At 71.2% G+C, this 56,949-nt stretch carries 49 protein-coding genes and 1 pseudogene (2 of these 50 only partly in view); 21 read left to right on the plus strand and 29 right to left on the minus strand.

What is annotated here, in order from left to right; translation table 11 throughout:
• Both N4G63_RS23285 and N4G63_RS23290 read right to left on the minus strand, forming a co-directional pair.
• Positions 1-453 carry the 5' portion of a VOC family protein gene (locus N4G63_RS23285; RefSeq protein ID WP_260790008.1) on the minus strand. 93 nt of this gene lie to the left of the window's left edge, so only the first 453 of its 546 coding nucleotides appear in the window; it begins with the start codon at positions 451-453; its stop codon lies off the left edge, out of view.
• Between the two features lie 24 nt (positions 454-477).
• A complete protein-coding gene (locus tag N4G63_RS23290; protein WP_260790009.1) occupies positions 478-1,437 on the minus strand; it encodes an MBL fold metallo-hydrolase in 960 nt (319 codons plus the stop codon).
• Positions 1,438-1,698: 261 nt separating this feature from the next.
• Between N4G63_RS23290 and N4G63_RS23295 the strand changes: the two genes are divergently transcribed.
• Complete coding sequence (locus N4G63_RS23295) at positions 1,699-2,412, plus strand: NADPH-dependent FMN reductase (RefSeq protein WP_260790010.1); 714 nt, start codon at positions 1,699-1,701, stop codon at positions 2,410-2,412.
• A gap of 132 nt (positions 2,413-2,544) precedes the next feature.
• Positions 2,545-3,459 (plus strand): DMT family transporter, encoded by a 915-nt coding sequence (locus tag N4G63_RS23300; RefSeq protein ID WP_260790011.1) that lies wholly within the window; start codon positions 2,545-2,547, stop codon positions 3,457-3,459.
• Positions 3,460-3,781: 322 nt separating this feature from the next.
• Here the strand turns inward: N4G63_RS23300 and N4G63_RS23305 are convergent, their stop codons facing one another.
• The 3 genes from N4G63_RS23305 to N4G63_RS23315 all read right to left on the minus strand — a co-directional run bounded on the left by N4G63_RS23305 (position 3,782) and on the right by N4G63_RS23315 (position 7,951).
• The gene (locus N4G63_RS23305; RefSeq protein WP_260790012.1) at positions 3,782-4,129 is read right to left on the minus strand and encodes an H-NS histone family protein; all 348 of its coding nucleotides are present in this window, start codon (positions 4,127-4,129) and stop codon (positions 3,782-3,784) included.
• Between the two features lie 310 nt (positions 4,130-4,439).
• Positions 4,440-6,947: a YgiQ family radical SAM protein gene (locus N4G63_RS23310; RefSeq protein WP_260790013.1), complete on the minus strand. Its 2,508-nt coding sequence runs from the start codon at positions 6,945-6,947 to the stop codon at positions 4,440-4,442.
• Positions 6,948-7,018: 71 nt separating this feature from the next.
• Positions 7,019-7,951, minus strand: a complete 933-nt coding sequence (locus N4G63_RS23315; RefSeq protein ID WP_314600379.1) for a LysR family transcriptional regulator — start codon at positions 7,949-7,951, stop codon at positions 7,019-7,021.
• Positions 7,952-8,079: 128 nt separating this feature from the next.
• Between N4G63_RS23315 and N4G63_RS23320 the strand changes: the two are divergent.
• The 9 genes and pseudogenes from N4G63_RS23320 to N4G63_RS23360 form a co-directional block, all read left to right on the plus strand.
• Positions 8,080-9,003: pseudogene (locus N4G63_RS23320) on the plus strand (hydroxymethylglutaryl-CoA lyase); the annotation flags it as partial.
• Between the two features lie 123 nt (positions 9,004-9,126).
• Positions 9,127-10,290 carry a CaiB/BaiF CoA transferase family protein gene (locus N4G63_RS23325; RefSeq protein ID WP_260790219.1) on the plus strand — a complete coding sequence of 388 codons (1,164 nt, stop codon included), beginning with the start codon at positions 9,127-9,129 and terminating at the stop codon, positions 10,288-10,290.
• A gap of 33 nt (positions 10,291-10,323) precedes the next feature.
• The gene (locus tag N4G63_RS23330) at positions 10,324-11,307 is read left to right on the plus strand and encodes a tripartite tricarboxylate transporter substrate binding protein (RefSeq protein WP_260790015.1); all 984 of its coding nucleotides are present in this window, start codon (positions 10,324-10,326) and stop codon (positions 11,305-11,307) included.
• A gap of 117 nt (positions 11,308-11,424) precedes the next feature.
• Entirely contained in the window at positions 11,425-12,702 is a 1,278-nt protein-coding gene (locus N4G63_RS23335; protein WP_314600380.1) for an acyl-CoA dehydrogenase family protein, read from the plus strand.
• Between the two features lie 156 nt (positions 12,703-12,858).
• Positions 12,859-13,791 carry a carbohydrate ABC transporter permease gene (locus N4G63_RS23340; RefSeq protein WP_260790017.1) on the plus strand — a complete coding sequence of 311 codons (933 nt, stop codon included), beginning with the start codon at positions 12,859-12,861 and terminating at the stop codon, positions 13,789-13,791.
• On the plus strand, positions 13,788-14,624 hold the full coding sequence (locus N4G63_RS23345; protein WP_260790018.1) for a carbohydrate ABC transporter permease: 837 nt from the start codon (positions 13,788-13,790) through the stop codon (positions 14,622-14,624). The genes N4G63_RS23340 and N4G63_RS23345 overlap by 4 nt, the downstream gene beginning before the upstream one ends.
• 55 nt (positions 14,625-14,679) lie before the next feature.
• Positions 14,680-16,032, plus strand: coding sequence for a GH1 family beta-glucosidase (locus N4G63_RS23350; RefSeq protein WP_260790019.1), 1,353 nt, complete (start codon positions 14,680-14,682; stop codon positions 16,030-16,032).
• Positions 16,033-16,036: 4 nt separating this feature from the next.
• Positions 16,037-17,320, plus strand: coding sequence for an ABC transporter substrate-binding protein (locus N4G63_RS23355; protein WP_260790020.1), 1,284 nt, complete (start codon positions 16,037-16,039; stop codon positions 17,318-17,320).
• Between the two features lie 110 nt (positions 17,321-17,430).
• Positions 17,431-18,330 (plus strand): glycoside hydrolase family 16 protein, encoded by a 900-nt coding sequence (locus tag N4G63_RS23360; RefSeq protein WP_260790021.1) that lies wholly within the window; start codon positions 17,431-17,433, stop codon positions 18,328-18,330.
• Here N4G63_RS23360 and N4G63_RS23365 read toward each other — a convergent pair whose 3' ends face one another.
• Entirely contained in the window at positions 18,331-20,031 is a 1,701-nt protein-coding gene (locus tag N4G63_RS23365; RefSeq protein ID WP_260790022.1) for a histidine kinase N-terminal 7TM domain-containing diguanylate cyclase, read from the minus strand. It abuts the gene before it with no gap.
• Between the two features lie 237 nt (positions 20,032-20,268).
• Here N4G63_RS23365 and N4G63_RS23370 point away from each other — a divergent pair, with 237 nt between their 5' ends.
• Both N4G63_RS23370 and N4G63_RS23375 read left to right on the plus strand, forming a co-directional pair.
• Positions 20,269-21,102 (plus strand): alpha/beta fold hydrolase, encoded by an 834-nt coding sequence (locus N4G63_RS23370; protein WP_260790023.1) that lies wholly within the window; start codon positions 20,269-20,271, stop codon positions 21,100-21,102.
• A 184-nt stretch (positions 21,103-21,286) separates the two neighbouring features.
• Positions 21,287-22,243 (plus strand): CysB family HTH-type transcriptional regulator, encoded by a 957-nt coding sequence (locus N4G63_RS23375; protein ID WP_260790024.1) that lies wholly within the window; start codon positions 21,287-21,289, stop codon positions 22,241-22,243.
• A gap of 52 nt (positions 22,244-22,295) precedes the next feature.
• Here the strand turns inward: N4G63_RS23375 and N4G63_RS23380 are convergent, their stop codons facing one another.
• The 4 genes from N4G63_RS23380 to N4G63_RS23395 all read right to left on the minus strand — a co-directional run bounded on the left by N4G63_RS23380 (position 22,296) and on the right by N4G63_RS23395 (position 26,285).
• Positions 22,296-23,411, minus strand: coding sequence for a sulfate/molybdate ABC transporter ATP-binding protein (locus N4G63_RS23380; RefSeq protein ID WP_260790025.1), 1,116 nt, complete (start codon positions 23,409-23,411; stop codon positions 22,296-22,298).
• Positions 23,408-24,247 (minus strand): sulfate ABC transporter permease subunit CysW, encoded by an 840-nt coding sequence (cysW, locus tag N4G63_RS23385; protein WP_443112101.1) that lies wholly within the window; start codon positions 24,245-24,247, stop codon positions 23,408-23,410. Before cysW ends, N4G63_RS23380 begins: the two co-directional genes overlap by 4 nt.
• Before the next feature lie 144 nt (positions 24,248-24,391).
• Complete coding sequence (cysT, locus tag N4G63_RS23390) at positions 24,392-25,225, minus strand: sulfate ABC transporter permease subunit CysT (RefSeq protein ID WP_314600406.1); 834 nt, start codon at positions 25,223-25,225, stop codon at positions 24,392-24,394.
• 19 nt (positions 25,226-25,244) lie between these two features.
• Positions 25,245-26,285, minus strand: a complete 1,041-nt coding sequence (locus N4G63_RS23395; RefSeq protein WP_260790028.1) for a sulfate ABC transporter substrate-binding protein — start codon at positions 26,283-26,285, stop codon at positions 25,245-25,247.
• A 250-nt stretch (positions 26,286-26,535) separates the two neighbouring features.
• Here N4G63_RS23395 and N4G63_RS23400 point away from each other — a divergent pair, with 250 nt between their 5' ends.
• Genes N4G63_RS23400 through N4G63_RS23410 form a run of 3 tightly spaced genes read left to right on the plus strand, consistent with a single transcriptional unit; the run spans position 26,536 to position 29,499 of the window.
• Positions 26,536-27,144, plus strand: a complete 609-nt coding sequence (locus N4G63_RS23400) for a DUF2889 domain-containing protein (protein ID WP_260790029.1) — start codon at positions 26,536-26,538, stop codon at positions 27,142-27,144.
• A gap of 19 nt (positions 27,145-27,163) precedes the next feature.
• Complete coding sequence (locus N4G63_RS23405; RefSeq protein WP_260790030.1) at positions 27,164-28,354, plus strand: acyl-CoA dehydrogenase family protein; 1,191 nt, start codon at positions 27,164-27,166, stop codon at positions 28,352-28,354.
• Positions 28,355-28,365: 11 nt separating this feature from the next.
• On the plus strand, positions 28,366-29,499 hold the full coding sequence (locus tag N4G63_RS23410; protein ID WP_260790031.1) for an acyl-CoA dehydrogenase family protein: 1,134 nt from the start codon (positions 28,366-28,368) through the stop codon (positions 29,497-29,499).
• An 8-nt stretch (positions 29,500-29,507) separates the two neighbouring features.
• Here the strand turns inward: N4G63_RS23410 and N4G63_RS23415 are convergent, their stop codons facing one another.
• Positions 29,508-29,669 carry a CcdB family protein gene (locus N4G63_RS23415; RefSeq protein WP_260790032.1) on the minus strand — a complete coding sequence of 54 codons (162 nt, stop codon included), beginning with the start codon at positions 29,667-29,669 and terminating at the stop codon, positions 29,508-29,510.
• A complete protein-coding gene (locus N4G63_RS23420) occupies positions 29,654-29,797 on the minus strand; it encodes a type II toxin-antitoxin system Phd/YefM family antitoxin (RefSeq protein ID WP_260790033.1) in 144 nt (47 codons plus the stop codon). Before N4G63_RS23420 ends, N4G63_RS23415 begins: the two co-directional genes overlap by 16 nt.
• A 159-nt stretch (positions 29,798-29,956) precedes the next feature.
• Between N4G63_RS23420 and N4G63_RS23425 the strand changes: the two genes are divergently transcribed.
• From N4G63_RS23425 to N4G63_RS23440, 4 genes are all read left to right on the plus strand, one after another.
• Positions 29,957-30,943, plus strand: a complete 987-nt coding sequence (locus tag N4G63_RS23425) for an AAA family ATPase (RefSeq protein ID WP_260790034.1) — start codon at positions 29,957-29,959, stop codon at positions 30,941-30,943.
• A 41-nt stretch (positions 30,944-30,984) separates the two neighbouring features.
• Complete coding sequence (locus N4G63_RS23430) at positions 30,985-32,505, plus strand: VWA domain-containing protein (protein WP_314600382.1); 1,521 nt, start codon at positions 30,985-30,987, stop codon at positions 32,503-32,505.
• 31 nt (positions 32,506-32,536) lie between these two features.
• Positions 32,537-33,355, plus strand: a complete 819-nt coding sequence (locus tag N4G63_RS23435; protein WP_260790036.1) for an SDR family oxidoreductase — start codon at positions 32,537-32,539, stop codon at positions 33,353-33,355.
• Between the two features lie 147 nt (positions 33,356-33,502).
• Positions 33,503-34,819, plus strand: a complete 1,317-nt coding sequence (locus tag N4G63_RS23440) for an acyl-CoA dehydrogenase family protein (protein WP_260790037.1) — start codon at positions 33,503-33,505, stop codon at positions 34,817-34,819.
• Positions 34,820-34,838: 19 nt separating this feature from the next.
• Here N4G63_RS23440 and N4G63_RS23445 read toward each other — a convergent pair whose 3' ends face one another.
• The 11 genes from N4G63_RS23445 to N4G63_RS23495 form a co-directional block, all read right to left on the minus strand.
• The gene (locus N4G63_RS23445; protein ID WP_260790038.1) at positions 34,839-35,258 is read right to left on the minus strand and encodes a type II toxin-antitoxin system VapC family toxin; all 420 of its coding nucleotides are present in this window, start codon (positions 35,256-35,258) and stop codon (positions 34,839-34,841) included.
• Entirely contained in the window at positions 35,255-35,509 is a 255-nt protein-coding gene (locus N4G63_RS23450) for a FitA-like ribbon-helix-helix domain-containing protein (protein WP_260790039.1), read from the minus strand. Before N4G63_RS23450 ends, N4G63_RS23445 begins: the two co-directional genes overlap by 4 nt.
• Before the next feature lie 253 nt (positions 35,510-35,762).
• A complete protein-coding gene (locus tag N4G63_RS23455; protein WP_260790040.1) occupies positions 35,763-37,361 on the minus strand; it encodes a gamma-glutamyltransferase family protein in 1,599 nt (532 codons plus the stop codon).
• A gap of 25 nt (positions 37,362-37,386) precedes the next feature.
• On the minus strand, positions 37,387-38,223 hold the full coding sequence (locus N4G63_RS23460) for a sulfite exporter TauE/SafE family protein (protein WP_314600383.1): 837 nt from the start codon (positions 38,221-38,223) through the stop codon (positions 37,387-37,389).
• A 4-nt stretch (positions 38,224-38,227) separates the two neighbouring features.
• Positions 38,228-39,553, minus strand: coding sequence for a TRAP transporter large permease (locus N4G63_RS23465; RefSeq protein ID WP_314600384.1), 1,326 nt, complete (start codon positions 39,551-39,553; stop codon positions 38,228-38,230).
• Entirely contained in the window at positions 39,546-40,097 is a 552-nt protein-coding gene (locus N4G63_RS23470; RefSeq protein WP_314600385.1) for a TRAP transporter small permease subunit, read from the minus strand. Before N4G63_RS23470 ends, N4G63_RS23465 begins: the two co-directional genes overlap by 8 nt.
• Before the next feature lie 24 nt (positions 40,098-40,121).
• Positions 40,122-41,204, minus strand: a complete 1,083-nt coding sequence (locus N4G63_RS23475) for a TRAP transporter substrate-binding protein (RefSeq protein ID WP_260790043.1) — start codon at positions 41,202-41,204, stop codon at positions 40,122-40,124.
• A 374-nt stretch (positions 41,205-41,578) separates the two neighbouring features.
• Positions 41,579-42,025, minus strand: coding sequence for an Lrp/AsnC family transcriptional regulator (locus N4G63_RS23480; protein WP_314600407.1), 447 nt, complete (start codon positions 42,023-42,025; stop codon positions 41,579-41,581).
• A gap of 242 nt (positions 42,026-42,267) precedes the next feature.
• The gene (locus N4G63_RS23485) at positions 42,268-43,017 is read right to left on the minus strand and encodes a dienelactone hydrolase family protein (protein WP_260790045.1); all 750 of its coding nucleotides are present in this window, start codon (positions 43,015-43,017) and stop codon (positions 42,268-42,270) included.
• 69 nt (positions 43,018-43,086) lie between these two features.
• Entirely contained in the window at positions 43,087-44,109 is a 1,023-nt protein-coding gene (locus N4G63_RS23490) for a sulfate ABC transporter substrate-binding protein (RefSeq protein ID WP_260790046.1), read from the minus strand.
• Positions 44,110-44,196: 87 nt separating this feature from the next.
• Positions 44,197-44,931, minus strand: coding sequence for an RBBP9/YdeN family alpha/beta hydrolase (locus tag N4G63_RS23495; protein ID WP_260790047.1), 735 nt, complete (start codon positions 44,929-44,931; stop codon positions 44,197-44,199).
• A gap of 261 nt (positions 44,932-45,192) precedes the next feature.
• On the opposite strand from N4G63_RS23495, the gene N4G63_RS23500 reads away from it, so the two are divergent.
• Complete coding sequence (locus N4G63_RS23500) at positions 45,193-47,979, plus strand: protein kinase domain-containing protein (protein ID WP_314600386.1); 2,787 nt, start codon at positions 45,193-45,195, stop codon at positions 47,977-47,979.
• Positions 47,980-48,692: 713 nt separating this feature from the next.
• Here the strand turns inward: N4G63_RS23500 and N4G63_RS23505 are convergent.
• From N4G63_RS23505 to N4G63_RS23530, 6 genes are all read right to left on the minus strand, one after another.
• A complete protein-coding gene (locus N4G63_RS23505) occupies positions 48,693-49,226 on the minus strand; it encodes a MarR family winged helix-turn-helix transcriptional regulator (protein ID WP_260790049.1) in 534 nt (177 codons plus the stop codon).
• A gap of 136 nt (positions 49,227-49,362) precedes the next feature.
• Positions 49,363-50,649: an esterase/lipase family protein gene (locus N4G63_RS23510; RefSeq protein ID WP_260790050.1), complete on the minus strand. Its 1,287-nt coding sequence runs from the start codon at positions 50,647-50,649 to the stop codon at positions 49,363-49,365.
• 126 nt (positions 50,650-50,775) lie between these two features.
• Positions 50,776-52,959, minus strand: a complete 2,184-nt coding sequence (locus tag N4G63_RS23515) for a putative bifunctional diguanylate cyclase/phosphodiesterase (RefSeq protein WP_260790051.1) — start codon at positions 52,957-52,959, stop codon at positions 50,776-50,778.
• Positions 52,956-55,934, minus strand: coding sequence for a hybrid sensor histidine kinase/response regulator (locus N4G63_RS23520; RefSeq protein ID WP_260790052.1), 2,979 nt, complete (start codon positions 55,932-55,934; stop codon positions 52,956-52,958). Before N4G63_RS23520 ends, N4G63_RS23515 begins: the two co-directional genes overlap by 4 nt.
• A complete protein-coding gene (locus N4G63_RS23525) occupies positions 55,931-56,542 on the minus strand; it encodes a histidine phosphatase family protein (RefSeq protein WP_314600387.1) in 612 nt (203 codons plus the stop codon). The genes N4G63_RS23520 and N4G63_RS23525 overlap by 4 nt, the downstream gene beginning before the upstream one ends.
• Before the next feature lie 83 nt (positions 56,543-56,625).
• Positions 56,626-56,949, minus strand: partial view of an alpha/beta fold hydrolase gene (locus N4G63_RS23530; protein WP_260790054.1) — the end only. It continues 828 nt past the right edge of the window; the window shows 324 of its 1,152 coding nt (coding positions 829-1,152); its start codon lies beyond the right edge, outside the window — the gene reads right to left on this strand; the stop codon is at positions 56,626-56,628.

The raw sequence follows: 56,949 nt of genomic DNA on the forward strand, positions 1-56,949 counted from the left end.
CTTCACCGCGTCGAGCTTGCGGTCCATCTCGGCCGTGTTGGTGTCGCAGGCCAGCTCGAGCCGGTGGCCATTGGGGTCGAAGAAGTAGATCGACTTGAAGATGGTGTGGTCGGTGGGGCCGATCACGTCGACGCCCTTGGCCTGCAGGCTGGCCTTGGTGGCCTCGAGCTCGGCCACCGAATCGACCTTGAAGGCGATGTGCTGCACCCAGTTGGGCGTGGCCTCGTCACGGCCCATGGCCGGCGAGTTGGGCAGCTCGAAGAAGGCCAGGATGTTGCCGCCACCCGCATCGATGAACACATGCATGTACGGGTCGGGCGCCTGGGTGCTGGGCACCTGGTCTTCGGCGATGGCCAGCACGAAGTCCATGCCCAGGTGCTCTTGGTACCACTGCACCGTCTGCTTGGCGTCCTTGCAGCGGTAGGCGACGTGGTGGATGCGTTGGATGGCCATGTCCTTGTCTCCTCGGGTGGGGTGTCAGACGCCTTCGAGGCTCTTCCACATCTCGACATCGCGCTCGGCGGTCCAGATGCGGGGATCGGGGTACTGCGTCACCTCGTCGTAGCAGCGGGTCACGTCGAAGGGCATGCAGTGGTCGAAGATGACCCAGCCCTTGTACTTGGGCGCCATGGCCGCGTAGGTGCGCCGATAGACGGTGTTGAGGTCTTCACCGGCGGCCACGCCGGCCTGGACATTGGCGTACACGTCGGCGATGAAGCCGCGCGTGCCGGCCAGGCCGGCCTGCACCTGCTCGGGCGTGGTGAGTGCGGCGCCACGGCCGGGCACCAGCTGCTCGGGCGCGAGCGCGGCGATGTTGTCCAGCGTGCGCGGCCAGTCCTTGAAAAAGGCATCGCCGGCATAGGGCGTGGCGTCGAACTCGACCAGGTCGCCCGAGAACAGGATCTTCTGCTGCGGCAGCCAGGCCACCGTGTCACCCTTGGTGTGGCCGCGGCCCAGCTGCAGCAGCTGCACCTCCAGGCCACCCAGCCACAGCGTCATCTTGCCGCTGAAGGTGAGGGTCGGCCAGGTCAGGCCCGGCGGCACGCTCTCGACATTGCGAAACAGGCGCGGAAAGCGGCCGATCTCGCTGGCCTTGTCCTGCTCGCCGCGCTCGACGATCAGGTCGCGCGTGTCCTGGCTGGCAATGATGTGCTCGGCGCCATAGGCCGACGCGCCCAGCACGCGCACCGCGTGGTAGTGGGTCATCAGCACGTAGCGGATCGGTTTGTCGGTGACCTCGCGGATGCGGCGGATCACGTCCTGCGCCATCACCGGCGTGGCCTGGGTGTCGAGCACCATCACGCAGTCGTCGCCAATGATGATGCCGGTGTTGGGATCGCCCTCGGCGGTGTAGGCGTAGGCATTGGGCGACAGCTGGACGAAGCTGACCTTCTTCTCTTCCAGATCGGCCTGGCTGGCAAAGTTCTTGGTGCTCACGGGCGGGGTCTCCGGTGCGGTGCGGGCAGGGCGGGTGGCGTCCGCCAAGGCGGCGGCCAGGCCTGCAGTATCTCGGGGTGCGTTATCGGTTGTCAAATGAATTCGTCTAAAACGAATAACGGCGGACGCTGCGGACGACCTGGCTCGGGCGCGCCAGGCGCCTGCCGCCGCGCCGCGCCGCTGGAAGCGCTGCGCTTTTCGGGCCTTTGGCCGCCGGCCGGCGCCGCGAAGATGCCAGCCAACGAAGTACATGCCTTCCCCATGACCCGATTGCTTCTGGTTCCCGGCAGCCTGCGCGCCGGCTCGTTCAACCTGCGTTTGCTGCGTGACCTGGCCCAGCGCCTGCATGGCCGCTGCGAGATCGACTTTCTGCTGCCGCGCCAGGTGGGCCTGCCGCTGTTCGATCAGGACCTCGAGGCCGAGCCCGGCGTGATGGCCCAGGTGCGCGCACTGCACCGGCGCTTTGCCGCGGCACATGGCCTGGTGGTGGCCAGCCCGGCCTACAACGGCCAGCTCACGCCCTATCTGAAGAACCTGGTGGACTGGGTGGCGCGCCTGCCCGAGGCCGACCCGACGGCGGCCAATGCCTTTCTCGACCGGCCGGTGCTGCTGTGCAGCGCCTCGCGCGGCGGCGGTGACGACGGGCCGGCGGCCATTCCGAATGCGCGTGCGCTGTTCGGCCATGTGGGCGCCACGGTGCTGGGCGAGGCGGTGAGCCTGCCGCGCGCGGCCGAGGCCTGGACGGCCGACGGCTTTGGTTTCAGCCCGCGGGTCGAGGCCCAGCTGGATGCCGCCGTGGCCCGCGTGCTGCGCCAGGCCCAGGCCTTTGCGGCCACCGCGCCGGCTGTGCCCTGGCCGGTGGCGGCCGCGACCGGCAGCGCCGGCGGGCCGCGGGCGGCAGAGGCGGCCACCGCACTGTGGCCGCTGCCGCAGCGCCCCGCCGCCGTGCAGCAGGCCACCGCCGGCGTGGCCTGAAGCGGCGCGCAAGCGGGCCGGGCACCCGTGCAGCGGTGCACGGCAGGGCCTGACCTGCAGCGGTGCACGGCAGGCTGCAGCCCTGCAGCGGTGCACGGCACGGCCTGCCGTGGCGGCCACCACAATGCCGGCATGTCGACCCCGTCTGCCAAGCTCCAGCCCTTGTCGGGCGCGGCCTTTGCCGTGCTGCTGCTCATCGCGCTGATGATGGGCGCCAACCATGTGGCCGCGCGCCTGGCCTTCAACCACGGCGTGGACGTGAGCACCGCCGTGGCCTGCCGCAGCGGTGTCACCGCGCTGGTGGTCGGGCTGCTGGTGCTGGCGCAGCGTGTGCCGCTGCGCTTCACGCCGCGCCACCGCCTGGCCCTGCCGGCCATCGGCGCCCTGATTGCGGTGCAAAGCCTGAGCCTGTACTCGGCCGTGGCCCGGCTGCCGGTGGCGCTGGCGCTGCTGGCCTTCAACAGCTACCCCTTGTGGACGGCGCTGTGGGCCCGCCTGATCTACCGCCACCGGCCCGACCCGCGCATGCTGCGCGCCATGCCGGTGATGCTGCTGGGCCTGGCGCTGGCGCTGGATGTGCTGGGCGCCAGTTCAGGCCTGGGCGCGGCGGCGCACTGGGGCCGCATTGGCGCCGGTGTGGCCTTTGCGCTGGCGGCTGCCGCGGTGTTTGGCCTGGCCCTGGTGCTCACCCAGCATGAGGCGGCCGATGTGGACGGCCGTGTGCGCACCGCCTGCACCATGGCCCAGGTGGGCGTGCTGGCACTGGTGGGCGTGGGCTTTCAGGGTGGTTTCCACTGGCCCGCGGCAGCGGCTGGCTGGGCCGGCCTGCTGGCGCTGACCGTGCTGTACGGCACCGCCTTCACCATCATGTTCACCGTGCTGCCACGCCTGGGCGTGGTGGGCAACTCGGCGATCATGAACGTGGAGCCGGTGTTCGCGCTGCTGCTGGCCTGGGCCCTGCTGGGCCAGGCCATCGCGCCCATGCAGGTGGCCGGCGGCCTGCTGGTGGTGGCCACCGTGGTGTGGCTGGGGCTGGGGCGGCGGTAGATGGGGCACCCGGCCCCGCGCTTGCGCGGGGCCACCCGCCGAGCGGGTGCGGGCCGGCTTGGGAGCGGCCCGGCGCTCGGCCCGGTGGTGGTGCACCCGGCCCCGCGCTTACGCGGGGCCACCCGCCGGGCGGGTGCGCGGGCCGGCTTGGGGGCGGCCCGGCGCTCGGCCCGCTGGTGGAGCACCCGGCCCCGCGCTTGCGTGGGGCCACCCGCCGGGCGGGTGCGGGCCGGCTTGGGGCGGCTCGGCGTTCGGCCCGGTGGTGGGGCACCCGGCCCCGCGAGTACGCAGGGCCACCCGCCGGGCACCCGGCCCCAACAGATCAGTTCTTGATTTCGAGATCGGCTGCGGTCTTGCCGGCTTCGAGTGCGGCCTTGAACCAGTTGGGGCGCTTGCCGTGGCCGGTCCAGGTGTTGCCGGCTTCGTCGCGGTACTTGGGTGCGGCGGCGGGCTTCTTGGCGGCTGGCTTCTTGGGGCTGGCGGCGGCGGCCTTGCCGCGTGGCTTCTTGCTGGGGGCGTCGCCGAACAACTCCTGCGGCGTCAGGCCGTAATGGCTGATGGCCTCTTTGATGCGGACCACCACACCCGAGATTTCCTTGGCGCGCAGCGCCTCGGCTTCTCGTTGCAGCTTGTCGATCTGGGATTGAATCTGGGCGAGTGAGCGTGCCATGCGTTTTCCGTGAAGCCGGCTGGTGCCGGTTGGGTGCCAGGTGGCATTGCGGCTTCTATTCGGCCGGCAATTGCCAATTCACCCTCCCTGAATAGGGATGCACTGTACTCCGGAGTCGTTGCCAAGATGTATCCGGGCATCGGCGCTGGCAAACGCGTGGCAATGGCGTGGCATTGGCGCGTCATTGCGCAGGGCACAGAGCAAAGAGCGCAGTGCAAAGGGCGCAGTGCACATGCGCATTGGCCTGGTCATTGCCGCCGCCCCGAGAAGGCCATTCGCGCCCGGTGAATCACCGGGCGATTGCCGGCATTCAGCGTTTGCCGCGTCGCGGGCTGCTGGCTGGGCGGGGGCTGCCGGCGGTGCGCGGGGTGCCGGGCCCGGCGGCCGGGCGGTGCTTGCCGCCGGCCGTGCCTTCACGCGGTGGCAGGCCGGTGTGCTGGGTCAGGATGCGGCCTTGCACGGGCTTGGCCGCTTTGCCCGACTTGGGGGTGGCGCCTGTCTTGGGCGTGGCGCCTGTCTTGGCTGGCGTGGACGGTGTTGAATTGGTGCGCCGCGGGCTCTGGTAACCCGCTTCGGTGCTGGGCTGCCAGGCCGGAATGAGTTGCTGCTTGCCATTGCCGATGAGTTCGGCGCGACCCATGTCCTTCAAGGCCTCGCGCAGCAGCGGCCAGTTGGCGGGGTCGTGGTAGCGCAGAAAGGCCTTGTGCAGGCGGCGCCGGCGATCGCCCTTGACCACGTCAACCTTCTCGGCCCGCGCATCGCGGTGAATGCCCTTGAGCGTGTTCAGGCCCGAGTGGTACATGGCCGTGGCACTGGCCATCGGGCTGGGATAGAAGGCCTGCACCTGGTCGGCGCGAAAGCCGTTGCGCTTGAGCCAGAGGGCGAGGTTGAGCATGTCTTCATCGCTGGTGCCCGGGTGCGCGGCAATGAAGTACGGAATCAGGAACTGCTGCTTGCCCGCCTGCTCGCTGGCCTTCTCGAACATGGCCTTGAAGCGGTCGTAGCTGCCGATGCCGGGCTTCATCATCTTGCCCAGCGGGCCGGCCTCGGTGTGCTCGGGCGCGATCTTCAGGTAGCCGCCCACATGGTGCGTGACCAGCTCCTTCACGTACTCGGGCGAGCGCACGGCCAGGTCGTAGCGCAGGCCCGAGCCGATCAGCACCTTCTTGATGCCCGGCAGTGCGCGGGCGCGGCGGTACATGCTGACCAGCGGGCTGTGGTCGGTGTGCAGATTGCTGCAGATGTCGGGCCACACGCAGCTGGGCTTGCGGCAGGCGGCCTCGATGGCCGGCGACTTGCAGCCCAGGCGGTACATGTTGGCGGTGGGGCCGCCCAGGTCGGACACGACGCCGGTGAAGCCGTCGACCTGGTCGCGGATGGCCTCGAGCTCGCGGATCACCGAGTCTTCCGAGCGGCTCTGGATGATGCGGCCCTCGTGCTCGGTGATCGAACAAAAGCTGCAGCCGCCGAAGCAGCCGCGCATGATGTTCACCGAGAAGCGGATCATTTCCCAGGCCGGGATCTTGGTGTCGCGGTCGTGGCGGCCGTCGGGGTCGGCATAGCGCGGGTGCGGGCTGCGCGCGTAGGGCAGGTCGAACACATGGTCCATCTCCTCGGTGCTGAGGGGGATGGGCGGCGGGTTGATCCACAGCTCGCGCGTGCCGGCGCCTTCGCCGTGGCGCTGCACCAGGGCACGGGCGTTGCCGGGGTTGGTCTCCAGGTGCAGCACGCGGCTGGCATGGGCGTAGAGCACCGGATCGGCCTTGACCTTCTCGAACGACGGCAGGCGGATCACCGTGCGATCGCGCGGCGAGCTCACCGCGCGGCGGCCGTTGCGCAGCAGCGGCTGGCGGATCAGGCGGATCGGCTGGGCCACCAGCGCGGTGGTGGCGGGCTGGGCGGCGGGCTGGGCGGCGCTTGGGTCGGCGGGGGTGGCATCGGCGGCATTGCCGCCCGAGGCGCAGGCCGGCGCGCCGTCGCTGTCCTGGCCGGCCATGCCGCCCTGGTCTTGCGGCACCTCGTAGGGGTTGAGCAGCTGGTCGATGTGGCCGGGTGTGTCGACCTCGTTGGAGTACAGCTCGAACCAGCCGTGCAGCGCCGGATCGTCGGGCTTGCGCAGGAAGGCGGTGCCGCGGATGTCGGTGAGGCTGTCGACCGGCTGGCGCTGGGCCAGGCGGTGGGCGATCTCGACGATGGCGCGCTCGGCATTGCCGTACACCAGCAGGTCGGCCTTGCTGTCCACCAGGATGGAGCGGCGCACGGTGTCGCTCCAGTAGTCGTAGTGGGCAATGCGGCGCAGGCTGGCCTCGATGCCGCCGATGACCACCGGCACGTTCTTGAACGCCTCGTGGCAGCGCTGGGTGTAGACCAGGGTGGCGCGGTCGGGCCGCTGGCCGGCCACGCCGCCGGGGGTGTAGGCGTCGTCGCTGCGGATTTTTCGATCAGCCGTGTAGTGGTTGATCATCGAATCCATGTTGCCGGCGGCCACGCCGAAAAACAGCGCCGGCTCGCCCAGGGCCTTGAAGGCCTCGGCGCTGTGCCAGTCGGGCTGGGCGATGATGCCGACGCGAAAGCCCTGGGCCTCGAGCACCCGGCCGATCACCGCCATGCCGAAGCTGGGGTGGTCGACGTACGCGTCGCCGCTGACGATGACGATGTCGCAGCGGTCCCAGCCCAGCTCGTCCATCTCGGCCCGGGTGGTGGGCAGGAAGCGGGCGGTGCCAAAACGTTTGGCCCAGAACGGGCGCCAGCTGGTCAGCGGCTTGGCCGACAGGGGCGGGGACAGGGCGACGGGCGCGGAGGACGGTTTGGCAGACACGGTGGCGGCAGCTGGAGGCAACCGGCGATTGTCGCCGCTGCGGCCCGGCACGCCAACCGCAGGGTTGTGACTCAGGCCGCCTCGGGCGAGCAGGCCGACACGGCACGCGCCGCCAAATGCTCCACCAGACGCAGCGCGGCCGGTGCCAGCTGCTCGCGGCCGCGAAAACACACGGCAAAACGCCGCCGCGCCCAGGGGTCGGCCAGCGGCCGCAGCACCAGGGCGCCGGCCTCGGCCAGCGGGCGGGCCACCTGGCGCGGAATCACCGTGACGCCCAGCCCGGCCTTCACCACGCGCAGCGCGGCGTCGAAGTTCGACACCACGGCGCGGTAGTTCAGCGTGCGCCCAGCCTGTGCGGCGGCGCGCTGCAGCATGGCGTACACCGCGGTGGCCGGCGGCAGGCCCACCTGGGGGTGGTCGAGCACGTCGGCGAAGTGCAGCGCGCCGCGGCTGCCGTCGCGGGCCAGCGCATGCCCGGGCGGCAGCGCCAGCACCAGTTCGTCGGGGTGGTAGGGCAGGGTGGCCAGGCCGCCCAGGTCAGCGCGGTCCCAGCACACGCCGATGGCGGCCTGGCTATCGCGCACCCAGCGTGCCACCTCGGTGGACAGGCGCTCCTCGATCTGTACCTGGATGCCCTGGTGCTCGGCCGCGGCCATGAAGGCGGCCACATCGTCCAGCAGCGACTGCGCCACCGCCGAGGCGCTGGCCACCAGACGCACCTGGCCGCGCAGCCCGCCGGCAAAGGCGGCGGCGTCGGCGCTGATGCGGTCGATGGTGAACAGCACGGTGCGCGCATGCTCCAGCAGCGCCAGCCCCGCCGGCGTGGGCTGCACGCCGCGGCGTCCGCGCAGCAGCAGCGGCGTGCCCAGCGTGGCCTCCAGCGCACTGAGCCGCTTGCTGACGGCCGAAGGCTCGATGTGGGCCTGGGCCGCGGCCTGGCTGATGTTCTGGCAGTCGCACACCGCCACCCACAGGCGCAGGGTTTTCAGATCGAGGTCGCGCATTGGCTGGCCGGCCGGGCCGGTGTTTCAGGGTTTCCGGATTGGAACACCTGAGCGGAAAAATCACCACTTCCTGGTTGATCACGGCATGCCTAAAGTGCGCCCCATCCCAGTGCCTTGGAGTCCGAACCATGCCTCTGCCACCCCAGGTGGTGATCCGCGAAGTGGGCCTGCGCGACGGCCTGCAAAGCCTGGCCACCGTGATGCCCACCGAGCACAAGCGCGCCTGGCTGCGCGCCGCGCATGCCGCGGGGCAGCGCGAGATCGAGGTCGGCTCCTTCGTGCCCGCCGCGCGGCTGCCGCAGCTGGCCGACACGGCCGAGCTGCTGGCCTTTGCCCACACGCTGCCGGGGCTGAAGGCCTCGGTGCTGGTGCCCAATCTGCGCGGTGCCGAGGCCGCGCTGGCCGGTGGCGCGCACCTGATGATCCTGCCGCTGTCGGCCAGCCACGCGCACAGCCTGGCCAACCTGCGCAAGACGCCCGACGAGGTGGTGGCCGAGCTGGCGCGCCTGCGCGCCGCCCGCGACAGCGCCGCCACGCCCGAGGGCCGCCGCACCCTGATCGAGGGCGGCGTAGGCACGGCCTTTGGCTGCACGCTGCAGGGCGAGGTGCGGCCGGCCGAGGTGTTGCGCCTGCTGCAGGCCCTGCTGGACGCCGGCGCCGACCGGGTGAGCCTGGCCGACACGGTGGGGCTTGCCGATCCGGCCAGCGTGGCGCGCCTGTTCGAGCAGGCGCTCACGCTGGCCGGCGAGCGTTTCCACTGCGGCCACTTCCACGACACCCGCGGCCTGGCGCTGGCCAATGTGCAGGCCGCGCTGGGCCTGGGCGTGGCGCGGTTTGATGCCAGCCTGGCCGGCATCGGCGGCTGCCCGCATGCGCCGGGCGCCAGCGGCAATGCCGCCACCGAAGACCTGGCCTTCATGCTCGAGGCCATGGGCTGCGACACCGGCCTCGACCTCGAGGCCCTGCTGGCCCTGCGCGCCCGGGTGGCCGGCTGGCTGCCCGGCGAGCCGGTGCATGGCACGCTGTGGCGGGCCGGGCTGCCGACGGGTTTCACGGCGCGGGTGCAGGCGCGGCGGGCGGCCACCAAGGCGCTTGCGGCGACGGCGGCGGCCGAGGAGGCTGCGGCCGCCGCGCCGCATGCTCAAACGCCGCCACGGCCGGCCGCCTCAGGCACGATGAGCAGCGCAGCCGGCGCCTGCCGCCACCTGCCGCTGGCCGGCGTGCGGGTGGTCGAGTTCACGCACATGGTGATGGGCCCCACCTGCGGCATGATCCTGGCCGACCTGGGGGCCGAGGTCATCAAGGTCGAGCCGCCCGGCGGCGACAAGACGCGCCAGCTGCCCGGCCTGGGCATCGGCTTCTTTCGCAGCTTCAACCGCAACAAGCTCAGCGTGGTGCTCGACCTGCACACGCCCGCCGGCCTGGCCGATGCGCGGGCGCTTGTCGCCAGTGCCGACGTGATGCTCGAGAACTTCCGCCCCGGCCTGATGGCCGGCCTGGGGCTCGACCACGCCAGCCTGGCGGCCAGCCATCCGCGGCTGATCAGCGTCTCGCACAAGGGCTTTCTGCCCGGCCCCTACGAGCGCCGCACCGCGCTCGACGAGGTGGTGCAGATGATGGGCGGCCTGAGCTACATGACCGGGCCCGAGGGCCGGCCGCTGCGCGCCGGCACCAGCGTCAACGACATCATGGGCGGCATGTTCGGCGCCATCGGCGTGCTGGCGGCGCTGCGCGAGCGCGAACGCAGCGGCCGCGGGCAGGAGATCCAGAGCGCGCTGTTCGAGAACTGCGTGTTCCTCAGCGCCCAGCACATGCAGCAGTTCCTGATGACCGGCGAGCCGCCGCCGCCGATGCCCAGCCGGGTGTCGGCCTGGAGCGTGTACGACGTGTTCACGCTGGCCGGTGGCGAGCAGCTGTTCGTGGCGGCCACCAGCGACCGCCAGTTCCTCACGCTGTGCGAGCTGCTGGCGCGGCCCGACCTGGCACACGACCCGGCCCTGGCCACCAATGCCCAGCGCGTGGCCGTGCGGCCCGAGCTGCTGCGCCGCCTGGGCGACAGCTTTGCCACCTGGGGCAAGGCCGAGCTGGCGGCGCGGCTCGAGGCCGCCGGCCTGCCCCATGCGCCGATCACCCGCCCCGACGAGCTGGTGCACGACCCCCACCTGCTGGCCAGCGGCGGCCTGGTGCCGATGGCCACCGACGATGGCCACAGCACCCAGGTGGTGCTGCTGCCGCTGCTGCTGGACGGCCACCGCCCCGGCGTGCGCCTGCCGCTGGCCCGCGCCGGCGAGCACACCGCGGCGGTGCTGGGCGCGCTGCGCGCCACGCCGCCGGCCTGATACCCGCCCCACCACAACAACCGGAGACACACCATGACCGCTCTTTTGCACCGCCGCCAGCTGCTGGGCGCCGCCGCTGGCCTGGCCGCGCCGTGGGCCTGCCGCACGGCGCATGCGCAGGCCGCCACGCCGCTGCGCGTGATCCTGCCGGTGGGCCCGGGCTCGGGGGTCGACCTGATCCTGCGGGCCGCGCAGGCCGCGCTGTCCAAGGCCCTGGGCGGGCAGCCGGTGGTGCTGGAGAACCTGCCCGGTGCCGGCGGCATCACCGGCACCCAGGCCGTGGTCAAGGCGGCCGCCGATGGCAGCACCATCGGCGTGGTGTCGAACAACCACGCGGTCAATCCCAGCGTGTTCAAGAAGCTGCCCTACGACAGCCAGGCCGACCTCACGCCGATCAGCGTGGTGGGCAGCTCGCCGTTCCTGCTGGTGGTCAACCCGGCCAAGGTGCCGGCCAGAACCGCCCGCGAGCTGCAGGCCTACCTGAAGGCGCGGCCCGATGTCTGCAACTACGGCAGCTCGGGCAACGGCACCATCATCCACCTGGCCGGCGAGATGGTGGTGGACGCCATGGGCGTGAGCGTCAAGCACATCCCGTACAAGGGCATGGGGCCGATGCTGGCCGACCTGATCGGCGGCCAGATCGAGCTGGGCGTGGCCGCCGTGCCGGCGGTGCAGGGCCACCTCAAGAGCGGTGCACTGCGCGCCATCGGCGTGATGGGCCAGCAGCGCGTGGCCTCGCTGCCCGAGCTGCCCACGCTGGCCGAGCAGGGCTTTGCCGAGGTCGACGTGGCCGGCTGGTTTGCCGTGATCGGCCCCAAGGGCCTGCCGCCCGCGCAGGTGCGGCGCCTGCTGGACGCCGTGACCGCCGCCTTTGCCGATGCCGAGGTGCGTGCCGCCATGGCGCGCCAGGACAACCACATCGCCCCCAGCACGCCCGAGGCCGCGGCGCAGTTCTTCAAGACCGAGCAGGAGCGCTACGCCCGCCTGGTGAAGAAGGCCGACCTGAAGCTCGATTGAGGCCGGTGGCGGCGGCAACAAGCCGGCCGCTCGCCTGTCGCACCAGGGACTGCCGGCGCACCGCCGCTGGCCTAGTGTCGGCCTCCAGCGGCGCCGCAGCCGCAGGAGACAACCGGCATGGATTTCAACCTGCCCACCGACCTGGTGGCCTATCTGGCGCGGCTCGATGCCTTCATCGAGGCCGAGATCCGACCGCTTCAGGCGCAGCACGACAACGAGCGCTTCTTCGACCACCGCCGCGAATGGGCGCGCACCGATTTCGAGGGTGGCGGCCTGCCACGGCCCGAGTGGGAGGCCCTGCTGCTGCAGGCCCGGCAGCGCGCCGACCAGGCCGGCTTCTACCGCTTCAGCCTGCCCGAGGCCTACGGCGGCGCGGGCGGCGGCAACCTGTGGATGGCGGTGATCCGCGAGCACCTGGCCGCCAAGGGCCTGGGCCTGTTCAACGACCTGCAGAACGAGCACTCGGTGGTCGGCAACTTTCCGGTCATCGTGATGCTGCGCGACTTCGGCAGCCCGGCGCAACAGCAGCAGTTCATCCACGGCTGCCTGGACGGCCGCTACCGCATCGCCTTCGGCCTGACCGAGCCCGGCCATGGCTCGGACGCCACCCACATGGACACCCGTGCGGTGCGCGAGCAGCGTCACGGCCGGCCCGGCTGGCGCATCGACGGCGAGAAGATGTGGACCACCGGCATGCACACCGCCACCCATTGCACGCTGTTTGCGCGCAGCAGCGGCGCGGCCGGCGATGCGCGCGGCATCACCGCCTTTCTGGTGCCGGCCGACGCACCGGGCGTGAAGATCGAGGAGTACCTCTGGACCTTCAACATGCCCACCGACCACCCGCGCGTGAGCTTCACCGACGTGTGGGTGCCCGATGACGCGATGTTCGGCGCCGAGGGCCGCGGCCTGGCCCTGGCCCAGGCCTTCGTGCACGAGAACCGCATCCGCCAGGCCGCCAGCTCGCTGGGCGCGGCCGACTACTGCGTGCGCGAGAGCGTGCGCCATGCGCGCCAGCGCCGGCCCTTCGGCGAGGACCTGGCGCGCAACCAGGGCATCCAGTTTCCGCTGGTCGAGCTGGCCACCCAGGTGGAGATGCTGCGCCTGCTGATCCGCCAGACGGCCTGGCAGATGGACCAGATGCCGCACCCCGAGGTGGAAAAGACGCTGAGCGACAAGGTCTCGATGTGCAACTACTGGGCCAACCGCCTGGTGTGCGAGGCCGCCGACCGCGCGATGCAGGTGCACGGCGGCATCGGCTACAGCCGCCACAAGCCCTTCGAGCACATCTACCGCCACCACCGGCGCTACCGCATCACCGAAGGCTCTGAAGAGATCCAGATGCGCAAGGTGGCGGGCTTTCTGTTTGGCTACATGGGGCCGAACAAGTTCTGACCTTGCTCGCCCCGGCACCCGGCACCAGCGAGATCCGCATTTACCCTTTGCCCCGGCACCCTCGTGTGCAGGTACAGTGTGAAAGCGCTTTCAATGATGCCAAGAACCGACCCGTCCCCGCCGACCACCGCGCCGCGCGCCGCCCTGGCGCACCGCGTGCCACGCCGCCTGCTGCCACGCCTGGGGCCGCGCCGCGCACCCTATGTGCTGCTGCTGCCCTTTCTGGCGCTGTTCGTGGTGTTCGGGCTGTTTCCGCTGGGCTTCAGCCTGTGGCTGGCCTTCCAGAGCTGGGAGCCGACCAGCGGCCTGGGCGCGATGAGCTTCGTCGGCCTGGACAACTTTGCCTTCGCGCTGCAGGACGAGTGGTTCTGGAAGTCGCTGCGCAACACCGCCTGGCTGGCGCTGGCCGCCGGCCTGCCGCAGCACCTGGTGGCCATTCCGCTGGCGGTGTTCATCCACAGCCGCTTCCAGCGCCTGCGCAATGCGGTGATCGGCGCCTACTTCCTGCCCTACATCACCAGCACGGTGGCCATCGCCATCCTGTTCGGCGCGCTGTTCTCCACCGACTACGGCCTGGTCAACCAGGGCATTGCCCAGGCTGCGCGCTGGCCGCTGCTGGGCTGGCTGCTGCCGCAGCAGGCGATTGACTGGATCAACCGCCCCGAGTACCTGCGGCCGACCATCGCGCTGATCGTGTTCTGGCGTTACGTGGGCTTCAACACCGTGCTTTACCTGGCCGCGCTGCAGACCATTCCGAAAGACCTGTACGAGGCCGCGCGCATCGACGGTGCCGGCAGCTGGGCGCGCTTTCGCCACATCACGCTGCCCGGCATCCGCCCGATGGCCTACTTCGGCGTGACGCTCAGCGTCATCGGCGGGCTGCAGCTGTTCGAGGAGCCCTTCGTGCTCACCAACGGCCGCGGCGGCATTGACCAGGCCGGCATGACCGCCGCGATGTACCTCTACCGCCTGGCCTTCGACTTCAATGACTTCGGCGCCGCCAGCGCCATGAGCTGGGTGCTGTGCGCCATCGTGGTGGGCCTGACCTGGGCCACCAACCGCGCCTTCCGCGAGCGGGGCTCGACATGAGCCGCGCACCCGCGGCGCGCGGCATGGCGCTGGGCTCGGCCTACCTGCTGGTGGGCGTGGGCGCGCTGCTGATGCTGGCGCCGTTCTACCTGATGTTCGTGTTTGCCACGCATTCGCGGGCCGACATCTTCAACCTGCCGCCACCGCTGTGGTTCGGCGGTGATGTGCTGGGCAACCTGCAGATCCTCACCGCGCGCATCCCGTTCTGGCGCAACCTGGGCTGGAGCCTGTACGTCGCGCTGGCCAGCACCGCGCTGACCCTGGTGTTCTGCAGCATGGGCGGCTACGCCTTTGCGCGCTTCGAGTTCAAGGGCAAGCGCGCGCTGTTCCTGCTGGTGATGGGCACGATGATGCTGCCCACCTTCATGAAGATGATCCCCAGCTTCATCATCATGGACATGCTGGGCTGGATCGACGAGCCGCGCGCGCTCTACATCCCCGGCGCGGCCAGCGCCTTCGGCATCTTCCTGATGCGCCAGTTCATCGCCGCCTCGGTGCCCACCGAGCTGATCGAGGCCGCGCGGCTCGACGGCTGCGGCGAGCTGGGCATCTGGTGGCGCGTGGTGCTGCCGCTCAGCCGCCCGGCGCTGGGCACGCTGGGCCTGGTGACCTTCATCGCCAGCTGGAACAACTTCGTCGATCCGCTGATCGTCATGCGCAACCCCGAGATGTTCACGCTGCCGCTGGCCCTGCGCAACCTGCAAAGCCCGCTCGACACGCAATGGGGCGCGCTGATGGTCGGCTCGGCCATTGCCACCGTGCCGCTGCTGCTGCTGTTTGTGATGTCGTCGCGCCAGCTCATCGCCGGGCTCACCGCCGGCGCCGTCAAGTGATGCCGTCCGCGCACCGCGATCCCCATCCCCATCCCGATTTCTGCCGCACCGTCCCATGAGCCCCATCGCCCCGCTGCCGACCCAGGCCTTTCCTGCCGACTTCATCTGGGGCGTGGCCACGGCCGCGTTCCAGATCGAGGGCGCGGCCACCGCCGACGGCAAGGGCCCGTCGGTGTGGGACAGCTTCTGCCGCCAGCCCGGCGCCATTGCCGACGCCAGCAACGGCGACGTGGCCTGCGACCACTACCACCGGCTCGAGGCCGACCTCGACCTGATCGCCAGCCTGGGCGTCAACAGCTACCGCTTCTCGGTCAGCTGGCCACGGGTGCAGCCGCTGGGCCAGGGCGCCTGGAACCCTGCCGGACTCGACTTCTACGAGCGCCTGGTCGATGGCCTGCTGGCGCGCGGCCTGCAGGCCCACCTCACGCTCAACCACTGGGATCTGCCGCAGGCCCTGCAGCAGCAGGGCGGCTGGATGCACCGCGACACGGTGCAGCACTTCGTCGACTACGCGCGCGGCATCCAGGCCCGGCTGGGTGACCGGCTGAGCACGCTGGCCACCCACAACGAGCCCTGGGTGATGGCCACGCTGGGCCACGAGACCGGCATCTTCGCGCCCGGCGTGAAAAGCCGGCGCAGCGCCAGCGCGGTGGCCCACCACCTGCTGCTGAGCCACGGCCTGTCGCTGCAGGCGCTGCGCGCCGACGGCGCGCGTGCGCGCCTGGGCATCGTGCTCAACCAGTCGCCGGTGCAGCCGGCCACGCCCAGCGCCGAAGACGCCGCCGCCGCGCGCCTGGAAGACGGCAAGCTGGTGCGCTGGTACATGGACCCGCTGCTGAAGGGCGCCTACCCCGAGGACGTGCTGGCCTGGCTGGGCGACGACGGCCCGCCGGTGCAGGCCGGCGACCTGGCCGCCATCGCCCAGCCGCTCGACTGGCTGGGCCTGAACTACTACTCGCGTGCCGTGGTCAGCGCCAGCGGTGCCTGGGACGCCAGGCAGGGCGGCCTGCCGCTCACCGAGATGGGCTGGGAGATCTACCCGCAAGGCCTCACCGAGCTGCTGCTGCGCCTGAAACGCGACTACGCGGTGCCGCCGCTGGTCATCACCGAGAACGGCGGCGCCTTTCCCGATGCCACCTGGCACGACGGCGAGCTGGCCGACGACGACCGCTGCGCCTACCTGGCCAGCCACATCGGCGCGGTGGGCGACGCGCTGGCTGCCGGTGTGCCGATGGCCGGCTACATCGTCTGGAGCCTGATGGACAACTTCGAATGGGCCTCGGGTTATGCCAAGCGCTTCGGCATCGTGCATGTCGACTACCAGAGCCTGGCGCGCACGCCCAAGCGCAGCGCGCGCTGGCTGAGCGCCTTCATGGCCCGCCAGCGCCTGCTGGCCGCGCGGGGCTGAGCGCATGCTGTCGCGCCGGGGCCTGCTGGCGGCGGGGGCGGGGGGCGCGGCCACGCTGAGCGTGTGGCCGGCCGCGGTGACGGCCAGCGAGGGCCGCGCCCCGCGCGAGGTGCTGACCATCGCCGCCTTTCCGCTGATCGACGAGATCGGCCGCGCCGCGCTGTCGCGCTGGCGCACGCTGCACCCCGAGGTGGCGCTGCGCATCCTCACCCGCCAGTACATCGACCACCACACGGCGATGACCACCGCGCTGTCCACCGCGCGCGGCCTGCCCGACGTGATGGCGCTGGAGGCCAGCTTTGTCGGCCGCTATGCCCGCGGCACCGGCCTGCTCGACCTGCGCCAGCCACCCTTTGGCATCGAGCAGCTGCGCGACCGGGTGGTGCCCTATGCCTATCAGCAGGCGGTCACGGCCACCGGCGCGGTGGTGGCCATGCCCACCGACATCGGCCCCGGCACCATGCTGTGGCGCACCGACATCCTGGGCCGCGCCGGACTCGACGGCAATGCCATCGGCCGCAGCTGGGACGACTACCTGGCCGCCGGCCGGCAGATCAAGGCCCGCACCGGCGCGTTTCTGGTGGCTGCGGCGCAGGAGATCAAGGACATCGCGCTGCGCGACGGCCGCCAGCCCGGCGAAGGCCTCTACTACGACGCCGACTCGCGCGCGCTGGCCGACACGCCGCGCTTCGAGCGCGCCTTCGAGATCGCGCTGCGCGCGCGCCAGGCCGGCCTGGACGCGCGCCTGACCGCCTGGACCAATGAATGGGCCGAGGGCTACAAGCGCGGCAAGCTGGCCACCGCGCTGTCGGGCGCCTGGCTGGTGGGGCAGCTGGCCACCTGGGTGGCGCCCGAAACCCGCGGCCTGTGGCGTGCCGCGCAGCTGCCCGGGCCCACCTATGCGGCCTATGGCGGCACCTTCTATGCGCTGCCGCGCCAGGCCGATGCCCGGCGCCGCGCGCTGGCCTGGGACTACATCCGCCTGATGACGCTCGACACCGGCCAGCAGCTGGCCGCGTTCAAGCAGCAAGACGCCTTTCCGGCGCTGCGCGAGGTGCACCAGGACGCGTTCTTCGACGGCCCGGTGGCCTTTCTCGGCGACCAGCCGGCGCGCCGCCTGTGGCGCGAGGCCGCGGCGCGCATCGACGCCATGCCGGTGCACCGCCAGAACGCCTTTGCCGACGAGGTGGTCAACACCGAGCTCGACAACGTGCTCACCCGTGCCAAGCCGATCCGCAGCGCGCTGGCCGATGCCCAGCGCCTGCTGCAGCGCCGTGCGCTGCGTTGAGTGCTGCGTCGAGTGCTGCCTTGTGCGCCGCCTTGTGCGCGCGCCCCGTTCGTTGGCTGGCTGCTTGGCTGGTCCGTCCGCCTGATCGTTCGCTTCCTGGAGACCCGCTGATGCCCACTGCCCGCCCTGGCCCGAACCGCTCGCCGCTGATGGCGGCCCTGCTGGCGCTGGGTGCGCTGGCCGCCTGCGGCGGCGGCACGGCCACCGCGGCCGATGCCGTGGCCGCCGGCACGCCGGCCGCCACCGACGCGGCGCTGGCCGAGCCCTTGCGCCCGCCGGCCGGCCACAGCCTGGTGTGGGCCGACGAGTTCGACCGCGACGGCCTGCCCGACCCGCGCCGCTGGGCCTACGACACCGGCATGAACAAGCAGGGCTGGCACAACCGCGAGCAGCAGTACTACAGCGGCCCGCGCGCCGACAACGCCGAGGTGCGCGCCGGCCGCCTGGTGATCACCGCGCGCCTGGAAGAGCGCCGCGACCAGGCCGACTGGGGCGGCCAGCGCTACAGCTCGACCCGCCTGGTCACGCTGGGCCGGCAGGACTGGACCTACGGCTTCTTCGAGGTGCGCGCCAAGCTGCCCTGCGGCCTGGGCACCTGGCCGGCGATCTGGATGCTCAACAGCGCGCTCGACTGGCCGGCCGGCGGCGAGCTCGACATCATGGAGCAGGTGGGCCGCGAGCCGGCCAAGGTGTTCTCCACCATCCACACCGCTGCCGGCCATGGCGGCAACGGCTCGGGCAATGCGATCCAGGTGCCCGACGCCTGCAGCGCCTTCCACAACTACCAGATGCTGTGGACGCCCACCGAGCTGCGCTTCGGCATGGACGGCAAGACCCACCACATCGTGCGCAACGACGGCAGCGGCCGCGCGCGCTGGCCCTTCGACCGGCCGCAGTTCCTGATCCTCAACATCGCGGTGGGCGGCGACCTGGGCGGCCCGGTGGACGACCGCGCGTTCCCGGTGCGCTTCGAGATCGAGCACGTGCGCGTGTACCAGGCACCGCGCTGATCAGTCGGCCGCCAGCTCGCTGCGCCCGCGGCCCAGGTGCTTGGCGCGGTACAGCGCCGCGTCGGCGCGGCGCAGCAGATCGTCCAGGCTGTGCGTGCCGCGGCCGCAGGTGGCGATGCCGGCCGAAAAGCCGATCGGCAACAGGCCATGCAGGCCGTGCAGGCCCGGCGGGCCATCGAGCGGCAGCGGCAGGCCGCTGCCGGTGCCCTGGCGCAGCGCCGCCACGCGCAGCTGCGCCTGGGTGGCATCGGCGCCGGGCAGCAGCAGCGCGAACTCTTCGCCGCCGATGCGAAACACCGAGTCGCTGGCGCGCAGCCCGGCCGTGAACACGCCGGCCAGCGCCTGCAGCACCGCGTCGCCCACGGCATGGCCGTGGCTGTCGTTCACGCGCTTGAAGTGGTCCACGTCCAGCAGCACCAGGCTCAGCGGCTGGCCGGTGGCCAGCTGGTGCTGGCGCTCCTGCGCAAAGCGCTGCACCAGGGCGCGCCGGTTGTGCAGGCCGGTGAGCGGGTCGCGCAGGGTCTGCTCGCGCAGCTCGGCCTCCAGCTGGGCCACCTGGGCCAGCTGGGCGTCGCGCTGGGCCAGTGCGGCGGCCAGGCGGGTTTGGGTGCGGTGGCGCTCGGTCACGTCGCGCAGTTGCAGCATGCGGCCGATGCGCTGCGTGCCGCTGCCGATGTCGGTGGCGCGCACATCCAGCACCAGCGGTGGCGAGTCGATCACCACCGTGCCCTCGCCGTGCGGCGCGCGCTGCAGCAGCTCGGCCAGCGCCGCGCCGGCCACCGGCCAGTCGGCCAGCGCCAGGCCGCGCGGCACCACGGGCGTGCTGGCGCCGGCCAGCGCGCCCTGACTGGCCAGGCGCTCGCCGGCGCGGTTGCAGTCGATCACGCGGTTCAGCGAGTCGAGCACCAGCACCGGGTCGGGCAGGGCGGTGAACAGCAGCCGGCGCGACATCGGCACCACGCGCAGCAGGCTGCTGTTGCGGATCAGCCAGCCAAAGCCCACCACCGCCACGGCAAAGCTCAGCGGCGTGGGGTCGCCACCCAGCAGGCGCACGCCAAACAGCACATAGGCCACGTTGGTGGTCCAGGGCACGGCCATCATCAGCAAAAAGGCCAGCCACTGCGGCCGGTCTTCGGGCGCGCATTCCTGCACCGCGCGGCCGATCAGCACCGTGGCCCGCACCAGCCAGCCGTAGCCCCACACCGCGGCCAGCAGAAACAGCGGCCCGTAGGCATAGCGCATGCGCGGCAGGCCCATCACCGGCGGGCCCAGGTCGCTGGCCGGGCCGTAGAACGCGGCATGCCAGCCGTTGCTGTAGGCCGCAGCCGTCAGCGCGGCGATGGCCAGCACCGTGAGCAGCACCGCCATGCGGCGCGGCGGCTGCGTGTCGCTGCTGACATAGCGCTGCAGAAACAGCGACCACAGCACCGGCAGCGCCAGGATCACCGGCCAGCACAGCAGCGCCAGCGTGCTCTTGCAGCCGGGCGACACGGCGGCGTGTTCCACCGTGGTGCCGGCAATCCACAGCACCAGCACCACGTTGAGCCAGAAGAACGCGCGCTTGCCCGGAAAGTAGCGCTGCGCATCGGCCCAGCCGGCCACCGCGGCCAGGCCCGACACCACGGCCAGGCGCACCGGCAGGTCGGGGGCCACCTGCCAGGCCGTGGCCAGGCAGGCCGCGGGGTCGATCGCCGGCGTCATGCGCGCCGGCGCATCCGCCGGGCGGCGGGCCGCAGGCCGGGCTGGCGAAGGGGCGGGGACGGGCGTGGCATAGGGGGTGTGCGCCCCGCGGCGGGGGCGGCGCCGGCAGTATCGCGCAGCGGTGTTTCAATCGGTGTCTGCACCGACTGGAGCCTCGGCCATGCCCTCAACCGCCGCCTTGCCACGCGCCGCCGCCTGCCCAGGGCGCTCAGCGGCCCGGCCTTCCACGGCCAGGCCATGACCGGCCCGGCCATGAACGGCCCGGGCCTGCTGCAAACCCTGCGCCAGGGCCGCCAGGTGGTGCTGCACGTGGGCGAGCCCACGGCCGCGCCCAGTGGCCTGAGCGTGTGGCTGATCCATGGCGCCGGCGGCCGCGCCGCGCAGTGGCAGGGCATTGCACCGGCGCTGCAGGCCGCCGGCCACCGGGTCCTGGCGCTGGATGCGGTGGGCCATGGCGACAGCCCGGCGCCCCGGCGCTTTGCGCATTACGCCGGGCCCGAGCTGGTGGCCGATCTGCGCGAGCTGCTGGCCCGGCATGGCGGCGCGCGCAACCGGCTGGTGGCCCATTCCTACGGCTGCTCGCAGGTGCTGGCGCTGCTGTCGCAGGCCGGCGTGGCGCCGCTGCCGCCCATCGACCGCTTGCTGCTGCTGGCCCCGGCCGGCCCCGAGCGGCGGCGGCGCACGCCCTGGATCTTCTGGCTGCCGGTGCCGGTGCTGGAGTGGCTGCGCCCGCAGCTGTCGGCCGGCTTCCATGCCGCGGCCTGGGGCGACGCGGCCGACGCCGCCCTGGTGGCGCGCGAGACCGCGATCAGCGACCGCAACCCGCTGCATGTGATCAAGGCCTTGTTCCGCCAGCGCCTCGCGCTGGATGCGCCGGCCCTGCAGACGGTGCACTGGCCGGTGCAGATCCTGGCCGGCGCGCAGGACGGGCTGACCCCGGCCGCCGGCGCGCAGGCCCTGGCCGCCACGCTGCCCCGGGCCCGCATCGAGGTGCTGTTGCGCACGGGGCACCAGATCCTGCTCGAGCGGCCGCAGCAGGTGATCGACGCGATCCTCGGCCCGGCGGACTGAGCCTGCCGCCGGGCGCCCGGTTCATGCGCCCGCACGAGGCGCCCGGCTTATGCGCCCGGCGCCTAAGCTAACTGCCAAAAGGTGGTTGGCCCGCACCGGCCGGCCGCCCAGAATGCGGGCCTGCCCCATCCACCCCCGGCGGGTGGCTCATGTCTGCACCGCGCCCTGCCGCCACCGTCTGCCCGTGAACTTTCAGCAACTGCGCTCGGCGCGCGAGGCCGTGCGCCAGAACTTCAACCTCACCGCGGTGGCCGGTGTGCTGCACACCTCGCAACCGGGCGTCAGCCGGCAGATCCGCGAACTGGAAGACGAGCTGGGCATCGACCTGTTCGGCCGCGCCGGCAAGCGCCTGACCGGCCTCACCGAGCCCGGCAAGCTGGTGCTGCCGATCATCGAGCGCCTGCTGCTGGAGGCCGACAACCTCAGGCGCGCCGGCGACGAGTTTGCGCGCAGCAACGAAGGCGCGCTGACCATTGCCGCCACGCATTCGCAGGCGCGTTATGCGCTGCCGGCGGCGGTGCGCGACTTTCGCCAGCGTCGGCCCCTGGTGCAGCTGCACCTGCACCAGGGAACGCCGCAGCAGGTGGCACGCATGCTGATCGACGGCGAGGCCGACATCGGCATCGCCACCGAGGCCCTGGCCCAGTACGACGAGCTGCTGGCCCTGCCCTGCTACCGCTGGACGCACACCGTGGTGGTGCCGCCCGGCCACCCGCTGGCGCTGGAGGCAGCGGCCGGCCAGGGCCTCACGCTGCAGCGTCTGGCGCAGTTTCCGCTGGTCACCTACGAGTCGGGCTACACCGGCCGTGCGCACATCGACGAGGCCTTCGCCAAGGCCGGCCTCACGCCCGAGATCGTGCTGGTGGCCATGGACGCCGACGTGATCAAGACCTATGCCGAGCTGGGCCTGGGCGTGGGCATCGTCGCGGCCATCGCCTTCGACGAGGAGCGCGACCCGCACCTGCGCGCCATCGACGCCCGCCACCTGTTTGCCGCCAACATGACCCGCCTGGCCATCCGCCGCGGCGCCTGGTTGCGCCACTACGTGTTCGACTTCATCACCACCTTTGCGCCACCGCTGACCCAGCAGATGGTGCAGCGCGCCCTGGTGGCCGAGCCGGGCGAGGCCTTCGAGCTGTAGGCCGCCGCAGGCTGCATGCTGCAGCCGCTGCGGCGGCTTCTGATGGCGGCGCCTAGATGGCCGCCGCCGGGTCGTCCACCACCGCGCCATCGGCACCGGCCACGAAGCGCGTGACGCGCCGGGCCTTCAGCCAGGCCCGCTGGCCGGGGGCCAGGTTCAGGCTGTCGCGCAGGGCCTGCCAACGCGCGCGGGGCAGTTCCACATCGACATAGCTGCCGTCGTCGCGGCGAAACTCGAGCCGGGTCACCGGCCCCAGGGTCAGCACCTGCACCAGCTCGGCCGGACAGGCGGCGTGCTCGGCGGGGGGCGCGGTGGTGAGCTCGGCAGCGTCAGGCTGGCCCAGCACATCCAGCTCGTGCGGGCGCACATAGTGCACGTCGCCCTCGGCCGCGCCGGCGGCGCCGCCCGGGCCATGGCCGCTGTGGCCTACCCGGCCGTGGAACAGGTTCACGTCACCCAGAAACTGCAGCACAAAGGGCGTGGCCGGGCGGTCGTACACCTCGTCGGGGCTGCCCACCTGCTCGATGCGGCCCTCGTTCATCACCACGATGCGGTCGGCCACTTCCATGGCCTCGTCCTGGTCGTGGGTGACGAACACGCTGGTCACATGCATCTCGTCGTGCAGGCGGCGCAGCCAGCGGCGCAGCTCCTTGCGCACCTTGGCGTCCAGCGCGCCGAAGGGCTCATCGAGCAGCAGCACCTGGGGCTCGACCGCCAGCGCGCGGGCCAGCGCAATGCGCTGGCGCTGGCCGCCCGACAGCTGGTGCGGGTAGCGCTCGGCAATCCAGTCGAGCTGCACCAGCTTCAGCAGATCGGTGACCTTGGCGCGGATCTGCGCATCGCTCGGCCGCGTGCTCTTCGGCCGCACGCGCAGGCCGAAGGCCACGTTCTCGAAGATGTTCATCTGCGGGAACAGCGCGTAGTGCTGGAACACGAAGCCCACGTTGCGCTCGCGCACATCGGCGCCGGTGGTGTCGGCGCCGTGAAACAGCACCTGGCCGCTGTCGGGCACCTCCAGCCCGGCAATCATGCGCAGCAGCGTGGTCTTGCCCGAGCCCGAGGGGCCCAGCAGTGCCACCAGCTCGCCCGAGGCGATGCTGAGGTTGAGGTTGTCGCAGACCTTCAGGCGGCCGAACTGCTTGTTCAGCGCACGTACTTCGATGCTCATTCCAAAGGCTCCTTGGCCGCGCGCAACTGCTGCTCGAGCCGGCGCTCGACCCACAGCTTGAGCACCAGGGTCACCAGCGCCAGGCCGGCCAGCAAGCTGGCCACGGCAAAGGCCGCGGCGAACTGGTACTCGTTGTAGAGAATCTCGATGTGCAGCGGCAGGGTGTTGGTCTGGCCGCGGATGTGGCCCGAGACCACGCTGACCGCGCCGAACTCGCCGAACGCCCGTGCGTTGCACAGGATCACGCCATACAGCAGCGCCCACTTGATGTTGGGCAGCGTGACCCGGCGAAACACCTGCCAGCCGCTGGCGCCCAGCACCACGGCGGCTTCCTCCTGCTCACGGCCTTGCGCCTGCATCAGCGGGATCAGCTCGCGCGCCACGAACGGGAAGGTGATGAACACCGTGGCCAGCACGATGCCCGGCACCGCGAAGATCACCTTCAGGTCATGCGCCTGCAGCCAGGGGCCGAACCAGCCCTGCAGGCCGAACACCAGCACATACACCAGGCCGGCGATCACCGGGCTCACCGAGAACGGCAGGTCGATCAGCGTCAGCAGCAGGCTCTTGCCGCGGAACTCGAACTTGGCAATGCACCACGCGGCGGCCACGCCGAACACCAGGTTCAGCGGCACGCTGATCGCCGCGGCCACCAGCGTGAGCTTCAGGGCGCTGACGGCATCGGGCTCGCGAATGGCTTCCAGGTAGACCTCGACGCCCTTCTTGAACGCCTCGACGAACACCGCCACCAGCGGCACGAACAGAAAAAGGCTCAGAAAGGCCAGCGCCACGCCGATCAGCGTGAAGCGCAGCCAGGCCGGTTCTTTGGTGGCCACCTTGACAGGACCATGGGATGTCATCTTGGTTGCTCGCAAAGCACAGGTCGAAATCAAGCAGTCGCCGCGGAACCGGCTTCGCCGGGCCGCTGGCGGCGCCCCCCTGGGGGGGAGGTGCCGAAGGCACTTCGGGGGGGAGTCATGTCACTGACCCTGCCGTTTCCGGGCCCAGGCCTGCAGCAGGTTGATCACCAACAGCATGGCGAAGCTGGCCACCAGCATCACCACCGCGATGGCGGTGGCGCCGGTGTAGTCGTATTGCTCGAGCTTGCTGATGATCATCAGCGGCGTGATCTCGCTGACCATCGGGATGTTGCCGGCGATGAAGATCACGCTGCCGTACTCGCCCAGCGCACGCGCAAAGGCCAGCGCAAAGCCGGTGGTCAGGGCCGGCAGCAGGATCGGCAGGATCACGTGGCGAAAGGTCTGCCAGCGCGTGGCGCCCAGCGTGGCGGCGGCTTCTTCGTACTCGGCCGACAGGTCTTCCAGCACCGGCTGCAGCGTGCGCACCACGAAGGGCAGGCCGATGAACAGCAGCGCCACAAACACGCCCAGCGGCGTGAAGCTCACCTTGAAGGGCAGGTACTGCCCGATCCAGCCGTTTTGCGCATACAGCGCGGTCAGCGTGATGCCGGCCACCGCGGTGGGCAGCGCAAAGGGCAGATCGACCAGCGCATCGACGACGCGCTTGCCTGCGAACTGGTAGCGCACCAGCACCCAGGCGATGATCAGGCCGAAAAAGGCGTTGACCAGCGCCGCCAGGAACGACGCGCCAAAGGTCAGCCGGTAGCTGGCCAGCACGCGCGGCGCGGCCACCGCATCCCAGAAGGCCGGCCAGCCCATGGTGGCGGTTTTCAGAAACACCGCCGCCAGCGGGATCAGCACGATCAGGCACAGGTAGCTGAGCGTGAAGCCCAGCGCCAGGTCGAAGCCCGGCAGCACCGAGTGGCGCTTGAGAAGAAGGCGGGAAAACATCAGCAGGCGGCGCGCAGGCGCATTACTTCTTCAGTAGCTGGTCGTAGATGCCGCCGTCCTTGAAGTGCTCGGCCTGGGCCTTCTTCCAGCCGCCAAACACCTCGTCGACCGTGAAGGTGGCCTGCTTCGGGAACTCGTTGGGGTACTTGGCCAGGATCCTGGCGCTCACCGGCCGCAGGTTGTGCTTGACCGCGATCTCCTGCGCCTCGTCGCTCCACAGCCATTGCAGGTAGGCCTCGGCCTGCTTGCGCGTGCCCTTCTTGGCCGCCACCTTGTCGACCACCGCCACCGGGTTTTCGGCCAGCACGGTGAACTTGGGGTAGACGATGTCGTAGTTCTTGCCGAACTCCTCGACGATGCTCTGCACCTCGCTCTCGAAGGTGACCAGCACGTCGCCGATCTGGCGCTGCGCAAAGGTGGTGGTGGCGGCGCGGCCGCCACCGTCGAACACCGGCACGTTGGCGAAGATCTTGCCCACCTGCTCGCGCGTCTGCGCGGCGCTGAGGCCGTTCTTCAGGCCGCCGCCCCAGGCCGCCAGGTAGCCGTAGCGGCCGTTGCCGGTGACCTTGGGGTTGGGGATGATCACGCTGACGCCGGGCCTGGCCAGATCGGCCCAGTCCTTGATGCCCTTGGGGTTGCCCTTGCGCACCATGAACACGGTGAGCGAGCTGGTCGGCGCGGCGTTGTTCGGGTAGCGCTTGGCCCAGTCGGGCGCGATGAAGCCGGCCTCGGCCACCACGTCGATGTCGAGCGCCTGGTTCATCGTGATCACGTCGGCCTCCAGGCCCTCGATCACGCCGCGTGCCTGCTTGCTGCTGCCGCCATGGCTCTGGTTGAGGGTGATGTCTTCGCCGCTGGTCTTCTTCCAGTGCGGCACGAAGGCCTTGTTGATGTCCTTGTAGAACTCGCGCGAGACGTCGTAGCTCACGTTCAGCAGCGTCGGGCCGGCGGCCAGCGCCGGCAGTGCCTGGCCGGCGCCCAGGGCGGCCAGGCCCATCGAGGCCAGCAGCAGGGCACGGCGTTGCAGGGCGGGGCGGGCAGGGCGGCGGATGGCGTGGGGCATGGCGGGTGTGGGCAGGCTGCAAGGGCGCCGTGGCACGGCGAAGCCCGCGATGCTAGGGCCGCGCCCTCAGCGCGCAAACCACAGTTTTGTCGTTTGCTTATGCGTTTTATGCAGATGCGGGCGGGCGCCGCCGGCTGTCGATCCGCAAAAACCCGGCCGGCCCGCTGTCGCCAGGGTGCAAGGCGCCGGCGTGGCTGCGTGCGAGCATCGCCGCGCTGCCCGACCCCTTGCCCTGTGTGCGCCCGCCCCGATGCTTTCTCCCGGTGAACCCCTGCATGCCAGCCTCGACGAGGGCTGGCTGCTGCCGCCGCCAGCGCCGCGCGAGGCGGTGCACACGCGCAGCATCGTCTGCCGCAGCTTTCGCCGCGACGACGGGCTGCTGGAAATCGACGCCCGCTTCATCGACACCCGGCCGTTCGACTACCACAGCGACTTCCGCGGCGATTGCCGGGCCGGCTCGGCCCTGCACAACCTGCAGCTGCGCGTCACGATGGACCGCCAGCGCCACATCGTGGCCATGGCCTCGGCCTTCAAGAGCACGCCCTACGACAGCTGTGCCGGCGTGCAGCCGAACTTTCAGGCGCTGGTGGGCTTGTCGCTGGGCAAGGGCTTCAAGAAGGCGCTGTACGAGCGCCTGGGCGGCACCCAGGGCTGCACCCATGTGATCGCGATGATGGAGGCGGTGGCCGGCGCCGCGGTGCAGTGCTTTGCTTCCAACGTCTACGCACCGCGCCGGGCGGGCGAGCCGGCGCCGCCGCGCGTGTTCCGCATCGAGGCGCTGATCGGCACCTGCCATTCCTACCACCCTGACGGTCCGGTGATCGCCCAGCTGAACGCCGGTGCCGCGCGCCAGGGTTGAACACCCCCGAGGAGACGACATGGATCTCAACTACTCCCCCGAAGAACAGGCCTTCCGCGCCGAGGTGCGCAGCTGGCTGGCCGCCCATCTGCCTGCCGACATCCGCGACAAGGTCACCGGCTACGAGCACCTGGCCAAGGACGACTACCAGCGCTGGCACCGCATCCTGGCCGCCCAGGGCTGGAGCGTGCCGCACTGGCCCGAGGCCTGGGGCGGCACCGGCTGGAACATCACCCAGCGCTACATCTTTCAAGAGGAGTTCGGCCTGGCCGGCGCGCCGGCGCTGCCGGCCTTCGGGCCGCAGATGTGCGCCAGCGTGCTGCTGCACTTTGGCACCGAGGCGCAAAAGCAGCGCTTCCTGCCCGGCATCCGCTCGGGCGAGGCGTTCTGGGTGCAGGGCTACTCCGAGCCGGGCTCGGGCTCCGATCTGGCCTCGCTGAAGACCCGCGCCGAACGCCAGGGCGATCACTATGTGGTCAACGGCCAGAAGATCTGGACCACGCTGGGCCACTACGGCGACTGGATCTTCTGTCTGGTGCGCACCGACGCCACGGCCAAGAAGCAGGAGGGCATCAGCTTTCTGCTGATCGACATGGCCACGCCCGGCATCACCGTGCGCCCGCTGATCCTGATGGACGGCGGCCACGAGGTGAACGAGGTGTTCTTTGACGACGTGAAGGTGCCGGTGGAGAACCTGATCTTCGAGGAGAACAAGGGCTGGACGGTGGCCAAGTACCTGCTGGGCCACGAGCGCATGGGCTCGGGCAATGTGGGCGGCAGCAAGCGCGAGCTGGCGGCGCTCAAGCGCCTGGCGGCCGAGCAGCAGGTGGAGGGCCGCTCGCTGATGGACGACCCGCGCTTTCGCGACCGCCTGTCGCGCGTGGAGATCGAGCTCGAGGCGCTGGAGCTGACCTCGATGCGCTTTCTCGACCAGATGCGCAAGAGCGGCCAGCCGCCCGGCGCCGATGTGTCGATGCTGAAGATCCGCGGCAGCGAGCTGCAGCAGGCGATCACCGAGCTGATGATGCAGGCCGTGGGCCCGCTGGCCCAGCCCTTCATGGCCGTGGCGGGCGGCGAGGGGGAGGCGCCGGCCTCGCCGATTGCCTGGCGTTTGACCCCGCGCTACGCCAACTACCGCAAGACCAGCATCTACGCCGGATCCAACGAGATCCAGCGCAACATCATCGCCAAGGCCACGTTGGGGCTTTAAGGAGTTTGGTCATGGATTTCAACTACTCCGACGAGCAGCAGCAACTGGCCGAATCGCTGCGCAAGTTTCTCGGCGCGCACTATGGCTTTGACCAGCGCAAGGCCATCGTGCATTCGGCCACCGGCCTCAGCGAGCCGGTGTGGGCCACCCTGGCCGAGATGGGCCTCACCGCCATCGCGCTGCCTGAAGAAGACGGTGGCTTTGGCGGTGGCGCGGTCGACCTGATGGCCGCCATGGAAGCCTGCGGCGAAGCCCTGGTGGTGGAGCCCCTGCTCGACAACGTGGGCCTGGCCGGCCGCCTGGTGGCGCGCACCGGCACGCCGGCCCAGCGCGCCGCGCTGCTGCCTGGCCTGGCCGATGGCACGCGGCGCCTGGCCCTGGCCTACCTCGAGCCGGGCCGCCGCTACGACGCGGCGCCGCGCAACACCCGCGCCGAGCGCCGCGCCGAGGGCTGGGTGCTGAGCGGCGCCAAGAGCGTGGTCATCGGCGCGCCGCAGGCCCACACGCTGATCGTCAGCGCGGCCACGGCCGAAGGCACGCGGCTGTTCATCGTCGACCCCGCCACGCCGGGCGTGGCCTTGAGCCCCTGCCGCACGGTGGACGGCCAGCGCGCCGCCGACATCGGGTTCAGCGACGTGGCGCTGGGCGCCGACGCCCTGCTGGGCGGCAGCGCCGGCCAGGCCCAGCCGGCACTCGACGAGGCGCTGGACTTTGCCACCGCGCTGCTGTGCGCCGAGGCCGTGGGCGCCATGCGTTATGCGGTGGACGCCACGCTCGAGTACACCAAGACGCGCAAGCAGTTCGGCGTGGCCCTTGCCTCGTTCCAGGTGCTGCAGCACCGCATGGTGGAGATGCACATCCACACCGAAACCGCGCGCTCGATGGCCATCCTGGCCGCCAGCCGTGTGGACGGCACCGATACCAGCCCGGCCGCGGTGCGCGAGCGCCAGCGCGCCGTGTCGGCCGCCAAGCTCAAGATCGCCGACGCGGCGCGCCTGGTCAGCCAGGAGGCCGTGCAACTGCATGGCGGCATGGGCATGACCGAGGAGATGAAGGTCTCGCACACCTTCCGCCGCCTCACCATGCTGGCGCAGCGCTTTGGTGATGCCGATCACCACCTGGCGCGGTTTGCGCGGGTGAGCTGAGCAGCCTCCTAGACGCCAGACCGCACGCAGTCGATGGCCGAGGCCAGCGCGCTGGCCTGCGCCGCCACGTTGTCCACGGGCCGGCGCAGCAGCCTGGCCGGCAGCGGCGCCGCATAGTGCGCCAGCGCGTGCAGGCGCTGGCCCTGCACCACGATCACCGGGCACAGCACGGCGGGCGCCTTGCCGGCAAAGTCACGGTGTCCACCCGGCCCGCCTTCTCGACGAACACGGGCTCGCGCTTGGCCTGGGCGCTGACCTGGCCGAACCGGTTCTTGGCGTCGGTGGCCGTGATGCGCATGGCGAGCTCCTATCGGCAGTGGATTGGCCATTCTGGCCATTCCGAGAAACGGCGGTCGGCCACGGCCACCGGGCGGGCCCGCCGTCTCGTGGAAAGCCCGCAGTCTGGGGTGTCGCCCAGGCAATAGCGCCGCCCGCCTGTCTTGCGCAAACTGGGTGCATGAATGCACCCGTTGCCCCGGCCGCCATCGCCGGCATCCCTGCCACCGCCCCGGCCGCGCTGTCGTCCATCGAGGCCATCACCGCCGCGCTGGGCAGCGTGGGCTACATCGCCAACCGCCAGGTGGCCACGGCCGTGTACCTGGCCCACCATCTGCGCAAGCCGGTGCTGATCGAAGGCCCGGCTGGCGTGGGCAAGACCGAGCTGGCGGTGTCGGCCGCCAAGGCGCTGGGCCATGCGCTGATCCGCCTGCAGTGCTACGAGGGCCTGGACGACAGCCGCGCGCTGTACGAGTGGCAGTACGGCAAGCAACTGCTCTACACCCAGATCCTGAAGGAAAAGATCGGCCAGCTGATGGCCGATGCCGACACGCTGGCCCAGGCCTACACCAAGCTCACCGGGTTTCAAGACCTGTTCTTCTCGCGCGATTTTCTGCAGCCCCGCCCGCTGCTGCAGGCCATGGAGCAGGCTGGCGGCAGCGTGCTGCTGATCGACGAGATCGACAAGAGCGAAGAATCCTTCGAGGCCCTGCTGCTGGAGGTGCTGGCCGACTACCAGGTCACCGTGCCCGAGATCGGCACCATCCGCGCCCAGGTGCCGCCGCTGGTCATCCTGACCAGCAACAACACGCGCGAGCTGGGCGATGCGCTCAAGCGCCGCTGCCTGCACCTGCACATCGGCTTTCCCGAGCCGGCGTTCGAGCAGCAGGTGCTGCGCGCCCGCGTGCCGGGCATTGATGAAGCGCTGCTCAGGCAGCTGGTGGCCTTTGTGCAGGCGCTGCGCCAGGAGCACATCCGCAAGCCGCCCAGCGTGGCCGAGAGCATGGACTGGGCGCGCACCCTGCTGCTGCTGCATGCCGGCGCGCTGGATGAAACCCTGGTTCGCGACACGCTGAACGTGCTGCTCAAGCGCGAGAGCGACATCCAGGCCGTGCAGGCCCGGCTGCCGCAGCTCACCCGCGACGCCCTGGCCGCGAGCCGGGCCTGAGGCGCGCCAGCCCGCCGCGCCAGACCGCCGCGCCACCTGCCATGGACCGCACCCTGGTCAACTACGTCCGCGCGCTGCGCGCGGCCGGGGCCGACGCGTCGATCGCCGAAAGCATCGACGCTGCGCGTGCCGTGGCCCTGCTGGGTTATGCCGACCGCCGCCAGCTGAAAGACGGCCTGGGCGTGGTGCTGGCCAAGACTCCGGCCGAGAAGCTGATCCACGCGCGCGTGTTCGACCAGTTCTTCGGCGCCGTGGAGGCCTCGGCCGAAATGCGCCAGACAGGCGATGGCGCTTCGGCCAACCCGCCCGATGCAAGGCCCCAGCCGGCCGGTGAGGCACCCGGCCAGCCCGGCCAGCCCGGACAGGATGCCGGCGGCGGCCCGCACGCCGATCGCCCGGCCGCGCCCACCGCGCCCACCGCGGCCAGCGCGGCCACCGCGGCCAGCGGCGGCGACGCGCTGCAGCAGTTGATCGTGATGGCCGCCGAGGCGCGCGGTGGCGCCTCATCGGCCGAGGGGCGCGAACGCATGCCCAGCCTCGGCCCGGCCCTGCACCGCGCCGCCGAGGCCGCCCAGGTCGACGACATCCAGTTCCACACCCAGGTCGGCCCGCTGACCCGCCGCCTGCTCGAGGCACTGGGCATCGCGCCGCTGGATGCCCGCATCCGCCAGCTGCTGCTGGAGCCCCAGGCCAGCGGCTCGCCCGACCCGCAGGCCGAGCTGTCCACGCTGCAGGCCGCGCGCGAGACGCTGCGCCGTGCCGCCCGCGCGCTGGTGGAGCAGCGCTTCGAGCTCTACGGCCGCCCGGCCACCGAGGCCTTCATGCAGGACGTGGTGGCCCAGCGCAGCCTGGGCCGCCTGGCGCCGCACGACATGGAGCGCATGCGCGTGGTGGTGGCCCGCATGGCCCGGCGCATGGCCGTGAAGCACTCGCGCCGCCGCCGCGTGCAGCTGCGCGGCCAGCTCGACTTTCGCCGCATGATCCGCGCCAGCGCCGGCCACGACAGCGTGCCGCACCGCCTGCACTTCAAGTACCGCCGCAAAGACAAGCCCAGGTTCGTGGCCCTCTGCGATGTCTCGGGCTCGGTGGCCGCGCATGTGCGCTTCCTGCTGCTGTTTCTGTATGCGCTGCACGGCTCGGTGGCCGATCTGCGCAGCTTTGCCTTCGCCAACCAGCTGGGCGATGTGGGCCCGCTGCTCGAGAACCTGCCCTTCGACGAAGCCTTCGAGCGCATCCTGCACACCCACAGCGGCAGCACCGACTACGGCCAGGCCTTCACCGACCTGCAAGACCAGTTCTGGGACGTGATCGACCGCCGCACCACGGTGATCATCCTGGGCGACGGGCGCAGCAACCATGCCGAGCCGCGCGTGGACATCCTGGCCGAGATCGCCAGCCGCGCCAAGCGCGTGCTGTGGCTGTGCCCCGAGCCCAAGAGCCGCTGGGGCAGCGGCGACAGCGTGATGCCGAAGTACGCCCCGTTCTGCACGCTGGCCACGCATGTGGCAAGCGCAGCCGACCTGGAGCGCGCCATCGACGAAGCCCTGGCAGCCTACGGTTGACCGTCCCCGAACAACCCACGAGAGGAGACCCATGAGCACGAACTTCCAAGACCTGTTCTCGGTGCGCGGCAAGGTGGCGCTGGTCACCGGCGGCTCGCGCGGCATCGGCGAGATGATCGCCGCCGGCCTGCTGGCCCACGGCGCCAAGGTCTACATCTCCTCGCGCAAGGCCGATGCATGCGCAGCCACCGCCAGGCGCCTGAGTGAACTGGGTGAGGGCCGCGGCGGCACCTGCATCGCGCTGCCGGCCGACCTGTCCACGGTGGAAGGCTGCACGCATCTGGCGGCCGAACTGGCCAAGCGGGAAGCCAGGCTCGACATCCTGGTCAACAACGCCGGCGCGGCCTGGGGCGCGCCGATCGAGAGCTTTCCCGAGGTGGGCTGGGACAAGGTGATGGACACCAACGTCAAGGGCGTGTTCTTTCTCACCCAGCAATGCCTGCCGCTGCTGCGCGCGGCGGCGCAAGGGCCGAGCCCGGCGCGCGTGATCAACATCGGCTCGGTCGACGGCATCAAGTCGGCCAGCTTCGACAGCTACAGCTACGGCGCCTCGAAGGCCGCCGTGCACCACCTCACCCGCTTTCTGGCCAAGCGGCTGACGCCCGAGCGCATCCTGGTCAATGCCATTGCGCCGGGGCCGTACCCCACCTGGATGCTGTCCACCGGCGTGGGCCATGGCGGTGCCACCGATGGCGTCGACTGGAGCGCCGTCACCGCCAGCAACCCCAGCGGCCGTGTCGGCACACCCGAAGACATTGCCGGCCTGGCCATCTTTCTCAGCTCGCGCGCCGGTGAGTACGTGGTCGGCCAGACCATTGCCAGCGATGGCGGCGTGGTGGCCTCGTTATGAGTCCCCCCCGGAGCGCCTGCGGCGCCGCCCCCCGAGGGGGCGCCGCCAGCGGCCCGGCAAAGCCGGCTCCGCGGCGGCCGCCGGGTTCGCTTCGTTCACTGTTTCAATCCTGCCTGCCACCACAGGCCTTCTAGGAGACCCCCGACCATGAGTCAGCCCCAGATCCCCGCCAACGCCTTCAGCCTCGACCCCAGCGATCCGCTGAACGACCTGCGCATGACGGAGAAGAGCAAACCGCTGTACGAGCACGTCAAGCGTTTCATCAAGGAAACGGTCGAACCGATGGCCGCCGAGTACGAGAAGCTGGGCCGCGACCGTGCCGACCGCTGGAGCTACGCCCCCGGCCAGCTCGAGCTGCTGGATGGCGCCAAGGCCAAGGCCAAGGCCGAGGGCCTGTGGAACTTCTTCCTGCCCGATGCCGACACCGGCGAAGGCCTGTCGAACCTGGATTACGCCTACATCGCCAGCGAGCTGGGCAAGTGCCCGATGGCCAGCGAAACGATGAACTGCTCGGCCCCCGACACCGGCAACATGGAGGTGCTCGAGCGCGTGGGCACGGCAGCGCAAAAGGCGCAGTGGCTGGAGCCGCTGCTCAAGGGCGAGATCCGCTCGGCCTATGCCATGACCGAGCTGCACCACGCCTCATCGGATGCCCGCAACGTGGCCACCAGCGCCGTGCTGGAAGGCGACGAGTGGGTGATCAACGGCGAGAAGCACTACATCTCGGGCGCCGGCTCGCCGCGCTGCAAGATCCTGATCACCATGGTGCGCACCAGCCCCGATGCGCCGCCGCACAAGCAGCAGTCGATGATCCTGGTGCCCAAGGACACGCCGGGGGTCGAGATCGTCGGCGGCCAGCATGTCTTTGCCGAAGACCATGCGCCGCACGGCCACATGCACATCCGCTTCAACAATGTGCGCGTGCCGGCCAGCAACATGCTGCTGGGCGAAGGCCGCGGCTTCGAGATCAGCCAGCTGCGCCTGGGCCCGGGCCGCATCCACCACTGCATGCGCTCGATCGGCGCGGCCGAGGTGGCGCTGGACATGATGGTCAAGCGCGGCCTGTCGCGCCAGGCCTTCGGCAAGCAGCTGGTGTGGCTGGGCGGCAATGTGGAGATCATCTCGCGCGCCCGCATCGAGATCGAATCCATGCGCCTGATGGTGCTGAAGGCCGCCAAGGCCATGGACGTGCTGGGCAACAAGGAAGCCCGCATCTGGGTGCACATGGTCAAGGCCATGGTGCCCGAGCGCGTGTGCAAGATCATCGACCAGGCCATCCAGATGTATGGCGCGCTGGGCGTCAGCCAGCACACCCCGCTGGCCCACATGTACAGCCAGCAGCGCACGCTGCGCCTGGCCGACGGCCCCGATGAAGTGCACCACATGGTGGTGGGCCGCAGCGAGGTGCGTGCCACCGAGGGCGCGGCCGAGGAGATGCAGGGCTCGATGGTGTGGCGCAGCTGATCGCAGGCGCTGCCTGCGATCAGGTTTGCCAGGGATTGATCACCGCGACGCCGGCCGCTTCGAAGGGGCTGGTGTCGCGCGTGGCCACGGCCAGGCCATGGGTGGCGGCAATGGCGGCAATGCACGCGTCGGCCGACGCGATGGCCAGCCCGGCGGCCCGTGCCCGTGTGGTCAGGGCGGCATAGGCCGGTGTGCAGTCCAGGTCGAACGGCAACACACGGCCCTCAAACAGCGGCAGCACACGGTCTTCAAGGCTCTCTTGCAGGCCTGTGCGGCGCTTGCCTGCAGGCAGCAGCGCCACCCCGGCGCGCAACTCGGCCACGGTGATGGCTGACAGGAACAGGGTCTGCACCGCCTGAGCGTCCAGCCAGGCCACCACGCGTGGCTCTGGTGTCGGTCGCAACGGTTCCGACACCACGTTGGTGTCGAGCAGGATCATTCAAAGCTCGGCAGGCGGGCAGGTGACTTGTCACGCAGTGGCGCGAACACCTGGCTTGCATCCTCGTCCAGGCGCGCTTGGCGCCCCACCTCGACCAGCAGCGAACCCAGTTTCACCTGCATCTGCGGCCGGATCGCGGCCTCAAGAATTTCGCGCACCTCGGCTTCCATGCTCTGGCCACGGCCGGCTGCACGAGCCCTCAGCGCGCGGTGCACCTCGTCGGGCAAATTGCGAATGGTCAGCATGGCCATGATGGGCAACTCCTGTGGCTCGGATCTGTGCCGCGCATGCATTCTATCGATTTGCATGCAGTGGGCAGAGAATGGGCATGGGGCGGCGTGACGCGAATCCGAAACCTCGGCGGGGCCACCGTGATGACGTTGGACTGCCTGCGCGCTGAGGCGGCCAAGGGCCGACGATCGGATGTCCTGGCGGTGCTGGACCGTGCGCCGATGGCGCCAGCCCTGCCTGGCGCCGAACAGCGCTGCCGCCGCGGCCCGGCGTCTACAGCCCCGCCGCCACCCCGTCCGATCGCGGATCGGCCGCGCCTTCGATGCGGCCGTCGGCATGCCGCACCAGCGCGCCGGCATGGCCCATGGTGTCGCTGTAGGCCTCGTCCAGCAGTTCCACCTGGTGGCCGGCCGCGCGCAGGGCCTGCACCAGCGCGGGGTCGAATCGCGGCTCCAGCTTCAGCGTGGTGCTGTCATCGCCCCAGGTGCGGCCCAGCAGCCAGCGCGGTGCGGCCACGGCCTGGGCCAGCGGCATGCCAAAGCGCGCGTGGCGCGTGAACACCGCCGCCTGGGTTTGCGGCTGGCCCTCGCCGCCCATGGTGCCGAAGGGCATCACGCGGCCATCGTCGAACAGCGCCATCGACGGGTTCAGCGTGTGGAAGGGGTGGCGCCCCGGCGCCAGGTGGTTCAGCGCCGTGGGCGACAGCGAAAAGCTCATGCCGCGGTTCTGCCAGCAGATGCCGCTGCCCTGCAGCACCGTGCCCGAGCCGAACTCCCAGTACACGCTCTGGATGAAGCTCACCGCGCGGCCCTGGCGGTCGATGGCGCCCATCCAGATGGTGTCGCCCGGCGCGGTGGGTTCGGGCCAGGGCAGGGCGGCGGCGGGGTCGATCTCGGCGGCCAGGCGGTCCAGTGCCTCGGGCGTCAGGAAGCTGGCCGGATCGGCCGGCAGGCGGCCGCGGTCGGTGACGATGCGGTCACGCACGCGAAAGGCGCGCTTGGTGGCCTCGACCAGGCCGTGCACATGCGCAAAACCTTCGCCGTGCGCGATGCCGTGGCGCTCGATCAGGCGCTCGAAGAGGCCCAGGATCATCAGCGTGGCCAGGCCTTGGGTGGGCGGCGGCAGGTTGTAGACGCTGGCGTCGTTCAAGCGCACCGACAGCGGCGCCAGCACCTGCGCGCGGTAGGCGGCCAGGTCGCTGGTGCGCACGGGGCTGCCCAGGCGCGCCAGCTCGGCGCCGATGCGCTGGCCCAGCTCGCCGCGGTAGAAATCGTCCAGGCCGCGGCGGGCCAGTTCGTCCAGCGTGCGCGCCAGCGCAGGGTAGCGCAGGCGCTGGCCCAGGGCCGGTGGCTCGCCGTTGACGAGGTAGGTTTCGGCAAAACCCGGCTGGTCTTTCAGGCCGGCCAGCTTGGCGCGGGTGAGGGCGGCCTGGCTGGCGGTCACGGCCACGCCATCGGCGGCATGGCCGATGGCGTCACGCAGCAGGCGGGCCAGCGGCAGCGCGCGGCCCCAGGGTGCGGCCTGCTCCAGCGCGGCGGCCCAGCCACCCACCGTGCCGGCCACGGTGAGCGCGGCGCGCGGGCCACGCGCCGGAATTGCCGTCTCGCCGGCATAGAAGGCCGGCGTGGCGGCGGCAGCAGCCGGGCCGCAGGCATCGATGGCCACCGGCGCGCGGCCGGGCTCGTGGATCAGCCAGAAGCCATCGCCGCCGATGGCGTTCATGTGGGGGTAGACCACGGCGATGGCGGCAGCCGCCGCCACCATGGCCTCGACCGCATTGCCGCCGTCGCCCAGCACATCGCGGCCAGCCTGGGCGGCCAGGTGATGGGGCGCCACCAGCATGCCGCCATAGGCCTGGGGGGTGTGGATCATGGTCGTGTCTCTTCGGGTGTGTTCTTCAGTGCCACAGGCTCAGCAGCATGCGCGCGGCCGTCAGTGCCAGAAAGGCCGCGAACACCTGGCGCAGGCGCCGGGCGTCGATGCGGTGGGCCAGCGCCGCGCCCCATTTGGTGCTGAGCATCGTGGCCGGCACGATCAGCGCAGCGCCCAGCAGGTTCACATGGCCCAGGCTGAAGGGCGGGCGCAGCGGCACGCCCAGGCCATTGACCAGGAAGGCCGCTGCACCGGGAATGCTGATCACCGTGCCCAGCAGCGCGCCGGTGCCCACCGCCGTGTGCATGGGCACCTTCAGGTTGGCCAGGATGGGCACGCCCAGCGTGCCGCCGCCAATGCCCATCAGCGTGGACAGCCCGCCAATGCCCGCACCGATGCCGGCAGTGGCTGCCGGGCCGGGCAGGCCGTCGCGCCAGGCCGAACCCTCGCGCTTGAAGCCCATCTGCACCGCCACCACCAGTGCCACGACGCCGAACACCGCGGTCAGCCAGGGCCCGGCCAGGTAGCGGCTGGCCACCGCGCCGGTGGCCACGCCCAGCAACACGCCGGGCAGCAGGCGGCGGATCAGCGCCGGATCCAGGCTGCCGCGGCGGCGGTGCGCGCGGCTGCTCATCAGCGAGGTGGGGATGATGGTGGCCAGCGAGGTGCCCACCGCCACATGCATGCGGACCGACGGGTCCACCCCCAGCAGGCTGAACAGGTGGAACAGCACCGGCACGATGACGATGCCGCCGCCCACGCCCAGCAGGCCGGCCAGCACCCCGGCCAGCAGGCCGGTGGCCACCAGGGCCACGGCCAGGCCGGCCAGCCACCACGGCCCATGCGATGTCAACAGATCCATGGCCTTACCACCCGATCGCCTTGGGCAGCCACAGTGCGATCTGCGGGAAGCAGTACACGAGTGTCAACGCCAGGGCCTGCAGGCCGATGAAGGGCACCACCCCCTTGTAGATGTCGGCAATGGTCACGCCGGGTGGCGCCACGCCCTTCAGGTAAAACAGCGCCCAGCCAAAGGGTGGCGTGAGAAAGCTGCTCTGCAGGTTCACGGTGATGAGCATGGCCAACCAGATCGGATCGACGCCCATGTTCAGCAGGATGGGCAGGAACAGCGGCACGGCGATGTAGCTGATCTCGATCCACTCGACAAAGAAGCCCAGCACGAAGATCACGGCCATCAGGAACCAGATGGCCGTGCCGGTGCCGCCGGGCAGGCGGTCGAACAGATGGGCGATCAGTTCCTCGCCCTGCAGGCCGCGGAAGGCCAGCGCAAACACCTGGGCGGCCATCAGGATCAGCATCATGCCGGCGGTGATCTTGCTGGTCTCGATGGCGGTGTCGCGCAGCACGGACCAGCGCAGGCGCCCGCCCAGCGCGGTGACCAGCACTGAACCCACTGCGCCCATGCTGGCCGCCTCGGTGGGTGCGGCCACGCCGCCTACGATGCTGCCCAGCACCGCCACCACCAGCATCACCGGCGGCACCAGCACCTTGACGAAGCGCGTCCACAGTTCCTGGCGCGACACCGCATCGCGCTCGGCCTGCGGCAGCGGCGGCATCAGCCCCGGCTTGAGCCAGCCCAGCAGCAGCAGGAACACGATGTAGATGCCCGCCAGCAACAGCCCCGGGCCCACCGCCGCGGCGAACAGCGTGCCCACCGACAGCTGCATGATGTCGCCCAGCAGGATCAGGATCAGGCTGGGTGGGATGATCTGCCCCAGCGTGCCCGAGGCGCAGATGGTGCCGCAGGCAATGGCCTTGTTGTAGCCGCGGCGGATCAGCGTGGGCAGGGTCAGCAGGCCCAGCGTGATGATGGTGGCGCCCACGATGCCGGTGGTGGCGCCCATCAGCACGCCGAACAGCACGATGCCCACCGCCATGCCGCCGCGCACACGGCCGGCCAGGTGGCCCATCACGTCCAGCAGGTCGTCGGCCAGGCGTGATTTCTCCAGCATCACGCCCATGAACACGAACAGCGGAATGGCCATCCACTGGTAGCCACCCACGACGCCGAAAAAGCGCGCCGGCAGCAGGTTGAACAGGCTCATGCCGAAGCCCAGCCAGCCGAACACGAAACCGCTGACCGCCAGGCTGATGGCTACCGGAATGCCGATGATCAGCAGCACGAAAAAGCCCGCCAGCAGCAGCAGGGCCAGGGTGGTGGGCTCAAGCATGGCCGCCCTCCTGCGCCGTGGCCTTGGCTGCGGCGCCGTGGCCCGGCGTGGCCGGGTCCAGCAGGCGCACCAGCAGCCCCAGCTGCTGCAGCAGCACCAGGCCGAAGCCCAGCGGGATCAGCGCCTTCACCAGCCAGCGCTGCGGCAGGCCGCCGGGGTCGGACGAGGCCTCGCCGATGGCCCGGGCCTGCTCCACATAACCCAGCGACAGCGCGACGAAGAGCACGCACACGCCCACCATCAGCAGCGCCGCCACCACATCCACCGCGCGCTTGGCCGCCGGCGGGTAGTGCTGGTAGAACAGGTCAACCCGCACCTCGCCGCCGCGCAGCAGCGCATGGGCCATGCCCAGCTGGATCAGCGCGGCCAGCAGGTGCCACTCCAGTTCTTGCGCCCACACCGAGCCCAGGCTCAGGCTGTAGCGCAGCACCACATTCACCGCCACCAGCAGGATCATCGCCAGGCCGGTCAGGGCGGCCAATTTGCCGATGTCGTCGGTGCGGCGCTCGATGAAGGCGGCCGCGGCGCGCAAGAGGTTCCACATGACCAGGGTGCTCCGGTGGCCGCGTCAACCGCGCACGGTGACGTGGAAGGCCTCTTCACTGACCTCGGCCCAGCGGTCGAACTTGGCCTTGAAGCCGAAGTACGAGTCGTGCACCTTCTTGGTCAGCGCGTCCTTGGCCACGGCATCGGCCAGCACCTTCTGGGTTTCGGCGCGCAGCGCCTTGATCACCTCGTCGGGCAGCGGCCGGGCAATCACGCCCTGCTTCTTCAGGTCTTCCATGGCCTCGGAGTTGTTGCGCTGGCACCAGCCTTCGCTGATCACGTTGCAGGCCGCGGCGGCGTTCTGCACGATGGCCTGCAGGTCCTTGGGCAGCTTGGCCCAGGCGGCCTTGTTGATCATCAGCTCCGACACCGTGGACGACTCGTGCCAGCCGGTGGTGTAGTAGTACTTGGCCGCCTTGTGCAGGCCCAGGCGGCGATCCTGGAACGGGCCGACGAACTCGGCCGCATCGATCACACCGCGTTCGAGCGCCGGAAAGATCTCCCCGCCGGGCAGCACCTTCACATCCACGCCCAGATTGGCCAGCACCTTGCCGGCCAGGCCCGGAATGCGCATCTTCATGCCCTTCAGGTCGGCCACGGTCTTGATCTCCTTCTTGAACCAGCCAGTCATCTGCACGCCGGTGTTGCCGCAGGGCATGGCCACCAGGCCGAAGGGCTCGTAGACCTCGTTCCACAGATCGATGCCGCCGCCGTCGTACAGCCAGCCGTTCATGCCCTGGAAGTTCATGCCGAAGGGCACGGCGGTGAAGTACTGCGCGGCAAAGGTCTTGCCGGTCCAGAAGTAGCTGTTGGCGTGGTTCATCTCCACGGTGCCGGCGCGCACCGCGTCAAAGCCCTCGAAGGCCGGGATCAATTCGCCGGCACCGAAGACCTGGATGATCAGCCGCCCGTCGCTCATCTCGCGGATGCGCTTGGCCAGATCGGTGGCGCTGCCCGGGCCGTCCATGTAGAAGGGCGAGCCCTTGGGGTAGGCGCTGGTCATCTTCCAGTTGAGCTTGGTCTGTGCGCTGACGATGGCGGGCGCGGCAAGCACGCTGCCACCCACGGCGGCACGGGACAGGAACTGGCGGCGGATCAGGGACATGGCGAGGCTCCGGGTGCGTGGGGAAGAAAAGCGCTGCCGTTTGTGCAGCGCGCATCACCCCCTCTTTCGCAACCGCCATGCCATGCCGGCCGGCAAGCGCAAGTGACTGTCATTGAACAGGTTTTCACCATACGGCCGGCTGTTCTGGCGCGCTGTGCGGGCCGTCAGGTGCCCTGTTCCGGGCCGGCGCACGGCCCGACCCGGATGCCGTTTGTGCAGTGATCGCGCGCCAGGCTGACGTTTGTTGCCGCGCCGCTGCCGTTTGCTGCGGGCCTGTCAGGCGACGGGGGCTGGCGCCGGCCGGGCGCTGAACAATCGGTCACCGCGCACGCGGCCGGTGCGGCGCACCAGAACGGACGGCCGCCCGCCAGCGCTCACAGCCGCGCGCCGCCGCGCCGGTTTTTCACGCGCGAGAGCAGGTTCTTGCAGTCGAGCGCCAGGATCTCGGGGCGGTTGAACAGGTGGCGCCGCGCAAAGTCCTCGAAGGCCGGCACGCCGTCGGTCAGCGCATGCACGTGCAGGCTGCGCAGGTCGCTCATGATGTAGAGGCTGACCACCTCGGGGCAGTCAGCCAGCTCCTGGGCCATGGCCTGCAGGGCTGCCGGCGCCACTTGGATGTCCAGGAAGGTGCTGTGCGCCTGCCCCAGCTTCTCGGGGTTGATGACCGCCGTGAACAGCTCGATCACGCCCGCGGCCTGCAGGGCCTGCACGCGCGCGCGGGCATGGGCACGCGAGATGCCCAGCGTGCGCGCCAGGTCGGCAAACGAGGCACGCCCGTCCTTGACCAGCAGGTTCAGCAAGGACTTGTCGAGCCGGCTCAGGCCGGCATCCAGCGGCAGCGGGCGGATCGGGTCGGTGACAACGGCGGTGAGGGTGGCGGCAGGTGTGGAAGGCATGGCCGCCATGTCGCAAGGCGTGGGCCAGCGCCGGCGCTGCATCGGCCCGCAGTGCCCCGCAGCGTTGCCGCGCAGTGGGGTTTCAGCCCGGCGCCGCCTGGGCTGCCGGCTGGGCCCTCAGCGCAGGCGGCAGGCCCGGCCGGCGCACCAGCGTGCTTCCGTGCTTGTCAGCCAAACGGCCGCAGCACGCGCCCGAACAGCCGGTGCATGCGCTCGAAATGCCGCTCGGAGGCCGCCCGCTCGTACACCGCACGCTGCGGAAACGAGAAGCCGTGCTGCGCGCCGGCGTACCACTCGATGCGGTACGGGGCACCGCTGGCCTGCAGGCCGGCGTCCAGCTGGGCGATGTGCTCGGGCGGCGCCCACTGGTCGATCTCGGCGCAGGCGTAGTAGCCCTCGCAGCGCAGGCCGGCGGCCACGCGGTGTGGCGAGTCAGGCGAGTCGGTGACCCAGTTGGCGCCGTGGATGGCGGCGATGGCGCGGATGCGCTCGGCAAAGTCGAGCGCAGCCCACACCACGAAGGGGCCGCTCATGCAGTAGCCCAGGGCGCCGATGCGCTGCGCATCGGCCACCTGCGGGTGGGCGTCCACCCAGGTGAGCAGGGCTTGCGTGTCGGCGCGGGTGGTGGCGCGGTTCAGTGACTGCATCAGGCCGAACATCTCGGCCAGCGGCGCCTCGCTGCGGTCCTTGAGCTCGTATTCGTAGCGCTGGCGGTGGTACAGGTTGGGCAGCAGCACGCAGTAGCCGGCGCTGGCCAGGCGGCGGGCAAAGCCGTGCAGCTCTTCGCGCTTGCCGGGGGCGTCCATGTAGAACAGCAGCACCGGGTGCGGGCCGCCTTCTGCAGGACTGTCGGGGTGCACCACGAAGGTGGCCATGGGGCTGCCGTCGCTGACGAGGTCGAGATGGTGTTCGATCATCGCCACATCATCGCCGCAGGCCGGTGCGGTGGCCAGGGGGATTTGCCGGTGCCCGGGCCTGGCCCCCGATCAGTGCTTGACGACGATCTTGTCGAACACGCCGCCGTCGGCGAAGTGGGTCTTCTGCGCCTCGCGCCAGCTGCCGAACACGCTGTTCAGGGTGAAGAGTTCAAGCTTCGGAAACTGGCCGGCAAACTGTGCCGCCACCTTGGCGTCGATCGGGCGGTAGTAGTTCTCCGCGGCGATCTTCTGGCCTTCGGCACCGTACAGGTATTCCAGATAGGCCTGGGCCAGCGGGCGCGTGCCCTTCTTGTCGACCACCTTGTCGACCAGTGCCACCGGCGGCTCGGCCAGGATCGACAGCGGCGGCGCCACGATGTCGAACTTGCCCGGGCCCAGCTCCTTTTGCGCCAGCAGGGCCTCGTTCTCCCAGGCCAGCAGCACGTCGCCGATGCCACGCTCGACAAAGGTGACGGTGCTGCCGCGCGCGCCGGTGTCGAGCACCGGCACGTTGGCGAACAGCTTGCCCACAAAGGCCTGGGCCTGGGCATCGCTGCCGTACTTGCGCTTGGCAAAGCCCCAGGCGGCCAGGTAGTTCCAGCGCGCACCGCCGCTGGTCTTGGGGTTGGGCGTGATCACGCCGATGCCGGGCTTGACCAGGTCGTCCCAGTCCTTGATGCCCTTGGGGTTGCCCTTGCGCACCAGGAACACGATGGTGCTGGTGTAGGGCGAACTGGCATGCGGCAGGCGCTTTTGCCAGTCGGTCGGCAGCAGCCTGGCCTTGTCGGCGATCTCGTCGATGTCATAGGCCAGTGCCAGGGTCACCACGTCGGCATCCAGGCCGTCGATCACGGTGCGCGCCTGCTTGCCCGAGCCGCCATGGCTTTGCCGGACGCTGACGTTGTCGCCGGTCCGGGCCTTCCAGTGCGCGGCAAAGGCCTTGTTGAAGTCCTGGTACAGCTCGCGCGTGGGGTCGTAGCTCACGTTCAGCAGGGTCAGGTCCTTGGCCAGGGCCGGTGCGGTGGTGGTGGCGGCCACGGCGGCCAGGGTGGCGGCGATCAGGGTGCGGCGGAGCAGGCTGGGAGTGGGCATGGGGGTGGGGCCTCAAGGCATGTGGTGCAGTCAGCCGCATGCTAGGCAGGCCTGCAGCGCGAGAAAACGAAGCGATGGGCGCATCGATCATCGCCAATCGCATAAGCCGCCAAGCGCGGGTGCGGCCGCCGGGGCCGGGGCCTGCGCACCATGGCGCCGCTCGCGCACCAGGCGGTGCTCCATCGCCAGCACCCAGCGCCGGGCCAGTGGCAGCGGGCCATGGCCCGACTCGGCATTGACATGGCCGGCGTCACCCAGGTTCACGAAGTGGCTGCCCCAGCGCCGCGCCCACTGGTGGGCGCTGTCGATGCGCATCCAGGGGTCGGTCTGGCTGCCCACCACGGTGGTGAGTGTTGCCAGCGGGCTGTGCGGCAGCTGCCCGGCCAGGCCGAACTTGGCCGGATCGGCCGGCGCCACCAGCAGCGCCGCGGCAATGCGGCCGGTGGCTGCGCCGCAGCCGGCCGGGCGCGTGGCCAGGTGATGCACCAGCGCCAGCACGCCGAAGCTGTGTGCCGCCACCAGCCAGGGCCCCGGGTCGGCCTGCGCCAGCGTGCTGGCGATGCGCGCGCTCCAGCGCGCCAGATCGGGCGTGTGCCAGTCGGCCTGCTCCACGCGCACGCTGCGCCGGTGCAGGGCCTGCAGCCAGCTCTGCCAATGGGCCGGGCTGCTGTTGTGCAGGCCCGGCGCGATCAGCAGGCGCGGCGCCACATCGCCACACGGCCGGGCCGGCGGGCGATGGGCCGCCAAGCGCGCGCGTGGCAGGGCGTCGGCGTCGGCGTCGGCATCGGCATCGGCATCGGCATCGGGGATGGTGAGGGTCATGGTGTGGATCGCCGGGTGGGGCGCCGTGCAGGTCGGCGTTGCGGCCGGCAGCGCCGGCCCCGCAGCGCGCAGTAAACGCCCGGACGGGCGCCGCGTGAACGAAGGCTTTCGATGCAGCTCATGCGCCCGGCGCATGCCCGCGTTCTGCGGCTGACCGGCGCCTGACCGGCGGCCGATCTGTCGCTGGCCTGCCACCCGCCCGCCCCTGGATGCGGGTCGGGCCCGGCGCGCGCCGGCCGGGATCGCTTACCCTCGCGCGCCATGACCCAGGCGTCCGATCCCCCGCGCGGCCCGCTCGAGCCCGGCGGTCAGCCCGACTCTGCGGGCTGGCCCGTCCCCACCCGCCTGTCCGGCACCACGCAGCTGCTGCCGGGCGGCGAGGCGGGCACGGCGCCACGCGCCAGCCCCGAGCCCGAGCCCGAGCCCGAGACCCGGCCATCGCATGCCGGCGATCGCCTGGGGCCCTGGTTGCTGGACGCCAAGATCGGCGAGGGTGGCATGGGCGAGGTGTGGCTGGCGCGCCGCGCCGATGGCCTGTACCAGGCCGATGCGGCGATCAAGCTGCTGCGCAGCGATCTGCCACGCGCCCGCCTGGCAGCGCGTTTTGCGCGCGAGCGCCGCGTGCTGGCGCGGCTCAACCATCCCGGCATCGCCAAGCTGCTGGACGCCGGCATCACCGACGACCACCAGGCCTGGCTGGTGCTGGAGTACGTGCAGGGCTGGACGCTGAACACCCATGTGCGCCGGCGCTGCCCCACGGTGGCCCAGCGCGTGGCGCTGCTGATCGAGGTGGCCGAGGCGGTGGCCCACGCCCATGCGCAGCTGATCGTGCACCGCGACCTCAAGCCCAACAATGTGCTGGTCACGCCCGAGGGCGCGCCCAAGCTGCTCGACTTCGGCATTGCCGCGCTGCTGGACGACGACGACGAGCAGAGCAGCCAGCTCACCCGCATGACCGGCCGCGGCCACACGCTGGGCTATGCGCCGCCCGAGCAGATCACCGGTGGCGCGGTGGGCGTGGCCGGCGATGTGTTCTCGCTGGGCGTGATGCTGCACGAGCTGCTGTCGGGCGAGCTGCCGTTCTCGCACGTGGATGCGCCGCGCACCGAGCTTGAGCATGCGGTGCTGCACGAGCCGCCGCGCCGTGCCAGCCACAGCCGCGCCCAGCCGCCCGAGCGGCCCACCGATGCGCGCCTGGTGCGTGGCGATCTCGATGCCATCGTCGCCAAGGCCTTGCGCAAGAAGCCCGAAGAGCGCTACGAGAGCGTGCGGGCGCTGATCGACGACCTGCAGCGCTGGCGCGAGCACCTGCCGGTGCGCGCTCGCCGCGACGACTGGCGCCACCGCGCCCGGCTGTGGCTGAAGCGCAATGCGCTGATCGCCGGCCTGTCGCTGGCCACCGTGGTGGCGCTGGGCAGCGGCCTGGCGCTCAGCCTGCAGCAGTGGCGGCGCGCCGAGGCCGCGGCCCAGCTGTCGGACCAGGTCACCGGCTACCTCACCGAGCTGCTGGCCAGCGCCGGCCCCGAGGCGCACGGTGGCCAGTGGCCCAACGTGCTGCAGCTGCTTGAAAAGAGCCGCACCGACATCGACACCCAGTTTGCCGCGGCGCCCGACACGCGCCTGCGCCTGCTGGACGTGCTGGTCGACACCTACATCGCCTTGAACCGCTACGACCAGGCCCTGCCGCTGGCCGAGCAGGCGCTGGCCCTGGCACGCCAGCACCATGGCGCACTGGGCCGGCCCACGCTGCGGGCGCAGCTGATGCTGGCGCGCGTGTATGCGCCGCTGGGTCCGTGGGACAAGGTGGTGAACCTGCTCGAGCCCATCCGCGAGCCGGTGATCGCCGAGTTCGGCCTCAACACCCAGCCCACGCGCCAGCTGCTGTACGCGCTGAATGCGGCCTATGTGAAGATGGGCCGCCTGGCCGAGGCCGAGGCCACGCTGCTGCAGGCCGGCCGCGTGACCGCCGCGATCTACGGCAACGACAGTCACGAGGCCGCCGAGCACCACAACCACCTGTCGGTGCTGTACTCCGAGCTGGGCCGCACGCGCGAATCGCTGGGCGAGCTGCGCAAGACCGCCACCTTCCAGCGCAGCACCGCCGCCGATGACCGCCGCCTGGCGCTGGTGCTCCAGCGCAACACGCTGGCCATGCAGCAGCGCCTGGGCGAGATCGACGACAACGAGGCCCGCGCCGCCCGGCTGTTCACGCAGATCGACCAGCTGCTGGGCCCGCGCAGCGGTCTGCGCCTGAGCCTGCACAACGAGATGGCGCGCTGGCACACCGACCGCGGCGAGTACGCCAAGGCCTTGATCCACCGCGACGCGGTGCTCGACAGCGGCGGCCCCGATGCCACGGCCGCGCGCACCGGCCAGCTGCCGGCACGCGCGGCACGCCTGCTCACCCGGGCACTGGCCGGCGCGGCGCCGGCCGCCGCGCTGGGCGCCGAGGCCACGCAACTGGCCGCCCAGGCCGAGCAGCAGCACGAGACCCTGGGCGCGCTGGCGGTGGACACCTGGCTGGCACTGGGCCGCGCCGGCCTGCTGCTGGGCCAGCCGGCGCTGGCCGAGCAGGCGGTGCGGCGCCTGCGTGGCGCCACCACGCTGAACCTGCGCGACGGCGAATCGCGCGGCAGCCGCCTGAACCAGCTGGAAGGCGAACTGCTGCGCCAGCGTGGTGACCTGCCCGGCAGCGCCGCGCTGCTGGCCAAGCGCGTGCAGTGGCTGGCGCGCGATGCCGATCAGGCCCTGCCCGCCACCTGGCATGCCCGCCTGAGCCTGGCCGCCACGCTGGTGCAGCAGGGCTCACCGGCGGCGGCCCAGGCGCTCGAGCAGGCGCGGGCGGCGCGGCCGGCGGGATGGCCACCGGGGCATCCGATGGACGCGGTGGCGGGCTTGCTGCACGCGCGGCTGGCGGGGGGTGGGGCTGCGACTGCGACTGGTGCCGAGTCGGCGTCTGCGGCTGCTGCTGCTGCTGCTGCTGCTGCCAAGGTGGATGCGGCGTTTGGGTGGGCGGTGCCTTGGCCGGTGGTGGGGGTGTTTCAGTAGGCCGGCGGCTTGGCTTGGCCTTGCAGTTGAGGCGTTCCCATGGCTCTTTGCAGCGCGCCGGGGTTTCGCCCCGGCGGGCGACCTACTTTCTTTTCGCGAAAAGAAAGTAGGCAAAGAAGGCGCATTGAACTTTCCGACACCGCCGTGCCGCTTGTCCAGCATCGGGGCGGGCGCCTCGCCCGCCCGGCGGGCTCGAACAGGCTGCCGACATGGGGCTTGGCAAGGGATACGTTGCCGCCGATGGCATGGCCGCTCATCTGTGAAGGCTCCGGCTGCTCGCCGCAAGTGGGCAGGCCGTGCCACCGGCAGAGTGCCTGGGCCATAAATTGGGCGTTGGCCTGGCCTGACCTTGGCACTGGCACTGGCACCGTCACTGACCAAAACCAAGACCTGCCCACACCACCCTGCGCCCGCAAGTCTTGACCGGGGGGCCCGCGCACGTGGATCGGCTACATGCATGTCCGGCTGGCTATGTTCGAGCCCGCGGGGCGGGCGAGGCGCCCGCCTCGATGCACCCAACAAAATGCTCAGTGGTGTCGGAAAGTTTGGAAGGCGCTTCTCTTTGCCTACTTTCTCTTTCGCCTGAAAGAGAAAGTAGGTCGCCCGCCGGGGCGAACACCCGGCGCGCTGCAAGGAGCCATGCGAAACCCCGCGCAGCAAGGGCAACCAGCCCATCCGGCCCAACAGGCAGGAGACGCGGCAAACGCAGCGGTTCAAGCCAGATCGCTTGGCGCCCGGCTCAGCTCGTTGTTCGCCGTCACCAGCACCCGCAGCATGCGCATGAACTCCAGCCGCTGCGCCACCGGCAAGGGGGCCAGCATGCGCTGCTGGGCGCGTTGCATGTCGGGCTGCACGGCCGCCAGCAGCGCCAGGCCGGCATCGGTGATGGTCAGCAGCCGCACCCGCCGGTCGGTGGCCGAGGCATTGCGCTGCACCCAGCCGCGGGCCTCGAGCCGGTCAACCACCCCGGCGATGGTGGAGGTGTCGAAGCCGATCGCGCGCGCCAGCGAGCGCTGGTCGAGCCCCGGCGCGGCCTGCACCGTCTGCAAGGCGGCGTACTGCACCGGCGTGATGCCGTGGGCCTCGGTCTCCTGCAGAAAGATGGCCACCGCGATCTGCTGCAGCCGGCGGATGTGAAAACCGGGCAGCGCGTCGAGACTCACCTCGGGGGCGGCGGGCGCCACCACGGCAGCGGCAGCGGGCGCGTCGGCAACAGGCGCAGGGGCGGCGGTGCGGGCCTTCTTCATGGCGGCAGGGGCGGGCAGGGCGCCGGATGCTAGCACCATGCTGATCATCAGCCTGCTGATGACCACCGCCTGGCCCACCCGGCGCCTTGCGGCGCTGCGTGGCGCTGCAACGCGTGGCCTGGCGCGGCCCGATTCGCTACGCTGGCGGCGTCAGCGGCTCGGCCAGCCAGCTGCGCAGCAGCGCATAGGCCTCGGGGCGGCTCAGCAGGTCGAAGTGGTTGGCGCGGGTGATCAAGGCGCAGCGTGCGGCCGGCACGTCCAGCGCCATGCCGGCGCGGCTGTGCTCACCCCAGGCGCTGGCCACCGACACCAGGCCGTCGCCCAGCAGCGCATGGCGCAGGCCGCTGGGCTGCCCGGCGGTGGTGGCGGCCATCAGGAACACGGCCAGGCCCGCGGGCAGCGGCACGGCCTGGCGGTTGTCGTGGTGCTGGGCGTGGCGGTGGTCGTCGCCTTGCGGGCCCTGCCAGTCGGTGTCGAGCAGGTTGCCGTAGCGCAGGTCGGTGATGCCGGCGCTGCGGGCCTTGCCCAGGCGCGCAAAGGGCGCCACGTAGGGGCTGAGCGTGAGCAGCGTGTCCACCCAGCGGCCGCCCCGCTCGAGCGCGGCGCCGTGGTGCGGGGTGCCCAGGCACACCAGGCGTGTCAGGCGGGCTGGCCAGGCCATGCCGGCCTGGGTGGCGGCGTGAATGGCGCTGCGCGCCACCAGGCCGCCCATGCTGTGGCCCACCACCACCAGCTCGTCCACCGGCTGGGGCCATTCGGCCAGCAACTGCTCGATCAGGGCGGCGAGGCTGCGGCCGTTCTGCGAGACATGCAGGCCGCTGTTGTAGTGCAGCCAGAGCGGCGTGAAGCCCAGGTCGCGCGCCAGCGCGGCGCCATGCTCATGGCTCTGGCCGGTGGTCTTGTCGAGCCGCTGCCACTGCAGGTCGTTCATGCACAGGCCGTGCGCCAGCACCACGATGCGCCGGCCGGCACCGGGCAGGGCCGTGGCCAGCGCCGCGCGGGTCAGCGTGAGCCGCTGCCCGCCCACGCGCAACGCCATCGGGGTGGCCAGCGGGTTGCCGGTGGCGGCCAGGTGATCGCCCCACACGCCGTTGAGCGCGGCCAGCGCGGCCTCGCGCTCGGGCGAGGGGGCGGCCGTGTCGCTGCCGGCCTCGGGCCACACGCGCAGCAGCGCATCGGCGGCGCGGCCGGCCAGCTGCATGCTGCCGCGCACCGCACCGTAGACCAGGCCGGTGATGCCGCCGGGCCGGCCGGCCGGCATGGCCGACACGATGCCGGTGCGCCGGGCGATGGTGTGGTGCAGCGCCTCGACCAGGCCGGTCACGCCCAGCGCGGCATCCACGCCCAGCTGCGACAGGCCGCGCACATCGCGCGCCAGCAGTCGAAAACGCACCGGCCGTGCCGGCACCTCGGGTTCACCCATGCATCCACCTCGGCCCCGTCAGGGGGCGGCACCATGATGCGCGCGGCCAGCGCCGTGGAGCAAGCGCGCGATTGGTGGCGGCTCCCGGGCAGGGCCGGGTGCCCCCAGCGGGCCGGGCGCCCCAGCTCACGCCACCAGGCGCACCAGCGGCAGCAGGTCGCGGCTCAGCAGTTCGGCAAACTCGTCGGGTGCCACGGCGCGGCTGGTCAGGAAGCCCTGGTACTCGTCGCAGCGCTGGCTTTGCAGAAAGGCCAGCTGCTCGCGTGTTTCCACGCCCTCGGCCACCACCTTGAGCTTCAGGCTGTGGGCCAGCGCGATGATGGCGCTGACGATGGCCTCGTCGTCGGGGTCGTTGACCAGGTCGCGCACGAAGCTGCGGTCGATCTTCAGCGCCGCGATCGGCAGGCGCTTGAGGTAGCCCAGCGAGGAGTAGCCGGTGCCGAAGTCGTCGATCGACAGCTGCACACCCATGTCGGCCAGCTGGGTGGCGATGGTGCAGCTGAGCTCGGGCTCGGCCAGCAGGATGGATTCGGTGACCTCGATCTCGAGCATCGGTGCCTCCACCTCGTGCTCGCGCAGCGCATGCGCCACCAGCAGCGGCAGGCCGCGTTCGCGCAGGTGGGTGGAGGCCAGGTTGACGGCCACCGGCACCGGCTTGAGCCCGGCCGCGCGCCAGGCGGCGATCTGGCGGCAGGTCTCGGCGATGACCCATTCGCCCACGGTGATCTCGAGGCCGGCGTCTTCCACCAGCGGGATGAATTCGCCCGGCGGCACGATGCCGCGCTCGGGGTGCTGCCAGCGGATCAGGGCCTCGGCGCCGACGATGCGGCCGCTGACCACGTCCACCCGCGGCTGGTAGTGCAGCACGAACTCCTGGCGTTCGATGGCGCGGCGCAGCCGCGTCTCCATGCGCAGGCGGTCCAGCGCACGGGCGTTCATCGAGCGGTCGTAGAGCTGGAAGCCGCCCCGGCCGGCCGCCTTGGCGCGGTACATCGCGGTGTCGGCGTTCATCAGCAGGGTGTCGATGTCGGCGCCGTCGTCGGGGTAGGTGGCCACGCCCACGCTGGCGCCGACGAAGACCTCGGTGCCCATCACCGACACCGGCTCGCTCATCTGCGCCACCAGGCGCTGGGCCACGGCGCCGGCGTCCTCGGGCCGCGCCACGTCGGTGAGCAGCACGATGAACTCGTCGCCGCCCAGTCGCGCCAGCGTGTGGCCGCCGGCCGGCTGGCCCAGATCCAGCGGCGCCGGGCGCAGGTCCAGCGGCGCGGGCCGCGTGTCGCCACTGCGGGCCACCACGTCGTGGCCGCGCAGCGCGCCGGCCAGGCGCGCGCTGGCGGTCTTGAGCAGCTCGTCGCCGGCCTTGTGGCCCAGCGTGTCGTTGACGCGCTTGAAGTTGTCGAGGTCGACAAACATGATCGCGATGCGCCGGCCGTGGCGCTCGGCCTGGGCCAGGGCCCTGGCCAGCTGCTCGGTGAACAGCAGGCGGTTGGGCAGGCCGGTCAGCGGATCGAAGTAGGCCAGGCGGCGGATCTGCTCCTCGGCGTCCTTCGATCGCGTGACGTCGTGCACCGCACCGGCCAGGCGCCGCGCCGGGCCGCCGGGAATGCGCTCGATCACCTCCACCTGCTGGTGCAGATGGCGCACCGCGCCGTCCCAGGTGAGCACGCGGTGGTCGATGGCAAAGCCCTCGCCCTGCTCGACCGCGCGTTCGCAGGCGCGCTGCAGGCGTTCGGCATCGTCGGCGTGCACGGTGGCAAAAAAGCCCGGCAGGCCGGTGTGCGCGGCGTCGCCCGGATGGCCAAACAGGCGCCAGGCCTGCATCGAGGGTTCCAGCCGGTCGCTGCCCACGTCCCACTCCCAGTCGCCCATCTCGCCGATGCGCTGGGCATTGGACAGGCGGCGCTGGTTCTGCTGCAGCTCGTTGATGGCGATGCTGGCGCGCAGCATGTAGCGCACGCGGTGCGGCAGCACGCTCCAGTTGATCGGCTTGGTGATGAAGTCGGTGGCGCCCACCTCGAAGGCGCGGTCGATCGAGGGTGTGTCGTCCAGGCCGGTCATCATGGCCACCGGCACGCGGTTGCCGCCGGGCATGGCGCGCAGCGCGGCGCAGGCCTCGAAGCCGTCCATGCGCGGCATGTTCACGTCCATCAGCACCAGGTCGGGCAATTGCACGGCCATGGCCTCCAGCGCGGCCTGGCCATCGGCCGCCTCGACGATGCTGAAGCCGGCGCGCGACAGCGTGGCGCGGGCCAGGCGGCGGGCGCCGGCATCGTCGTCGACCACCAGAATGCGGGCATTGCTGATCATGCGGCCACTCCCATTTCAGCGCGCAGCAGCGGCCGCACACGTTCCATCATGGCCACGGCCGCGGCCACCAGGTCGCCCAGGCCGTGGGTGTCGCCGCTCTTGGCCTGGCGCTCCAGGCGCTGGCACAGGTCGCCCAGGGTCTTGGCGCCGACGTTGAAGCTGGCGCTCTTGAGCGCATGCGCGGTGCGTGCCAGATCGGCGGTGTGGCCGCCGGCCAGCGCGGCCAGCAGTGCATCCACATGGGTGTCGCTCTCGTCCAGGTACATCTGGATCACTTCGTCGAGCACCGAGCCGTCGTCGTCGATGGCGCGGATGTTGTCCAGCGCGCCGCGGTCGAGCAGGCCGCCCTTGGGCTCGGGCGGCGCGGCGGCGGCGGCCTCGGCCACCTGCTGCGCGTCGGGGGCGCTGACGCAGTGCGCCGGCAGCCAGCGGGTGAGCACCGCCGCCAGCTGCGCACGGGTGTAGGGCTTGGCCAGGTGGTCGTCCATGCCGGCGGCCAGGCAGACCTCGGCATCGCCCACCAGCGCATTGGCGGTGAGCGCGACGATCGGAATGCGCTGGCCCCGGCCGGCCTGGCTTTCGCCGGCGCGGATGGCGCGGCTGGCGGCGTAGCCGTCCATCACCGGCATCTGGCAGTCCATCAGCACGATGTCGAAGGCCTGGTCAGCGCTGGCCGCGGCCAGCGCATTGAGCGCCTCCTGGCCATTGGGCACGATCTCCCAGCGGCAGCCGAGGGCCTTGAGCATGTTGCGTGCCACCACCTGGTTGACGCCGTTGTCCTCGGCCAGCAGCACGCGGGCGTCCAGGCGCATGGCCAACGTGGGGGCGGCCGGCGACGGCGTGGCCGCCTGGTCGCCCAGGGTCTGGGCCAGGGCGCGGAACAGCTCGGTGCGCTTGACCGGCTTGCTGAGGTAGGCGCCAATGCCGGCCTCGCGGGCGCGGGCCAGCTCCTGCGGCGAATGCAGCGAGGTCACCAGCACCAGGCGCACCTCGTGCAGCGCCGGGTCGGCGCGCATCGCGCGGGCCAGCTCGATGCCGTCCATGCCGGGCATCTTCATGTCGATCAGCGCCACCTCGAAGGGCTCGCCCCGGGCGTGCGCCTCGCGCAGCAGGCGCAGCGCCTCGTAGCCGTCGGGTGCGGTGGCGCAGCGCATGCCGCCGGCCCGCACATGGCCCTCGAGGATGTCGCGGTTGGTGGCGTTGTCGTCCACCACCAGCACATGGCGCCGGCTCAGCGTGCCCGGGTGCGGCACCGCCGGCACGCTGGCCGCAGGCACCAGCGGCAGCGTGAACCAGAAGGTGGAGCCCGCGCCCGGCGTGCTGTCCACGTCGATCTGCCCGCCCATCAGCTCGACCAGGTTGCGCGAGATGGCCAGGCCCAGGCCGGTGCCGCCGAAGCGCCGGGTGGTCGAGCCATCGGCCTGCGCAAAGGCCTTGAACAGGCGCGAGCGCGTCTCGGGGCCCAGGCCGATGCCGGTGTCGTGCACCGAGAAGCGCAGCGTGCCGGCGTCCTGGCGCTGCACGTCGATCAGCACCTCGCCGCGGTCGGTGAACTTGACCGCGTTGCCGATCAGGTTGGTGAGCACCTGGCGCAGGCGGAAGGGGTCGCCGCGCACTGCGCCGGGAATGCGCTCGTCGATGCGGCAGGCAATCTCCAGCTGCTTGGCATGGGCGCGCGGGGCCAGCAGCTGCACCACGTCTTCCACCGCCTGGTAGAGGTCGAAGTCGAGCGACTCGGTCTCGAGCTTGCCGGCCTCGATCTTGGAGAAGTCGAGGATGTCGTTGATGATCGACAGCAGGGTCTCGCCCGAGCTGCGCACGGTCTCGACAAAGGGCCGCTGCTGCGAGTCGAGCGGGGTTTCCAGCAGCAGCTCGGTGAGGCCCAGCACGCCGTTCATCGGCGTGCGGATCTCGTGGCTCATGTTGGCCAGAAACTCGCTCTTGGCGCGGCTGGCGGCCTCGGCATCGGCAATCGCCTGGCGCAGCTCGCTCTCGCGCTCGCGCAGCTGCTGCTCGGCCAGCGCGCGCTGGGTGATGTCGAAGAACACGGTGTACACGCCAACCACCTGGCCTTCGTCGTTGACGTCGGGCAGGTGCCGGCCCGAGTGCCACACCGGGTTGCCCAGGCGGTCGGTGCGCTGGCGCTCGAGCGGCACTTCCTCGCCGGCCAGCGCGCGGCGCAGGCGCGGCTCGATGTCGGCAAACACCGCGTCGCTGACCAGTTCGCGCACCGCATGGCCCACCACCTGGTCGCCCGGCACGCCCAGCCACTGCTCCTGCGCGCGGTTGACATAGCGGTAGTGCAGGTCGGCGTCGATGTACGACACGGTGATCGGCATCTGGTCAAGGATGATGCGCAGGCGGCGCTCGCCGCACTGCGCCACCTCCAGCGCCTGCTGCTCGGTGCTGACATCCTGGGCCAGCAGCTGGCAGCCCACGGCCAGGCCGACGTCGTCGCGCAGGGCCACCAGCTCGATGGCCAGCCAGCGCTCGGGCTGGCCGGTGCGCAGATGCGACAGGCGCAGGCGCTGCGGCGTGCCGCCCAGCGCGGCCCCCAGCGCCACGTTCAGGCGCGAGGCGTGCGTGGGCCCGAAGGCCTCGGCCATCGGCAGGCCCTGCAGATGGGCCGGCGCCACGCCCAGCCACTGGGCCAGCGTGTCGCTGGCGGCCACGCAGCGCTGGCTGCGGTCGACCGTGGCCGTCAGCAGCGGCAGCGCGGCCAGCACCGTGCCGGCATCGCGCTCGGGCTCGCGCCGCCGGGCGCCGGAGCGCGTTCGGCCCCAGGCCAGCGCGCTGCCCACCAGCAGGGTCAGCAGGCCGGGCAGCACCGCCTCGTGCAGATCCGCCAGCGGCGCCAGGGCGCTGAACTGGCCAGACACGCTGCGGCCCAGCTGCAGGCCCAGCAGCAGCAGTGCCACGCCACCCAGCCACCAGCGGGTGGCGGTGGGGTGGCCGAAACTCTGGCTTGGTGTCACGGCTGGTCTCCTGATGCTGCGCAGCACGGCGCGGTCACGGCCTGGGCGGGTGCCGCCGGCGCGGCCGGCAGCTGGAAGCTCACGAACTCGGCATTGCCCAGGTCCAGGCGCTGGGCGCGGCCTTCCAGCAGCGCCAGCACCCGGGCCACGCCCTTGCTGCCCACCACCAGCGGATGCGCCGCGCGGTGCGCGGCGATCGAGGCCACGGCCAGCGCGATGCGGGCCACGAAGTCGGCCTCGGCCTCGCCACCCGGCGGGGTCTGGCCCGACGCCAGCCAGGCCTGGGTCTCGGCGATCGGGCGCAGGTTCCAGTCACCCAGGCGGCGCTCGCCGAAGCCCGGCACCACCAGCATCGGCACGCCACCCAGCGCGGCGGCCAGGATGGCGGCGGTCTCGCGGGTGCGCTTCAGGTCGCTGCTGATCACCAGGCCCACGCGGGGGCGCAGCGCGCACACCTGGGCGGCGGCGTCCAGCGCCTGCTGGCGGCCGGGCTCGGTGAGCGGCAGGTCGAGATCGCCGCCGCAGCGCAGGCCGGCGGCGTTGGCGGCCGTGGCGCCGTGCCGCACGAAGTACAGCGGCGGCATGCCTTGGGCAGGGGTGTACTGCATGAGAAAACGCTTTCAGGCAGGAGCGACCGAGGGTCGGTGGTTGGCACAAGCCGGCGCTGGCGGACGCCCGGTGCGGCAGGGCATCAGCGCAGCGCGTTGAGCGGTGCAAACGGGATCGGGCTGCCCGGGTAGGCCTCGCGCAGCGGGGCGTGCAGCACGCTCCACTCGCCCTGCGGCCCGCCGTCGCCCTCGAGCCACCGCCGGATGAACCAGATGTGGTTGCGGTCGGCCAGCAGCGGCGCATGGCCGGTGTCGGGGATGTGCATCAGCGTGATCTGCCGGCGCCGCGACATGCGTGCGATGGTGGTGTCGAACAGCGCGTCCGACTGCATGCCGTGGATCAGCATCACCGGGCAATCCACATGCTGCCACTCGCCCCACTGCAGCAGGCTGCGCTGGGCATCGCG

It is taken from the genome of Aquabacterium sp. OR-4, assembly GCF_025290835.2.
Taxonomy (GTDB): Bacteria; Pseudomonadota; Gammaproteobacteria; order Burkholderiales; family Burkholderiaceae_C; genus Pseudaquabacterium.

Coding starts and splice junctions, on each gene's coding strand:
- N4G63_RS23295 (WP_260790010.1), top strand. CDS start 1,699: ATGACCCGATTGCTTCTGGTTCCCGGCAGCCTGCGCGCCGGCTCGTTC.
- N4G63_RS23300 (WP_260790011.1), top strand. CDS start 2,545: ATGTCGACCCCGTCTGCCAAGCTCCAGCCCTTGTCGGGCGCGGCCTTT.
- N4G63_RS23305 (WP_260790012.1), bottom strand. CDS start 4,129: ATGGCACGCTCACTCGCCCAGATTCAATCCCAGATCGACAAGCTGCAA.
- N4G63_RS23315 (WP_314600379.1), bottom strand. CDS start 7,951: ATGCGCGACCTCGATCTGAAAACCCTGCGCCTGTGGGTGGCGGTGTGC.
- N4G63_RS23325 (WP_260790219.1), top strand. CDS start 9,127: ATGAGCAGCGCAGCCGGCGCCTGCCGCCACCTGCCGCTGGCCGGCGTG.
- N4G63_RS23330 (WP_260790015.1), top strand. CDS start 10,324: ATGACCGCTCTTTTGCACCGCCGCCAGCTGCTGGGCGCCGCCGCTGGC.
- N4G63_RS23335 (WP_314600380.1), top strand. CDS start 11,425: ATGGATTTCAACCTGCCCACCGACCTGGTGGCCTATCTGGCGCGGCTC.
- N4G63_RS23345 (WP_260790018.1), top strand. CDS start 13,788: ATGAGCCGCGCACCCGCGGCGCGCGGCATGGCGCTGGGCTCGGCCTAC.
- N4G63_RS23350 (WP_260790019.1), top strand. CDS start 14,680: ATGAGCCCCATCGCCCCGCTGCCGACCCAGGCCTTTCCTGCCGACTTC.
- N4G63_RS23355 (WP_260790020.1), top strand. CDS start 16,037: ATGCTGTCGCGCCGGGGCCTGCTGGCGGCGGGGGCGGGGGGCGCGGCC.
- N4G63_RS23360 (WP_260790021.1), top strand. CDS start 17,431: ATGCCCACTGCCCGCCCTGGCCCGAACCGCTCGCCGCTGATGGCGGCC.
- N4G63_RS23365 (WP_260790022.1), bottom strand. CDS start 20,031: ATGACGCCGGCGATCGACCCCGCGGCCTGCCTGGCCACGGCCTGGCAG.
- N4G63_RS23370 (WP_260790023.1), top strand. CDS start 20,269: ATGACCGGCCCGGCCATGAACGGCCCGGGCCTGCTGCAAACCCTGCGC.
- N4G63_RS23380 (WP_260790025.1), bottom strand. CDS start 23,411: ATGAGCATCGAAGTACGTGCGCTGAACAAGCAGTTCGGCCGCCTGAAG.
- N4G63_RS23395 (WP_260790028.1), bottom strand. CDS start 26,285: ATGCCCCACGCCATCCGCCGCCCTGCCCGCCCCGCCCTGCAACGCCGT.
- N4G63_RS23400 (WP_260790029.1), top strand. CDS start 26,536: ATGCTTTCTCCCGGTGAACCCCTGCATGCCAGCCTCGACGAGGGCTGG.
- N4G63_RS23405 (WP_260790030.1), top strand. CDS start 27,164: ATGGATCTCAACTACTCCCCCGAAGAACAGGCCTTCCGCGCCGAGGTG.
- N4G63_RS23410 (WP_260790031.1), top strand. CDS start 28,366: ATGGATTTCAACTACTCCGACGAGCAGCAGCAACTGGCCGAATCGCTG.
- N4G63_RS23420 (WP_260790033.1), bottom strand. CDS start 29,797: ATGCGCATCACGGCCACCGACGCCAAGAACCGGTTCGGCCAGGTCAGC.
- N4G63_RS23425 (WP_260790034.1), top strand. CDS start 29,957: ATGAATGCACCCGTTGCCCCGGCCGCCATCGCCGGCATCCCTGCCACC.
- N4G63_RS23430 (WP_314600382.1), top strand. CDS start 30,985: ATGGACCGCACCCTGGTCAACTACGTCCGCGCGCTGCGCGCGGCCGGG.
- N4G63_RS23435 (WP_260790036.1), top strand. CDS start 32,537: ATGAGCACGAACTTCCAAGACCTGTTCTCGGTGCGCGGCAAGGTGGCG.
- N4G63_RS23440 (WP_260790037.1), top strand. CDS start 33,503: ATGAGTCAGCCCCAGATCCCCGCCAACGCCTTCAGCCTCGACCCCAGC.
- N4G63_RS23445 (WP_260790038.1), bottom strand. CDS start 35,258: ATGATCCTGCTCGACACCAACGTGGTGTCGGAACCGTTGCGACCGACA.
- N4G63_RS23450 (WP_260790039.1), bottom strand. CDS start 35,509: ATGGCCATGCTGACCATTCGCAATTTGCCCGACGAGGTGCACCGCGCG.
- N4G63_RS23455 (WP_260790040.1), bottom strand. CDS start 37,361: ATGATCCACACCCCCCAGGCCTATGGCGGCATGCTGGTGGCGCCCCAT.
- N4G63_RS23460 (WP_314600383.1), bottom strand. CDS start 38,223: ATGGATCTGTTGACATCGCATGGGCCGTGGTGGCTGGCCGGCCTGGCC.
- N4G63_RS23465 (WP_314600384.1), bottom strand. CDS start 39,553: ATGCTTGAGCCCACCACCCTGGCCCTGCTGCTGCTGGCGGGCTTTTTC.
- N4G63_RS23470 (WP_314600385.1), bottom strand. CDS start 40,097: ATGTGGAACCTCTTGCGCGCCGCGGCCGCCTTCATCGAGCGCCGCACC.
- N4G63_RS23475 (WP_260790043.1), bottom strand. CDS start 41,204: ATGTCCCTGATCCGCCGCCAGTTCCTGTCCCGTGCCGCCGTGGGTGGC.
- N4G63_RS23485 (WP_260790045.1), bottom strand. CDS start 43,017: ATGATCGAACACCATCTCGACCTCGTCAGCGACGGCAGCCCCATGGCC.
- N4G63_RS23490 (WP_260790046.1), bottom strand. CDS start 44,109: ATGCCCACTCCCAGCCTGCTCCGCCGCACCCTGATCGCCGCCACCCTG.
- N4G63_RS23495 (WP_260790047.1), bottom strand. CDS start 44,931: ATGACCCTCACCATCCCCGATGCCGATGCCGATGCCGATGCCGACGCC.
- N4G63_RS23500 (WP_314600386.1), top strand. CDS start 45,193: ATGACCCAGGCGTCCGATCCCCCGCGCGGCCCGCTCGAGCCCGGCGGT.
- N4G63_RS23505 (WP_260790049.1), bottom strand. CDS start 49,226: ATGAAGAAGGCCCGCACCGCCGCCCCTGCGCCTGTTGCCGACGCGCCC.
- N4G63_RS23510 (WP_260790050.1), bottom strand. CDS start 50,649: ATGGGTGAACCCGAGGTGCCGGCACGGCCGGTGCGTTTTCGACTGCTG.
- N4G63_RS23515 (WP_260790051.1), bottom strand. CDS start 52,959: ATGATCAGCAATGCCCGCATTCTGGTGGTCGACGACGATGCCGGCGCC.
- N4G63_RS23525 (WP_314600387.1), bottom strand. CDS start 56,542: ATGCAGTACACCCCTGCCCAAGGCATGCCGCCGCTGTACTTCGTGCGG.